At 52.9% G+C, this 57671-nt stretch carries 44 protein-coding genes, 3 pseudogenes and 1 riboswitch (2 of these 48 only partly in view); of the genes and pseudogenes, 5 read left to right on the top strand and 42 right to left on the bottom strand.

The genetic code is table 11. The features are described 5' to 3' along the window. Window positions 1-10: the beginning of a PrkA family serine protein kinase gene (locus PRIO_RS10535; protein WP_020433725.1), read on the bottom strand. 1886 nt of this gene lie to the left of the window's left edge; 10 of the gene's 1896 nt are visible here — the first part of the coding sequence; it begins with the start codon at window positions 8-10; its stop codon lies off the left edge, out of view. 175 nt (window positions 11-185) lie between these two features. On the opposite strand from PRIO_RS10535, the gene PRIO_RS10530 reads away from it, so the two are divergent. Continuing rightward, window positions 186-1034 (top strand): DUF2161 family putative PD-(D/E)XK-type phosphodiesterase, encoded by an 849-nt coding sequence (locus PRIO_RS10530; RefSeq protein WP_046502227.1) that lies wholly within the window; start codon window positions 186-188, stop codon window positions 1032-1034. Window positions 1035-1105: 71 nt separating this feature from the next. Here the strand turns inward: PRIO_RS10530 and PRIO_RS10525 are convergent, their stop codons facing one another. The 4 genes from PRIO_RS10525 to PRIO_RS10510 all read right to left on the bottom strand — a co-directional run bounded on the left by PRIO_RS10525 (window position 1106) and on the right by PRIO_RS10510 (window position 6209). After that, window positions 1106-1879, bottom strand: a complete 774-nt coding sequence (locus tag PRIO_RS10525; RefSeq protein ID WP_046502224.1) for a hypothetical protein — start codon at window positions 1877-1879, stop codon at window positions 1106-1108. Between the two features lie 25 nt (window positions 1880-1904). Then, a complete protein-coding gene (locus tag PRIO_RS10520; protein ID WP_039790642.1) occupies window positions 1905-2600 on the bottom strand; it encodes an ABC transporter ATP-binding protein in 696 nt (231 codons plus the stop codon). Window positions 2601-4266: 1666 nt separating this feature from the next. Beyond that, window positions 4267-5484 (bottom strand): aminotransferase-like domain-containing protein, encoded by a 1218-nt coding sequence (locus PRIO_RS10515; protein ID WP_020428042.1) that lies wholly within the window; start codon window positions 5482-5484, stop codon window positions 4267-4269. Between the two features lie 68 nt (window positions 5485-5552). Further along, entirely contained in the window at window positions 5553-6209 is a 657-nt protein-coding gene (locus PRIO_RS10510) for a response regulator transcription factor (RefSeq protein ID WP_020428041.1), read from the bottom strand. 280 nt (window positions 6210-6489) lie between these two features. Here PRIO_RS10510 and PRIO_RS10505 point away from each other — a divergent pair, with 280 nt between their 5' ends. Continuing rightward, entirely contained in the window at window positions 6490-6897 is a 408-nt protein-coding gene (locus tag PRIO_RS10505) for a hypothetical protein (protein WP_020428040.1), read from the top strand. Next, the gene (locus PRIO_RS10500; protein ID WP_020428039.1) at window positions 6894-7961 is read left to right on the top strand and encodes a phosphodiester glycosidase family protein; all 1068 of its coding nucleotides are present in this window, start codon (window positions 6894-6896) and stop codon (window positions 7959-7961) included. Before PRIO_RS10505 ends, PRIO_RS10500 begins: the two co-directional genes overlap by 4 nt. A 505-nt stretch (window positions 7962-8466) precedes the next feature. Here PRIO_RS10500 and PRIO_RS10495 read toward each other — a convergent pair. The 19 genes from PRIO_RS10495 to PRIO_RS10410 all read right to left on the bottom strand — a co-directional run bounded on the left by PRIO_RS10495 (window position 8467) and on the right by PRIO_RS10410 (window position 32465). Beyond that, the gene (locus PRIO_RS10495) at window positions 8467-8721 is read right to left on the bottom strand and encodes an AbrB/MazE/SpoVT family DNA-binding domain-containing protein (RefSeq protein WP_020428037.1); all 255 of its coding nucleotides are present in this window, start codon (window positions 8719-8721) and stop codon (window positions 8467-8469) included. Between the two features lie 123 nt (window positions 8722-8844). Next, on the bottom strand, window positions 8845-9309 hold the full coding sequence (gene trmL / locus PRIO_RS10490; protein WP_020428036.1) for a tRNA (uridine(34)/cytosine(34)/5-carboxymethylaminomethyluridine(34)-2'-O)-methyltransferase TrmL: 465 nt from the start codon (window positions 9307-9309) through the stop codon (window positions 8845-8847). Between the two features lie 132 nt (window positions 9310-9441). Beyond that, window positions 9442-10530, bottom strand: a complete 1089-nt coding sequence (gene serC, locus PRIO_RS10485; protein ID WP_020428035.1) for a 3-phosphoserine/phosphohydroxythreonine transaminase — start codon at window positions 10528-10530, stop codon at window positions 9442-9444. Window positions 10531-10639: 109 nt separating this feature from the next. Next, window positions 10640-11524, bottom strand: coding sequence for a hypothetical protein (locus PRIO_RS10480; protein ID WP_039787771.1), 885 nt, complete (start codon window positions 11522-11524; stop codon window positions 10640-10642). Between the two features lie 385 nt (window positions 11525-11909). Then, on the bottom strand, window positions 11910-14654 hold the full coding sequence (locus tag PRIO_RS10475; RefSeq protein ID WP_231869858.1) for a GH36-type glycosyl hydrolase domain-containing protein: 2745 nt from the start codon (window positions 14652-14654) through the stop codon (window positions 11910-11912). Between the two features lie 1245 nt (window positions 14655-15899). Beyond that, on the bottom strand, window positions 15900-17324 hold the full coding sequence (gene glnA, locus PRIO_RS10470; RefSeq protein ID WP_020432627.1) for a type I glutamate--ammonia ligase: 1425 nt from the start codon (window positions 17322-17324) through the stop codon (window positions 15900-15902). 305 nt (window positions 17325-17629) lie between these two features. Then, a complete protein-coding gene (gene aroF, locus PRIO_RS10465) occupies window positions 17630-18676 on the bottom strand; it encodes a 3-deoxy-7-phosphoheptulonate synthase (RefSeq protein ID WP_039838369.1) in 1047 nt (348 codons plus the stop codon). A 319-nt stretch (window positions 18677-18995) separates the two neighbouring features. Then, the gene (locus PRIO_RS10460; protein ID WP_020432630.1) at window positions 18996-19952 is read right to left on the bottom strand and encodes a 4-hydroxy-3-methylbut-2-enyl diphosphate reductase; all 957 of its coding nucleotides are present in this window, start codon (window positions 19950-19952) and stop codon (window positions 18996-18998) included. A gap of 58 nt (window positions 19953-20010) precedes the next feature. Continuing rightward, on the bottom strand, window positions 20011-21462 hold the full coding sequence (locus PRIO_RS10455) for a sensor histidine kinase (protein ID WP_020432631.1): 1452 nt from the start codon (window positions 21460-21462) through the stop codon (window positions 20011-20013). 1 nt (window position 21463) lies between these two features. Beyond that, the gene (locus PRIO_RS10450; protein WP_020432633.1) at window positions 21464-22153 is read right to left on the bottom strand and encodes a response regulator transcription factor; all 690 of its coding nucleotides are present in this window, start codon (window positions 22151-22153) and stop codon (window positions 21464-21466) included. Between the two features lie 124 nt (window positions 22154-22277). Beyond that, window positions 22278-23945 (bottom strand): S1C family serine protease, encoded by a 1668-nt coding sequence (locus PRIO_RS10445; RefSeq protein WP_046502217.1) that lies wholly within the window; start codon window positions 23943-23945, stop codon window positions 22278-22280. A 688-nt stretch (window positions 23946-24633) separates the two neighbouring features. Next, window positions 24634-25287, bottom strand: coding sequence for a response regulator (locus tag PRIO_RS10440; RefSeq protein ID WP_020432641.1), 654 nt, complete (start codon window positions 25285-25287; stop codon window positions 24634-24636). Between the two features lie 57 nt (window positions 25288-25344). Beyond that, complete coding sequence (locus tag PRIO_RS10435) at window positions 25345-26400, bottom strand: HAMP domain-containing sensor histidine kinase (protein WP_020432643.1); 1056 nt, start codon at window positions 26398-26400, stop codon at window positions 25345-25347. 2 nt (window positions 26401-26402) lie between these two features. Then, window positions 26403-27479 (bottom strand): cell wall-active antibiotics response protein LiaF, encoded by a 1077-nt coding sequence (gene liaF / locus PRIO_RS10430; protein WP_020432645.1) that lies wholly within the window; start codon window positions 27477-27479, stop codon window positions 26403-26405. A gap of 260 nt (window positions 27480-27739) precedes the next feature. Continuing rightward, window positions 27740-27877: a hypothetical protein gene (locus tag PRIO_RS36005; protein WP_020432647.1), complete on the bottom strand. Its 138-nt coding sequence runs from the start codon at window positions 27875-27877 to the stop codon at window positions 27740-27742. A gap of 163 nt (window positions 27878-28040) precedes the next feature. Then, window positions 28041-28670: a 3D domain-containing protein gene (locus PRIO_RS10425; protein ID WP_081487322.1), complete on the bottom strand. Its 630-nt coding sequence runs from the start codon at window positions 28668-28670 to the stop codon at window positions 28041-28043. 365 nt (window positions 28671-29035) lie between these two features. Then, a complete protein-coding gene (gene thrS, locus PRIO_RS10420; RefSeq protein WP_020432649.1) occupies window positions 29036-30973 on the bottom strand; it encodes a threonine--tRNA ligase in 1938 nt (645 codons plus the stop codon). 466 nt (window positions 30974-31439) lie between these two features. Continuing rightward, a complete protein-coding gene (locus tag PRIO_RS34780) occupies window positions 31440-31610 on the bottom strand; it encodes a type II toxin-antitoxin system antitoxin (protein ID WP_020432651.1) in 171 nt (56 codons plus the stop codon). A 12-nt stretch (window positions 31611-31622) separates the two neighbouring features. Then, the gene (locus PRIO_RS10410; RefSeq protein ID WP_020432653.1) at window positions 31623-32465 is read right to left on the bottom strand and encodes an SPFH domain-containing protein; all 843 of its coding nucleotides are present in this window, start codon (window positions 32463-32465) and stop codon (window positions 31623-31625) included. Between the two features lie 162 nt (window positions 32466-32627). Between PRIO_RS10410 and PRIO_RS10405 the strand changes: the two genes are divergently transcribed. Further along, complete coding sequence (locus tag PRIO_RS10405; RefSeq protein WP_020432659.1) at window positions 32628-32810, top strand: hypothetical protein; 183 nt, start codon at window positions 32628-32630, stop codon at window positions 32808-32810. Window positions 32811-33440: 630 nt separating this feature from the next. Here PRIO_RS10405 and PRIO_RS10400 read toward each other — a convergent pair. From PRIO_RS10400 to metA, 4 genes are all read right to left on the bottom strand, one after another. After that, window positions 33441-37802: a bifunctional 2',3'-cyclic-nucleotide 2'-phosphodiesterase/3'-nucleotidase gene (locus PRIO_RS10400; RefSeq protein WP_046502212.1), complete on the bottom strand. Its 4362-nt coding sequence runs from the start codon at window positions 37800-37802 to the stop codon at window positions 33441-33443. Between the two features lie 282 nt (window positions 37803-38084). Further along, on the bottom strand, window positions 38085-39221 hold the full coding sequence (gene mqnC, locus PRIO_RS10395) for a cyclic dehypoxanthinyl futalosine synthase (protein WP_039838354.1): 1137 nt from the start codon (window positions 39219-39221) through the stop codon (window positions 38085-38087). A 188-nt stretch (window positions 39222-39409) separates the two neighbouring features. After that, window positions 39410-40609, bottom strand: a complete 1200-nt coding sequence (locus PRIO_RS10390; RefSeq protein ID WP_020432661.1) for an aminotransferase class I/II-fold pyridoxal phosphate-dependent enzyme — start codon at window positions 40607-40609, stop codon at window positions 39410-39412. A 39-nt stretch (window positions 40610-40648) separates the two neighbouring features. Beyond that, entirely contained in the window at window positions 40649-41578 is a 930-nt protein-coding gene (metA, locus tag PRIO_RS10385; RefSeq protein ID WP_020432662.1) for a homoserine O-acetyltransferase MetA, read from the bottom strand. An 87-nt stretch (window positions 41579-41665) separates the two neighbouring features. After that, a riboswitch (SAM riboswitch) is annotated at window positions 41666-41804 on the bottom strand. A 425-nt stretch (window positions 41805-42229) separates the two neighbouring features. Between metA and corA the strand changes: the two genes are divergently transcribed. After that, a complete protein-coding gene (gene corA / locus PRIO_RS10380) occupies window positions 42230-43165 on the top strand; it encodes a magnesium/cobalt transporter CorA (RefSeq protein WP_020432663.1) in 936 nt (311 codons plus the stop codon). A gap of 70 nt (window positions 43166-43235) precedes the next feature. On the opposite strand, the gene PRIO_RS10375 is transcribed toward corA, so the two are convergent. From PRIO_RS10375 to cobJ, 14 genes and pseudogenes are all read right to left on the bottom strand, one after another. After that, a complete protein-coding gene (locus PRIO_RS10375) occupies window positions 43236-44180 on the bottom strand; it encodes a 1-phosphofructokinase family hexose kinase (protein WP_020432664.1) in 945 nt (314 codons plus the stop codon). Between the two features lie 336 nt (window positions 44181-44516). Next, window positions 44517-45536: an HRDC domain-containing protein gene (locus tag PRIO_RS10370; protein WP_046502206.1), complete on the bottom strand. Its 1020-nt coding sequence runs from the start codon at window positions 45534-45536 to the stop codon at window positions 44517-44519. A 359-nt stretch (window positions 45537-45895) separates the two neighbouring features. Then, window positions 45896-46777: an ROK family protein gene (locus PRIO_RS10365; protein WP_046502203.1), complete on the bottom strand. Its 882-nt coding sequence runs from the start codon at window positions 46775-46777 to the stop codon at window positions 45896-45898. Window positions 46778-47396: 619 nt separating this feature from the next. Next, window positions 47397-48467, bottom strand: coding sequence for a hypothetical protein (locus tag PRIO_RS37450; protein ID WP_082118168.1), 1071 nt, complete (start codon window positions 48465-48467; stop codon window positions 47397-47399). A gap of 131 nt (window positions 48468-48598) precedes the next feature. Beyond that, window positions 48599-49301, bottom strand: a pseudogene (locus tag PRIO_RS37445) (cobyrinate a,c-diamide synthase); the annotation flags it as partial. After that, complete coding sequence (locus PRIO_RS10350; protein WP_020432669.1) at window positions 49294-50409, bottom strand: cobalt-precorrin 5A hydrolase; 1116 nt, start codon at window positions 50407-50409, stop codon at window positions 49294-49296. The pseudogene PRIO_RS37445 and the gene PRIO_RS10350, both read right to left, overlap by 8 nt. Further along, window positions 50402-51205 carry a precorrin-4 C(11)-methyltransferase gene (gene cobM, locus PRIO_RS10345; RefSeq protein WP_020432670.1) on the bottom strand — a complete coding sequence of 268 codons (804 nt, stop codon included), beginning with the start codon at window positions 51203-51205 and terminating at the stop codon, window positions 50402-50404. Before cobM ends, PRIO_RS10350 begins: the two co-directional genes overlap by 8 nt. Beyond that, window positions 51202-52071, bottom strand: coding sequence for a precorrin-2 C(20)-methyltransferase (cobI, locus tag PRIO_RS10340; RefSeq protein WP_020432671.1), 870 nt, complete (start codon window positions 52069-52071; stop codon window positions 51202-51204). The genes cobM and cobI overlap by 4 nt, the downstream gene beginning before the upstream one ends. 126 nt (window positions 52072-52197) lie before the next feature. Next, window positions 52198-53427, bottom strand: coding sequence for a bifunctional cobalt-precorrin-7 (C(5))-methyltransferase/cobalt-precorrin-6B (C(15))-methyltransferase (locus tag PRIO_RS10335; RefSeq protein WP_046502198.1), 1230 nt, complete (start codon window positions 53425-53427; stop codon window positions 52198-52200). Further along, entirely contained in the window at window positions 53420-54742 is a 1323-nt protein-coding gene (locus PRIO_RS10330) for a cobalt-precorrin-5B (C(1))-methyltransferase (protein WP_082118087.1), read from the bottom strand. Before PRIO_RS10330 ends, PRIO_RS10335 begins: the two co-directional genes overlap by 8 nt. A gap of 52 nt (window positions 54743-54794) precedes the next feature. Beyond that, the gene (locus PRIO_RS10325) at window positions 54795-55469 is read right to left on the bottom strand and encodes a precorrin-8X methylmutase (protein ID WP_020432674.1); all 675 of its coding nucleotides are present in this window, start codon (window positions 55467-55469) and stop codon (window positions 54795-54797) included. 9 nt (window positions 55470-55478) lie between these two features. Continuing rightward, window positions 55479-56258 carry a precorrin-6A reductase gene (gene cobK / locus PRIO_RS10320; RefSeq protein ID WP_046502195.1) on the bottom strand — a complete coding sequence of 260 codons (780 nt, stop codon included), beginning with the start codon at window positions 56256-56258 and terminating at the stop codon, window positions 55479-55481. 5 nt (window positions 56259-56263) lie between these two features. Continuing rightward, window positions 56264-57457, bottom strand: a pseudogene (locus PRIO_RS36695) (sirohydrochlorin chelatase); the annotation flags it as partial. 132 nt (window positions 57458-57589) lie between these two features. Then, window positions 57590-57671, bottom strand: a pseudogene (gene cobJ / locus PRIO_RS35475) (precorrin-3B C(17)-methyltransferase); its annotated part runs 1136 nt beyond the window's last position; the annotation flags it as partial.

Raw genomic sequence — 57671 nt, 5'->3', positions numbered from 1 at the left:
ATATATCCATTGCTCGCTGCCTCCTCTTGCGCTCCTACTTGCTCCACCAGCTTAGAAAGTGTATTACATAACTATGCGGTGAGCCTGGAATAGTTGACCTCTTTTTTGCTGTGCTATAATAGAGCAACGCTAAAAAAACCAGGAAAATGCATATACCTTAAAAATAGGGCGCAGGAGTGACAACCATGGCGGTTAAGCATGAAACGGAGCTGTATGCTCCTTTGAAGAGTTTTTTTGAGAAGCAGGGCTATGATATCAAAGGCGAGGTGCGGACCTGCGATCTGGTGGGCCTGCGGGGGAATGAAGAGCAGCCGCTGATTGTGGAGATGAAAAAATCGTTCAACCTCGCCCTGCTGCTGCAGGGGGTTGAACGGCTGCGGCTCAGCCCGAACGTCTACCTCGCGGTAGAACGCGTGCGGGACAAAAAAGGCGCGGTGAACCAGCGCTGGGGCGAGCTTACCGGGCTGTGCCGCCGCCTCGGCCTCGGGCTGGTCACCGTAGTCTTCTACAAGACCAAGGCCCCGCTCGTCGAGGTACTCGCGGAGCCGGGCGACGCGCCGCCGCAGGTCCGCAGCGGCGCAAGACGGCGCGAGCGCCTGCTCTATGAGTTCCGCGAGCGCAGCGGGGACTACAACACCGGCGGCAGCACACGCGTCAAGCTCGTGACGGCCTACCGCGAGAAGGCGCTGCGCGTGGCCCTCGCGCTGCAGGCGGCCGAGGCCGAAGCCGCCGAGGCGGCCGGAAGGCGCGCTGCGCGGAGCGGCGCGCCAGGGGCAGACGCAGCAGCGGCCGGCGCTGCTGCGTCTGCCGGGGGCCCGGCGGCTGCGCCCGGCCGGGCGGAGGCAGCGCGCGGCGTGACCCCCGCCGAGCTGCGCAAGCGAAGCGGCGTGCCCGGCGCCGCCGCGTTCCTGCAGAAGAACTACTACGGGTGGTTCTTCCGGGTGGGGCGCGGCCGCTACACGCTCACGGCCGCCGGAACCGCGGCGCTGATCGAATACGCCGCAATCGCGGAGATCAGCGCGGGCAAGCTGTAGGCTGCTGCGTTTTAATAGCATTCACACTTTTTTGTTCACAGCCTTCCCGTTACAATCTTAGCCCGTTGCGCTTATTTCCCGAGGATTTCATACTTCCGGGAATTGAACAAATAACGGCCGATGGCTCCCGCAACCAGTGCTACCAGAAGGTTCATGCCCACCGAGGACCATTGAATCGACTCGTTGATATCGGCGGGCTGGACCCGGCTGACCGGGCTGACCGTAAGCAGGTTCGCATATTGCTTGAAGGTCTCCGCTGCGGACGTTCCGATGCTCCAGTGCCAGCTGTTCCGGACCACCAGCGCAAATTGAATGCCGACCACCAGGACCATTACAAGAGCTATGCAGAGATGGCTGAGCAACGGTTTGCGCAGTCTTTTGGCAGCGGCAAGCGCCAGTCCCATCACGGCCAGACCGGCAGGAATGCTGCATAGCTTGGACAGCACCAGATAAGCGATGCTTAGAGCCGGGTTGTCCGAATGCATGATCCGCTGGTGATACAGGCCTACCGGATTCACAAACACATCAAGCAAAGAGGGGAGCCACACAAGGATAAGCCCCAGCATAAAAACCGCCGACTTCACACCGAACAATGCCGAGGTTCTAAGGGGCAGCAGATGATTAATCGGCATGGTGCCGGTAAAAAACTCGCGGTAATAATCCAGATAGATGTATACAGGCAGCAGAATGCCGATCACCATGTTCACCAGAAGAAAGACAAAGGACAGATCCTGATCCTGGCTGAACAAAAAATACAGATTCGTAAGCACGCTGATTCCGGTAAATGCCGCGAAGACGGCGCAATGTTTCCGGCATTCCAGTTTGAATTGGTTAAGTTGAACCATGAAGCTCTCTCCCTTATATTTGAAATCATCCGACCAGCTGTTTAAAAATCTCCTCGATAGGCATCCCGTAATCCCGCTGCAGCTCCCCTATTCCTCCGTACAGCTGCACCCGGCCTTCATTAACAACCGCTATATCCGTAAACAGGCTTTCGACATCATGAATGAGATGTGTACTGAGCAGTATGGAGCTTTCCGGGTCAAAATGCTCAAGGATGATCCGCATGATCTTGTCCCTTGTCGAAGGGTCCACAGCTGCCAGCGGCTCGTCCAGAACATACAACTTCGCTTTGCGCGCAAAGACGAGAGAAATACTCACTCGCTCCTGCATTCCCTTGGACAAATTCTTCACCTTCTCATTGGGGTCCAGGCCAAGCTCTTCAATCATGGCGTAAGCCATATCCAGTTGAAAGTCGGCGAAGGAGTTCCGAAAGAACGCGATACACTCCTCTATAGTCATCCAGGGATAAAGAAATTCACGGTCAGGCAAATAAGACACGATCTTTTTGGTATCCAGGCCGGGCCGTCGTCCGCAGACGGTAATAGACCCCCGGTAATCGCGCAGCAAGGATACAATCAGCTTCATCAGCGTAGTTTTCCCCGCCCCATTCGGACCCAGCAATCCTACAATCCTCCCCTTCGGCAGGGTGAGATTCAGATTGTCCAGGGCCACCTTTTTACCATACCTTTTAGTCAGGTTGCTGCACTCCAGCACGTTCTCCATCACTTGCATCTCCTTGGCTGTGTATTCTGCTTTCTGCTTTCTGCTTTCTGCTTTCCATTTTGCACCAGTCCCTCTGTTTCTTTTAGACGCCCCGAACCGTCCAATCCCCGCAGCCTGTGTGAAAATCAAGGCATTGTTCTTCGATTTGTCATAAAATATACCGCCCGCTAACCCGGAGCAGGCCACACAAAAAAGGCGGTCCTCGCGAAGGCCGCCTTCCTTTGGGGGAAGTAGATTCCCCCGCCTTATTCTGTTCAGCAGACTTACTGAAATTCTAGCCGCAAATGATGCGGACAGGAGATCCCGTATTCAGACGGATCATGCGAGTCCCAGAGTCCAAGCGAACACAGATGTTATTCAGCCAATCCCCCCATTTTAAGTTAAAATAAACGTTATAGCGGATTCTGAGTCTGAATCTTCAATAAAACTAGACTTATTCGTAAAATGGCGCCTGCTCTGTCCGTTTGACTCTACAATAGATTGATCCCATTTGCTCCTGCACCACCTACAGCCTTATCACCGGAGACTCCCCGTCGATCTAGTGGAAAAAGGTTAACTAAGTGGATCGTCACTGGTCGTTCTTCACAGGTTAAGTGGAAAAAGTATCACTAATTGGCTCCACACTACCTTTTCCCCGCAGGCTAAGTGGAAAAAGGTCAACTAATCCAGCTCATTTCACCATTGGATGAAGAATATAGCTCAAATAAGTTTACTTTTTCCATTTAAATCTCAAGATTATTGAATTCTGGGAAAAATAAGCTCCCTTTTTCCAACTAGCGTTTGTGAAGAAGCCGGGGAGCAAGCGCTAGTCGGTATGAGGAAATCTAGAGCGGCTGATTCCTCAGCTTTATAGTTTTCGGGATATGGCCAAACTGGCCTTCCCCACTCTAACAACGGTATTTCTGCCGTTATTTATGGTCAAACCAGCCTTCGGCGCTTCAACAACGGCATTTCTGCCGTTATTCGTTACAAATTCGTCCAAAGGTGTTTATCCCCATCTTCCCGCATAATTTATCCACTATGAAGAAGTAATTATAGTTACCGGTGTATTAACAAAATTACCCTGGCGAGTGAATAACAACACAGAGTTTACGGCCGCAAGGATCCCCCGCCGCTCCAAAATCAACGGGGCATGCTGACGACGGATCGTTGTATGACAGGCAGGCTTAGCATCCTTTGGCTTGTTAGAGCTCATATTGTTATGCCACATGCACAACGCCCGCCCAGAAGTCAGTTTGGACATGGATTGTGGGCCGTATGATTATGGTGTGGGTCCTTCTGCGGACACGATGAGCTTCCTTCACGATCGATCCGCAGCCGTTGCGGACTGGAAAGCCGTTATTGAACGAAGATTCGTCCATTCCGCGGGACGGACTGAGATGCCTCTATTTGTCCCTTTCCCCTTTATTCCAGGCTCCATCGAACGATATAACGGCTCCTGAGTCCGTAACTGCTGAAAAAGTAAGGTTTTTGGCAAAATAAGGTCCCCTCAGTCCGCTTCCGTCCGCGGATGGAGCTCAATCCTCCTGTGGAGCCCAACCCTCCTGCATCGCTTATATCCTCTGAGGCCTCCAAGATATCCACACTTTTTTACACTATATAGTTCCCTATCCACTATCCAACGAGAAAAAAGCCCTTTTCAGGGCTTTAACAAAAAGCGCCACGCTCAGCTCCGTGCCGTAAACTCCGTCACGGCCTCGCTCATCAGATTCATGCCCAGCAGCAGCTCATCCCTGCCCGGATGGCTGAAGTTAAGGCGGATGCGTCCGCTTCCTCCGCTCACACTGCACAGCGGGCCGGGCAAAAATGCCACGCCCTTGGCCAGCGAGGCCTTCAGCAGCGCCATCGCATCCAGGCCCTCCGGCAGCGTTACCCACAGGAACATGCCGCCAGCCGGCAGACAATAGCTGCTGCTCTTCCAGGCCGGGCGCTTCAGAAGCTCTGCCATCAGCTTCAGCCGGGTATTGTACTCCCGGTTGAGGAGCGCGATATGCTCACGCAGATCAAAGGCCGTCACATCCAGCAGATGATGCAGCAGCCGCTGGTTGAGTGAGCTGGATTGCCAATCGGCCATCTGCTTCGCGGCAGCCATCATCCCGATCAGCTCACGGCTGCCCGCCGCCCAGCCCGTCCGCAGCGCAGGTGCGACCGTTTTGCTGAAGGAGCCAATGTAGAGCACATGTCCGCCCTCGCTGACATTCTCCAGCGCATACAGAGACGGATACTTCACGGAAGGATGCTCCGTGTACCTTTGAAAATGCAGATCGCCATAAGAGTCATCCTCGACAATCAGCAGATTGTGCGTGGTACACAGCTCCAGCACTTCCTTGCGTCTGGCCAGACTCCAGAGAATTCCGCTCGGATTCGTGAAGCTCGGCGTAGCAAACAGCATCTTGGGCCGGTGCAGGCGGATCTGGGTACGCAGATGCTCCGGCAGCAGACCGTCCTGATCGCCCTTGACCGGAATAATCACGGCACCCTGCATCCGCAAGGCCTGCAGAATACCCGGAGAAGTCGGATTCTCCACCAGCACACGGTCTCCGGGATCAATATAGACCCTGGACAACAGATCTATCGCTTGTTGACTTCCCGTTGTCAGCAGAACCCCGCCTGCGGCAACCGCCACCCCTTTGGCCTTCAGCCAGTCCCCGGTCAGCCATTCGCGAAGAGGCCCATACCCCTCAGGATCACCATATTGCAGCGCCCCGGCGTCTGCCGAGATCACTGTGGAAGCCGTTTCAGCCAGTAGAGACAATGGAAACAATTCTTCGGCCGGCAGCTCTTCAGCCAGTGAAATCAGCGTCCCCCTGCGCGTCTCTGTACGTATGCTCAGCAGCGTTGAAGAGTGCAATGTATGTGCGCGGGCAGAAAACTCATATTTCATATGATCCCCCCTTCTCCCTGGTACCAAGAATATTCCTTTACAGGCTGCATTATGTCGTTATGCTGGGGCTATGCGTACATTTGCTTGTTTTGTCTGGAGAAAAGCGCGAACTTTTCAATCGCTTGCGCTCTTGTAGACACCTCCAGCTTCACATAAATCTTCCGCAGATAATTATCGATGGAACGGCGGCTGACTTCGATTTCTAGAGCGATTTTATCGTATGTAATTCCCTGAACGATCCGTTCCATAATGAACATTTCGGTCTGGGTCAACTGCAGTACCCCATCCAGCCCGCGCGACGAAGCAACCGGACGGAAACCGTCTTGGGCCCATTCCAGCGGAATGGACAAAAAACCTTCACGTAGCCCGCTGATCATCTGCAGCAGCTGACGCGGAGATGCTCCCTTGGAGAGCACACCGCTGGCCCCAAGCTCGATGAGCGGCTGGAACAGCTCCTTGTCCTCTTCCTCGGTCATAATGATGAAATGGGTGCTTTTTGAGCTTTGCTTCATCTCTACCAGCGCACCCTCGACATTGCCTTCCGGCATCTGATAATCCGTCAGCACCAGATCTGGCTGCTGTTGCTGTACCGTGTGGACGCCCTCGCTCCAGTTGGAGAACATCCCCACCACCTCAATCTCCTTGCTTTCCTCCAGAATCAATTTTGTACCCAGCATACTTGTGGGATGACATCCCACGATGATCACCCGCCACACCTTCATCATTAATGCCCAGACCTCCTGCTATCTATGTATTTACCCAGAAAGGGAAGCGCTATAGCGTTTCCTGTCAGTACGCATGCAAGGCTCAGGATGACTTGTCAATTTTGCCTTCTTTTCCCTTGAATACGTCCATCAGAACTTCCAATCTATAGAAATTGTATCGTAGTAGTTAAATAGAGCGCAATTAATTTTTCACGTTGATATAAGTCTTTTCACTTTTGCGAATATTATAAAAGTCTGATAGAATGAGAACTTGAAAAAAATTTGCCTGAGGTGATATTAAATGCAACCGCTAGCGGAATCGACACCGGTACACTCGCGCCGCACTTCAGCGAGAAACGGATCTTCCGTAAAATGGTTTTTACTGTTCTGGATAGTGATGATCGGGCTCGGCTTTTACGCCGTGTACAGCTACACCAACCATCTTAAGGAGCAAGTGCTAAGCTCGCTTAGCACCCAGAGCCAGCAGCAGCTTACCGTTTTGAAGACCGATTACGAGTCGCGAATTGGCGTCCTCTCCCAGCAAGTCAAGGAATTGCAGAGCACCGTGGACACCTTTAACGAACTTCTTACCTTTACCAAAGATAATGCCAGCAACAAAACAGATAACAGCAACAAGCTGTACACCCAACTGAACGAGGTCCGCAAACAGCTGGCAGCGCTGCAAAAAGAAATGGATCTGCTGAAATGATGACGCCGGTTAAACGAGTCAACCGTTTTTTTATGCTGCTGACCGCGCCGTTTCTTGGCCTGCTGCTCTGCCTATGGTGGTACCAGCCGCCGCTTGATCTGAATTTGGATGTTGGGCAATTCGCTGCGGAGCCCGGACCGATCAAGGAGACAGCTGAGCTGCAGAGTGCGCTTACTACAGCCCAGGCCGCGGCCTCTTACACCATCCATTCCATCAGTGCCAGCGCGAAGCTGTACAATCAGACGACCAATGCCATGAATGCGCTGGTCCAAATGGCGAAGACCCAGGCCGCGCGTCCGGAACTGATCTATAACCGCCGGATCAGCTCCAGATTGGGCATTCCCGCCGATGTCGCGAGAAGCGACCGGATAACCATTGAACTCTACCGGCTAAATCCCGGCAATTATACAGCTTACGCAATGAAAATAAAATTGAAGGACCCGTCCGCCATGAAAATGAGTCTGGCTGGAGACGGCAAAGGCGGAGCCGAAACGACGCTGCAGGCCGCGAACCGCTACGGCGCAACTGCCGGCATCAATGCAGGCGGGTTCGCCGACAGGGCCGGCAAGCGCTACCCGCTCTCCACAACCGTTATCGGCGGGGAGTATCTGTATGGCTTCGAATCCACCTACAAGGATCTCAGCTTCGTTGGTCTGAACGCTTCCGGCCAGCTGATCGGCGGTAAATTCTACAGCCGGACACAGCTGGACCAGCTGCAGCCGGTTTTCGGAGCCACCTTTGTGCCGGTCCTGCTGAAGAACAGCGTCAAAGTGCCCATCCCGGCCAAATGGCAGCTGTCCCCGAAGCGTGCTCCCCGTACGGTGATCGGCAAGTACAAAGACGATCAGCTGCTGGTAATGGTGGCAGACGGATATAACGAAAACGGCAACTCCGGGGCAACTCTGGAAGAGCTTCAGAACAAACTGTCGAATATGGGCGTCATTGACGCATACAATCTGGATGGCGGCGGGTCCTCCTCTTTGATTTTCAACGGACGGGTCATCAATAAGCCTTCAGATGGGAATCTGCGCAAGGTCCCTACCAATTTTCTCTTTTTTAAATAATCATTATGTATAGTCTATGCGGTAAATCACATTTTCATTTATTTTTGGAAGACCTCGGGGTATAATCAGGGAAACGAATACAGTCACTCATGGAGGTGCACGCATGTCGTTTTCCCTTACCTTTTGGATTATCTCCCTTGTGTTCCTGTTGTTTCTGGCTGGTATCCTTACCGCTGCGTACAACGATGACCAGACCAAGGGCCTGTAGAAGCCGCAGACAGTAACTAAGCCCACCCTTATATTTCAAACAAAGAGCGCCACACAAATGTGCGGCGCTCTTTGTTCTGGGCAGTAGAAGGATGTAAAGGCTCACATAGCTGTTCATCCTTCTTCCCTTAAGTGAATGGTTACCGCCCTATGGCACAGCAGTCGCCGCTTGGCTGCAGCCCACTTTTCGTACAAAAGTCTGGAATCGGTAATCCGCCAAGAGGGCGCAGGTTTGTTGCCTTTCCTATGTACAATTGCCACTTGCGCACGTTCTCTTGGAAAACCTGATCTGATCTGATTAGGCGTGTCTTGACAATTGGGTCATTTCAGTCAGGCAGTCCGCACAAATATAACGGTCTTTATATTCGCTTACGCCTTCCATCGATCCGCAAAAAACACATTTCGGACGGTAACGCTCAAGAATGATATGATCGCCCTGCACCAGAATTTCTACAGGATCACCTTCATTCATTTGGTATCTTTTACGCAGGGACTTAGGCAGAACAATTCTACCCAGCTGATCTACTTTTCGAACTACGCCAGCAGGTTTCATATTTAACTTACACTCTCCTGTTCAACAAAAAATTAGTATCTACTACTTATTTCGGCACTATTCTTCTATTTCGTTACCTAAATGTCGAATCCTGCTGAAGAAATTAAAAAAATATGTTTACTTTTAGAATAGTTGCGGGAAATTCAGCTGCCGGAGCGCTTCATACACAATAATTGCCGCAGAGTTGGATAAGTTCAGGGACCTAACCGCCTCACTCATCGGCATGCGCATTACAGTTTCTTTGCCGGCTTCGAGAATTTCAGCGGACAAGCCCTTGGTTTCTTTGCCAAAAACAAAAAAATCCCCATCCCGGAACGTGAAATCGGTATAGCGCTTGTCCGCCTTCGTTGTTGCATAGAAGAACCGGCCTTCCGCATACTTTTCCAGCACTTCCCCAAAGGAATCATGATATTCAATGTGTACGGCATGCCAATAATCCAGACCGGCACGCTTCAGTGTAGCATCGTCTGTACGGAAGCCCAGCGGGCGGACCAGATGAAGATGGGTGCCTGTTGCTGCACAGGTGCGGGCGATATTGCCGGTGTTGGCCGGAATCTCCGGTTCCACCAGCACAATGTGTAATGCCATAATGTAGTGAACTTCCTCTCTGCAGGCTATTCAGCCCGTTGATGTTGTAGGAGGCATGGCGGTCAGCATATAAAGCCTTAAATTTACAGAAAACCTTCCGCCAACAGGCGGAAGGCTCGAAATTTGCATTCATTAACCTTGAGTTTGCTGGAAATGCTTCATGAAATCAGACAGCGCCTTAATGCTCTCATAAGGGACCGCATTGTAGATGGAAGCACGCAAGCCTCCCACACTGCGATGGCCCTTCAGCCCCACAAAACCTTCCTGCTCGGCTGCTTTGACAAATTGCTTCTCCAGCTCTTCCGACTGCATCCGGAAGGTCACGTTCATAATGGAACGGCTGCCTGCTTCCGCAACTCCGCGGTAGAAACCGCCGCTGCCATCGATATGATCATACAGCAGAGCTGCTTTGTCGCGGTTCTTAACTTCAATGCCGGCCAGTCCGCCTTGCTCCTCAATCCATTTTAACACTTCGTTAACCATATATACAGAGAAGGATGGCGGCGTATTGTACAGAGAGTTGTTCTTCAGATGCGTATCGTAACGCAGAATCGTCGGAATATTGGAAGGCGACTTGGCGATCAGCTCTTCCTTGACAATCACGACAGTAACACCGGAAGGTCCCAGATTCTTCTGCGCCCCGGCATAGATCAGCTCGAATTGATTCACATCAAAGGAACGGCTGAGAATGTCGCTGGACATATCCGCGATCAGCGGAATGGAACCGGCATCCGGATACTCCGCAAATTGTGTTCCTTCGATAGTCTCATTCGAGGTAACATGCAGATATGCCGCATTGTCCGCAGCCTTGATGCTGCTCAGCTCGGGAATGGCCAGGAACTTCTTGTCTTCGGAAGATGCTGCGGCATGTGCGCCTCCAACCAGCTTCGCTTCCTTAAATGCCTTCTCTGCCCAGCTTCCCGTCATGACATAGCTGCCGACCTTGCCTTCAGTGACAAAGTTCATCGGGATCATGGCGAACTGTGTGCTTGCTCCGCCTTGAATGAACAGAACCTTGTAGCCTTGAGGATTGCCGAGGAGCGAAAGCAGACGTTCCTGCGCTTCATTATGCACGGATTCGTATATTGCCCCACGGTGCGACATCTCCATAATGGACATTCCGCTTTCCCGGAAATCGACAAACTCCGCCTGTGCGCGTTCAAGTACTGTCAGCGGCAATGCCGCCGGACCTGCATTAAAATTGTATGCTCTCTTGCTCAAAATTGCTCCCCACCCTTTCTCTCCTATGAATATGGATATCGATATGATAGCAGTAATCACACACACCAGCAAGTATAATTATTCACATAAGAGGTAAGATCGGGGTCCTTCACAAGGTAAAAAACTGATAGCTGCGGCTCCAATGCTTGCTGTGACGCGGTAAAATGCTGATGTTCACAAAAACCTCGGGAGAAATTACATGTTTTTCTCCCCACAGCGCCATCCGCTCTGCGGCAAAATCCCCGCTCTCCCTCACACCGGCTCCGCTTGGCTTATGCCGCAGCTCCCAAAAACACCCATCATCCATTTTATTCCAGATGCCCAGCTTGCAGTAAAACGGCCGTTCAGGCTCCGCCTTCCATGTGAGGGAATTGCCGGATACCGCCAGCAGATCCGCTGTATAAAACGATTCGGGGTCTTCCACCCTTAGTCCGGCTGGGATTCCCAGTTCATAGTCCGGGCCGACGCTTGCACCGTTAATCCCTACAAAGTTATGAATGTATTCTTCTGTATGCAGCGGCTTGTCGCCCATGTTCTCAAGCAAGTAGGAAATATTCAGCCGGTCTTCGAGCAGCGTAATCTTTTTAGTTAATCGTATGCTGTATCCGCGGCACTCCATCGGCTGAACCGTATAGGTGACCGACTGTGCACTGCGCTCCTCTTCAATTTTGAACGGAATAAGCGGATAGTTTCCGAAAAAGTCATAGGGCTCATCGCTTACCTTCTGAAGCAGCCCAACTCCCAGCTTTGGGAACCACTCCCCGGCCGCTGCTTCCTCATAGCCAATTGCCCGGGAAATGCCGAACTCATTGCACAGCCCCATCCCTCCGCTGCCATGACCTGGAACCAGGCTTTCCGGCACACAGTATGTATGCCCTCCCTCAAGCAAAGTCACCCCTGTAATAAATCCGGTCCAGTCAAAACGGGTACCGCTGTACTCTCCGACATCCGCTATATCTATTTGAAGTATGCCGTTTGAGAGACTGTAAGCCATTTTCAATCCTTCCTTTCCATATCTATATAGAGTGAACTTAAGATCTTTACATTAGGGACTTCGTCGGGACTACGGAGAATGTTTGGACTTCCGGCCGCTGTTGTCTGCAGATTTCTTGATTTGTACCGCTGTTCGCGGTGGAAATCCGCAGACAAAGGCGGACGCATTCGCTCCTACAGTTCCAAACTTCCCCTCCATCCCTTTTCCCTTTTGTTCGTTTTTCAGGTTCACTTTATATAGCAGTATTTATTCAACCCTCACTTATTAAACCATTCATTCTGCCGGAAAGCATCTCATATCATGACAATGGTTTCAAGTCCAGTGAAAAAGCGCCCGCCGCCGTAAATCCGGCTAAGCTGGCGCTCCCCTCATGATATTTCAGCTGCTATGCCAGCACCACCTGCAGGAGATGGAACCCTTCTTCCGGCAAGGCGGCCAGCACGCTGCGGGGAATCAAAACACCCTCTGAGACGCGCTGAAGCGTCACCTCAGCGCCGTTCAGCGTAACGGAATGGATCTGGTAGTCTCCGTACTCAGCGCCGCTTGCAGCGGTGTAGACAACGTCCAGCCCGCGCTCCGCAAAAATGGTCCGTATCGATGCTTTCCCGTCCTGGTCAAACTGGTCTTTCATCAGCTTAGGCTGAAGCAAGAGATCCCCGAGTTTTCCTTTGACCCCGAATACTTCGGTAACCATGGTCAGCAGCAGCCAGCTCGCCGAGCCGGTCAGATACGTATACATGCCTCTGCCTTGCTCATTAATGTACTCCGGAATGCCGGGATACATCCGGCTGAGCTCGAAGTTTACGCTCAGGCTGTACAGTGAATCCAGCACCTTGCGCCCTTCTTTTACATAACCGCGCTTATACAGTGCATTTCCGTACATCACGGTCATATGGCTGAACATAGCCCCATTCTCTTTATGACCAAAGGCAAACCCGAATGCGCGGCCCAAATTCTGCTGGATGCCGCCAAAATCCGTATTCAGCCGGTACCCGATTTTCCCATCATACAGATTACGCTCCACCGCTGCGATGATCTGCGGAATCTGCTCAGGAGCGGCAGCATGGCCGAGGAGCGGAAACACTTGGCCTGTCAGCGTCATCCGGATGTTGCCGCCGGCTTCTCCTTCCACACGTTCCCCGTCATTATTGTAATAGCCGTTGAACCAGCCGTCTCCCTGATTGCCCTGTATCCACTCGTTCCGGCGCAAATGATCAACAAGCCACTCGGCCTTCCGGGCCAGATCATCCGCTATCCTGTCCAGCGTAAGCTCCGAACGGACGCCGCTTACCTTGTTCGGTGCAGCAGCATAATAACGGTCCAGCAGTCCCCGCTTGGCGGCTACGGACTCATAATCCACAGCATCATGTAATGAATCCAGCAGCAGCGTCATTTCTTCCGCCAGTTCCAGCGTTTCAAGCCCTTTGCGCTCTTTCAGTATGCGCAGCAGCCGGGAGAGGTCCAGCAGATTGCTGGCATAGAAAGAGGTGAAGGTGACACTTTCACCACGCTGTGACGCCATATCCAGACCGTCATTCCAGTCTGCGCCTTCCAGCAGAATATTGTTGTGTTCCCCTACGTTGAAGAACGGAACAAGGTTTTGCAGCAGAATATGCTCCAGAATGGTTCCCGTATAAGACGCTCCGTCCGCTGTTTGCAGAGTGCTGCCTGCGGACGCATCCCAGGAAGCGTCCCGCTCCCGGCAGCGGGCCATAAAGGAATCCCGGAAGTAGCTCTGCTGCTCAAGCAGAAAGTCCAGATCCCCGCTCCGGTCCAGATACAGCATGGTGGTGAGGAACGGCCACGCCCCGTGGTCCATCCACACGCGCGGAATATTGTTGCGGTCGGCGATGAACTCGCCCGGCTGCTGGCCGATAATCGTCGCATTGCTGCCGTCGATTCGGACCCCGGCATAGTTATTCAGCAGCAGACTGCGCACATCTCCCGGTTCCATGATCAGCAGCGCCAGGCAGTCCTGCCAAAGGTCCCGCCAGCCGCGGCCGCCACGGCCGTAGTCATGGTACGGCAAAAAGGAATTGCCATACAGTCTGCGCAGCACCGGCTGCAGGGTAACCCATTTCATCCATTGGTCCGCCACCGGGTCACTAGTATGAAATTCCACTGTGTTCACCTTGTCGGCCCAGAACGATTTGTTCTCCCGGAGCATGGCGTCAAAAGCTCTGACAGAACCGTATTTGTCCATCAGCGCAGCAACATCGATTCTTTCATCACCGATCGCCAGCACAAGCACATATGAAATGCTGTGGCCCGGCTGCAAAGCTGCCGCAGCAAACCGCAGTCCGCCAAGCGCCTCATAACCTTCCCTATGTACACCGCCGCCTGCGCCGGTTTGCGGTTCCCGGTTCAAAACTACCGCTTCCGGCCAATCCAGACTTCCGCCTTCACCAATGAATTTCTCCTGTACCGGAAAGAAACCGGTTGGCTTCCCGCCGCCTTCTGCGGCCCCAAACACACCATATGAGGTGTGATTCACCCGGTGTCCGCGCTCATCGAAGGATAGCGCCGGCTGCACTTCAACCCCATGCGCAGAGGTATAGATCCGGTTCAGCAGCGAGGTGACATGCCGGTGGTCCCGCAGATCATCTGCTGAACGCGCATAGAGCGGAACCGCTGCTGTAGGCGTCACAGTCAATTCCTCAGCAGAGATATTGGTAAGCACAACCTTCATAAGCTCTACCTTATCGTTGCCTGCGGGTACAAAACTGGTGATTTCCGCCTTGATGCCAAACTCCCGGCTCTCACGGGTTACACGGTGCCACAGCAAACCCGCCTCCAGTTCTGAATCTTCAGCCTCTTCACCATACATACCGGCATTTTGCCGGGCGGAGTTCCCTGCTGCCGACCAGGCCCCTTTGCCGTCCACATACACCCAGAAGTTGCGGGAGGCCCGGGAGTTATGCAGATCTTCCACAGACAAGGGCGGAGTAAGAAATGTATTATGGCCTGAAGTGACTTGACCATGGAGCTTCGGACTGACAGAAGACATCATTCCCCCCTCATTGACCAGAGGAAAATATAAAAAACTGCTCCGGTCAGGCTGCTTAAGACGGAAATCCCCGTTGCTTCCGGTAAAAACCCATCCTGTTTTCGACTGATTCATTGTGTTCATCCTCTCTATTGCTCCTATTTTATTGCTCATATCCCCTTGCTCATTACTCCATTACTCATACTTTACTGTTCGCACTTTACTGTTCATACTCTATTGCTCATACTCTATTGCTCATAGGCAAACTATATTGAGGTTAACCTAAGCAAGTTAAAACGGCAGACCGTTACGTCAAAACATAACAGAAACCGGTTTCGGTTTTTATTATTACACCGTTGCATTTTTTTGTAAAGATTTTTCTGAAGCACCGTAAGGGAAAACAAAAAAACCTTGGAACAAGCCGATTTCATAGCAAACCAAACGCTAATAAAAGCTGATTCTAAGGTGTAATTTCAACGAAACCACTTTCGTAAATATCCAAATTCAGCATAGAAAATGATTATTTCCTTATAATTTTCACTTCTAAAATAGTTTATCCGCAAAAAGGAAAGCGCTCTCCAATTTGAAAAACTGAAATCTCAGTCATTATTGCAGTATGTTGCCGAAACTTTTTCGTAAGATCCAGATATATTTTCTTCTATAATAACTAGTGCGCTGCGCCAATTCACATTCTGCTGTATTTCGTGCAATAGAATTATTAGTTCTCTGCGCTAATTCACATTCTATTGTATTTCGTGCAATAGTTTTACGGATTTTGAGTCAAAATCAGCTATTCTAGGGATTTCTAATGTACAAAATACAGTAGATTGAGTTTTTTGATCGATTTACGGATCATCTGCTGCACATAATGCAATAGATATCCATGTCGCTTTTTTGCGGCACTTCACTTCAGACGATGAAATTTCGGAGATGTGCCCTCAATTCGGCTTCGCCAAATACGAGGCTTCCATAACAATGTACCCGGCTCGGACATCGTTATTTCAGGATAGAATGCGAGTTCTGACCTAATTGAAAAGAGATTCGCACTGGTATCGGCATCGGCATCGGTAGCATCCGCATCGGCGCCCGCATCCGCGCCCGCGTCTGCATCGGCGTCTAATTCACCCGCTGAAGTTCGCTTCCAACTTTTTCAAGTTCAAGATTTTACTGAACAATGCATAGATACCAAAGCAGAAGCTCCTTGCCTCTGCCAGACGAATCCCAGAGGCCGCTGGCTCCTTCACAGCGCCCTTCAACTTCATCCTTCACAAAGGTACCACTGTACCGCTGCAAAGCCCGGAGAAAGGCACACAGCACAAAACACAGCACAAAAAAAGAAGCCCCCGGTTTCCCGGAGGCCTCTAGATTTATTCGGATGATTAAGCGATCTTATACATCAAAGTACAGGGAATATTCATGCGGATGAACACGAATGGCAACCGCTTGAGCTTCGGAACGTTTCAGAGCGATGTAGTTATCGATGAAGTCCTTAGTGAATACGCCGCCCTCTGTAAGGAATTCGTAGTCAGCTTCCAAGGAATCCAGCGCTTCTTCCAGTGTGCCTGGAACGCTGCGGATTTTCTCTTTGTCTTCATCGGCCAATTCGTAGATGTTCTTGTCCAGAGGACCATAACCCAATTCAACAGGGTTGATCTTCTTCTTGATTCCATCCAGACCTGCCATCAGCATTGCGGAGAATGCCAGGTAAGGGTTGGCAGTGGAGTCCGGTGTGCGGAACTCAATGCGACAGCCCTTAGGTGTCACAGCAGCTACCGGGATACGAACTGCAGCGGAGCGGTTACCTTTGGAGAATACCAGGTTAACCGGTGCTTCGTAGCCAGGAACCAGACGTTTGAACGAGTTCGTGCTTGGGTTGGTCAGTGCGATCAGTGCCGGAGCATGATACAGGATACCGCCAATGTAGTTCAAAGCCATTTCACTCAGGTTGGCATAAGCGCCTTTTTCGTAGAACAAAGGGGAATCGCCGTTAAAAATGGATTGGTGAACGTGCATACCGCTGCCATTGTCGCCGAACAGCGGTTTTGGCATGAAGGTTGCCACTTTGCCGTATTGGCGTGCAGTGTTTTGCACAATATATTTGTAAGTCAGGAGATTGTCGGCTGTTTTCTTCAGCGTGTCAAAACGGAAGTTGATTTCCGCCTGGCCTGCAGTTGCCACTTCATGGTGATGGCGTTCGATTTCGAGGCCTGCTTCACTAAGCAAACGGCACATTTCGCTACGGATATCCTGTTGGGAATCCACTGGTGCTACCGGCACGTAGCCGCCTTTAACGCCTACTTTGAATGCCAGGTTGCCGCCTTCGTCTTTGCGGTTGGTGTTCCATACCGCTTCTTCGGAATCTACGAAGTAGGAGGAGCTGTTCATTCCGCTCTCATAACGCACATCATCAAAGATGAAGAACTCGGACTCAGGTGCGAAGAATGCTGCTGTACCTACACCGCTTGCTTGCAGGAACTCTTCTGCTTTTACTGCGATACCACGCGGGTCGCGCTCGTAACGTTCGCCATCAGGTGTGAAAATGTCGCACATGATGTTAAGCGTTGGATGAGCTGTAAAAGGATCGATGTATATAGTGCCAGGATCGGGCATCATAACCATGTCTGATTCTTCAATCCCACGGAAACCTGTAATGGAAGAACCGTCAAATGCAACACCGTTCACAAATGTTTCTTCATCAACAGCAGAAGCTGGAAGTGAGATATGGTGAGCACGTCCACCCAAATCTACAAAACGAAAATCCACCCATTCGATATTGTTCTCTTTGATCGTCTGCAACACTTTTTCAACCGACATGAATTAATTCCTCCCCAAGTTCCGAACATTAGGCCGCTCACAGTATCAAATGTTCTTGTTTTTAATTTTTTTGCTGTCGTCATTATAAATCCCAAACCTAACATCGTCAATGCTTATGTCAGGTATTTCTTGCAACAATGTAAGATATTCTGACGCTTTGGTGAAAAATGCACACCTTGTGCAACCGCCTGTTATGCTCACTCCGGCATACAAAAAAACAGTCCTCTTTCCCGTCCGGAAGCGGGATGGAGGACTGCCCAAAAAAGGGACGGAGGACTGCCCGGATGCCTTGCTTGCCGCAGCTCTTAAAGGGCGGGAGCTGCCTCAAGCGAATTGGAGAATCTGCGCCCGACAAGCGGTGCCAGCTTCTCCAGATCTCTCAGAAGCTTATCAAACTGCTCAGGGAACAGAGACTGCACGCCATCTCCCGTCATGGAGTTGTCCGGGTCGGTATGCATCTCGATAATCAGACCATTGGCTCCCGCCGCAACCGAAGCCTTGGCCATCGGCTCAACCAGCTCACGCCGGCCTGTGCCATGACTTGGATCGGAAATGACTGGAAGGTGGCTCAGGTTCTGAAGCACAGGAATTGCTGACAGGTCAAGCGTATTGCGTGTGTATGTTTCGAATGTTCGGATTCCGCGTTCGCAGAGCATGACATCGCGGTTGCCTCCGGCCAGAATGTATTCCGCCGCATTCAGCAGCTCATCGTAAGTCGCGCTGAAGCCGCGCTTCAGCAGCACAGGCCGCCCGCAGGTGCCCAGCTTGCGCAGCAGGTCAAAGTTCTGCATATTGCGTGTGCCGACCTGAAGAATATCCGCATGCTCCGCACAAATATCAACATACTCCGGTGTCATTACCTCCGTGATCGTCAAGAGGCCATGGCGTTTACCCGCTTCCGCCATCATCGTGAGGCCTTCCACGCCTACACCCTGGAAGCTGTAAGGACCCGTCCGCGGCTTGAAGGCTCCGCCGCGCAGCACCTGGCCGCCGGAAGCCTTGACCAGACGGGCAATCTCATCGATCTGTTCAGGGGATTCCACGGCGCAGGGCCCGCCCATGATCACCAGATTCTCGCCGCCGATTTTTACACCGCGGATATCAATAACCGTATCCTCCGGGTGGAAGTCACGGCTCGCGAGTTTGTAAGACTTGGAGATCTTCACTACGTTCTCCACGCCTTTCATCTGCCGCAGATGCTCGGCCAGCTTTGGAGTGACTCCGCCCACCAGACCAATCACCGTATGATCCGCACCGCGCGAGAGATGGACCTGCAGGCCTTCCTTTTCAATAACAGCGATAATTTCGTTAACCTGCTCCTGCGGTGTTTGATTGGATGTAATGACGATCATATGATAGCTCCCCTTTTTGGACAAATATTCTTAAATCGGCTATAAATACAACAAAAACACTATTTCGCTACGACGCGTGTACGCTTTTAAGCGCTAAAGTAATTTTAACTCATTCACCCGTATTAGTCAATCCGAAATCAGCCGTATTGTCTGCTTTATGTCCATATTATGGCGGCGCCTCTCTGTTTTCCCTCTAATTCCCTCAGGTAACTTCAGGGTACATTTCCGGATTCCGCCATAGCAAAAAAAGCACGCAGCTCCCAAAAACCGGAAGGCGCGTGCTTTCTACTTAAGGTATAAGTCCGCATGGAAAATCTGATCAGGTAGTGCTTGCGCTCTTGTTCTTCACTGGAGGCAGCAGCTTCGACATGTTCACGGTACGCTTGATCTCCCAGGTCTCAGGGAGGGCGGGATCGTACTGCTCCAGGTAGCTGATGACTTCCTTGGTAATCGGCGTAGGCGTAGATGCCCCGGAGGTTACCCCGACCTTGGTAATTCCCTGCAGCCATTCCGTCTTCAGCTCCGACAGATCGGCAATACGGTGTGCAGGCACACCGGCAATTTCCTCCGACACCTGGGCCAGACGGTTCGAGTTGTTGCTGCGCGGATCGCCGACAACAATGACCAGATCACACTGACCGGCCTGCTCCGCGACCGCTTCCTGGCGCACTTGGGTAGCCATGCAAATCTCGTTATGCACCTCTGCACCGGGGAAAGCTTCCAGCAGCTTCTTCATAATATGCTTGATATCCCACTGGCTCATGGTAGTCTGGTTCGTAATGACGATCCGCGAAGAGGGAATGGACAATCCGGCAATTTCCTCTTCCTTCTCGATCAGATGAACATGCTCAGGCGCAATCCCCACGGCGCCCTCAGGCTCCGGATGGCCTTTCTTGCCGATATAGATAATCTCGCAGCCTTCGGCGACCTTTTCCTTGATAAGGTCATGTGTCTTCGTTACATCCGGGCAGGTGGCATCGACTGTGGTCAGTCCTTTGGCCCGGGCCAGACGGCGAACCTCCGGCGATACGCCATGGGCGGTAAAAATCACCGTACCGCTGTCCACTTTATCCAAAATATCAAGACGGTTGTGGCCGTCCAGCGTAATAATTCCATCGTCCTCAAACGAGTTGGTAACATGGCTGTTGTGCACAATCATGCCCAGTATATAAATCGGCCGGGGCAAATCAAGATTTTGCGCGGCCTGCCGGGCCATCACCATGGCATCGACGACGCCATAGCAATAACCCCGGGGAGAAATTTTGATGACTTCCATGAATTCACCGGCTTTCTGCTGTCGTAGACTGCTGTAATAGGACCTGCCTAATTATACCCTATTCCAGCGGCGGAGCAAAGAGAAGCGGTAGCCAGATGACAAAAGTCGTCCCCTCGCCCTGGCGCGTAACCACCTCGACCGAACCTCCATGCTCATCAATAATCCACTTGGCAATCGACAGCCCGAGGCCGATTCCTTCCGTAATTCCTCTCGATTCATCAGCGCGGTAAAAACGGTCAAAGATATGCGGAACCTCGTCCTTATCCATTCCGATGCCGGTATCGGAGATGCGGATTCCCACCTGGTTCTGATAAAACACAGCGTCCATCGCAACCTCACCGGAAGGAGTGTATTTGAAGGCATTATCAATAAAAATAAATAACATTTGCTGCAGATAATCCTTGTTGCCAACAATATATTTGCCGTTCAAATGTCCGAGATTTCCTACGGACCATTCCGCCTGCCGCGGCAGGAAGGACGCTCTGCGGGCCACTTCGGTCATCATCGGCTCCAGGGCTACCGGTTCAATATCAAACGTCCGGCCGGTATCGGCCCGGGCGAGCGACAGCATATCAGACACCAGGCGGCTCATGCGTTTGGATTCATCGGCGATATCCTTGACCGATTCAATCGAGAGCTGGCGGATCTCCGCTTCTGTCATCCGGCTCTCATCAGGGTTCATTTCCCATATTTTTTGCAGCAGATCAATATTCCCGCGGATGGTTGTAAGCGGTGTCCGCAGCTCATGCGAAGCATCGGACACAAAGCGGCGCTGAGTGGCATAAGAATCCTCAAGCTCTGTATAAAAGCCTTCCATCCGCCCAAGCATGCTGTTGACGGTCTGAATCAGCCGTCCAATCTCATCCTGCGGTCCATCATATACAATCCGCGAGCTGAGGTCGGTTCCCGTCTGAATTCCGTTGGCCGCTTCAATAACCTTGCCGATCGGGCTCATCGCCTTGCGGGCCAGGAACAGGCCGAAGGTGAATGCCGCGATCAGAGTGGCGAAGGAGCCGACGATCAGGATGTTCTTCAGCCTTAGCATTAACCGGTCCTGTTCACCTGTATAGGCAGCCATTTGCAGTACTGCAGCAGGGTTACCGTCGTAACCCGGAATATCGACCGGCCTCTGATAGATTAGAAATGGATTTCCATCATAGCTTGCCCGGACAAAGCCCTGCTGGCTTACAATAGTCTCCTGCTCCGGAACATTAAACCGCAAATTGAATGTCTTCATATTATTATTGGGAATAATCTTGTCAATATCATAAATATACATCTGCGCAAACAGGTTTTGTCCTTCAAGATTTCCGCCTACGAATATATTTGAAGACCCGTCTAAATACGTAACAGGTTGCAGTACTATCTGGCTTGCCTGATTTTTGAGCCGGTCCTTTATATCACCATAAGTATTAAAATACACAAATCCGTAAATTGCGGCTGATAAGGCCAGCAGCATAACGGCCAGAATCCCTGAATACCAAGCAGTCAGCCGCAATCGTATCGACATATTAGTCACCTCTTAGGATGTAACCGGCTCCCCGGATCGTCTGAATCAGTCTTTTGCCGCCGTGCTCCTCGGTTTTCTGGCGAAGCATGGCAATATATACTTCAAGCACATTGGATTCTCCGCTGTAATCATAACCCCAGATTTTATCCATGATCAGATCACGGGACAGCACGCGCTTCGGATTCTGCATAAATAAATGCAGCAGCTCGAACTCCTTCGCTGTCAGCTCCAGACGTTTGCCGCCGCGGGTGACCTCCCGCGAGTCCACATCCAGCGTAATATCCTCGTAGGAGACGGCCTGGTCGGAGCTTCCTCCGCCCTGCTCGCTTTTGCGGCGCAGCAGCGCACGCACACGGGCCAGAAGCTCCTCCAGCGCAAACGGCTTCACCAGATAATCGTCCGCTCCGAGATCCAGACCTTTTACCCGATGCTCAATTTCATCCTTGGCCGTAAGCATGAGAACCGGAACCGTGCTTCCCCCTTCGCGCAGACGCCGGCAGACCTCGAATCCGTCCACCTGCGGCATCATCACATCCAGGACAACGACATCCGGATCACTGTTCAGTACAGCGCGCAAGCCATCGGCTCCGTTCGTGGCCGTTTTTACGTCATAGCCCTCAAAAGCAAGACCCCGGCGCAGCATGGAAATAATTTTTTCATCATCATCAATAATTAGAATATTCGGCCGCATCCAAACAACCCCCATTGTCCAAATCGTATATCTCTATTGTAACATGATTGCTAGCATTAGCAGCCAGTGCAGCAAAAACGGAAGGGTCTCCCCTTCCGCTCTGCACTTCACCGTCCGTTGTCTGTTACTGCTTCTGAGTCTGAGAAGTGTTAAAGTCGTTTTTATTGCCGATAGTTACAGGAAGTTCAAGCGTTTTGCCGTCGCGTACAACGTTGAGCGTGATTTTGTCACCCACTTTGAGGGTCTGGATGTAGGTAATCAAATCCTGGCTGGTTGCATACTTCTTGCCGTTAGCACCTGTGATAATATCGTAAGGGCGCAGATCAGCGGTGTAGGCCGGCGATTTGAAGATGATTTCCGCTACGACGGAGCCTTCTTTTATATCCGTACCCATTTGCTTCGCGACCTCATCGGTAATGGTCATGAGTGATGCGCCAATGAACGGAACTGGTTCTTTAGGAATTTCCTGGTTGGCTTCGAGTTTGTCAACAACCTCTTTAATGGTATTTACCGCAATGGCAAAACCAATACCTTGAGAATCCGTGCTTACGGCTACGTTCATTCCGATAACCTGGCCATTCAGATTAAGCAGCGGGCCGCCGGAGTTACCAGGATTGATGGATGCATCTGTTTGAAGCAGGTTTTTGTAGTTGCGGGTGCCGCTGCCGTCTTCTTCGTTGATGTCAATGCTGCGGTTTTTGGCGCTGAGCACACCAGCCGTAACGGTATGGTCAAAACCCTGCGGGTTCCCGATAGCCACCACTTCAGAGCCGACCTTGATGCTGTCAGAATCGCCAAGCTGTACGGTCGGGAAGTTTTTGCCTTCAATCTTCAGCACCGCCAAATCCAGATCCTTGCTGTAGCCGAGCAGCTTGGCTTCATATGGCTTAGTATTGCCATCTACAGTTACCTGAATTACATCTGCGTTGTCAACTACATGCTGGTTGGTCAAGATATACCCTGCGGAGTCATAGATAAAGCCTGTTCCGATTCCGAAAGGTGTGAGCTGGGAAGAATTCGCGCCGGAATTCGAGTCTGAATTCGAGTCCGACCCTGAGCCGGAAGAACTGTTGCCGCCAAATTGATCACCGAAGAAAAACTGTGAAAACGGATCGCTAAAATTTGGATTGGTTGAGTTTCGGCGGGAGCTTGTTTTCACCAAAGTTTCAATCTTGACGACTGCCGGTCCAACGGAATCCACTACCTTCGAAGCATCCGTTGTGCCTGTGAGCAGCGAAGTTGTCGTGGTTGCAGGTGTGACATCCGCGCTGCCGTTAGCCGTCTTCGCCGCAGTGTTCGATACAGTTGCCGTAGTAACCGGGTCCCCCGTGAACCAGTTGCCGCGATCGGCCATGAACATGGAACCGGAGAGAACCACCATACCGGCCAGAAAAGAGAGCAGCACCGCTTTTACCGGCTTCTTCGGTTTGTGGTTATACTGCCAGCCGTTGCCGCCGTCCGCTCCATTCCCGCCGCTGCCGCCCCGTCCGCCATTGCCGTCAAATCCGGTTGTGCGGATCGAGGTGCTGTACGGTACCGGTCTGACCGGCTGTGGAGGCGTAACCTCTACATGTTCCGGTTCCCGGCGGCTATAGTGCTGCGGATCATCCGGGTTCATCTCATCTTTGTTAAGCGATTTGAAAGGTCCGTAAGAGTAATAGTAGGAAGAGCCGGATTCAGTAGATTCATTATTATTGCTGCTGCTATTGCTATCCCATTCCCGCTCCGGCGAGGGTTCATTATCACGATTAAAGTTGTTTTCGCGGCCATAGTTGTTTTTGTTATCGTCCATGTTTATCTTTCCTCCCGCACCTTGCGCTATCCGGCAAGGGTTAATTTGTTTTCTTGGTCTTATTTTGTACTTTAAACCTTAAGGTCACATTAAAAACAATTTAAACGGAGATAAAAGATAAATAGGGTTACGGGAACCCGTGTGTCAGGCTGCACCGCTGTTAAACTCGTGTTCCTTTGAATTGACCCTGCGGGTGGAACACGAGTTTAAAGGCGGCCGTAAACTTTCCGCTCTTACCACACGGGCCCCTTGCAGGGTAGCAGAGATCCGATATTCGCTATGATATTCGCGAATGGAAGCGAAAAAAGGCCCGAGCGCACAAAACGCGCCGGACCCTTAATTGTATTTCGTACATTTAAAATAGTGGATGTTGTCGCATCCCAAAGGTTAATTGTATTTGGTACACTTATTTTTGCGAAAAAGCATGGAAGTCAGCCTTTGACCCAAAGTTAGTTGTACAAAATACAGTAAAAATGAAATCATTGCCTCATTCACTCGAAATAGCTGTATGAAGTGCAGTTAGGCCTTTTTCCAGTTAGGTCAGGTCAAGTAGTTACCTATAAACTATTCGCGCAAATTGCTCTATTAGTAGAGTGAACTTAAGAATTCAACCTGCTGCATTGGCGAAATCCTTGATCCATGAGGGTTTCAAACAATCAACTGGTAATTATACTAAGTTTCAGCATATTCAACCCTGCGCCCAGCCTTTGCGGTGGGCATATATCGCCAGTTGGGTACGGTCATCCAGCTCGCATTTCATCAGCAGGTTGCTGACATGCGTTTTTACGGTTTTGATGCTGATATGCAGTTCCTCGCCGATATCCTTGTTGGTCTTGCCTTCAGCAATGAGCAGCAGCACTTCCTTCTCCCGTTCCGTAAGGCCGGAGGAATCTCCCTGCACCGTCCGCTGGCGGATACCCCGGGTAAGGGCCTGGGACACATCGCCGGTCATAACCGGCATGCCGCGGAATGCGCCTTGCAGCGCGTAGATCAGCTCCTCTGCCGAGACGGTTTTGAGCACATAGCTCACCGCCCCGGCTTCAATGGCATCCACGACAAGATCATCCTCCAGGAAGCTGGTAAGAATGACGATTTTGAGGCCCGGAAATTCGGCCAGTACAGCCCGGGTAGTCTCTGCGCCGTTCATCACCGGCATCATCAGGTCCATCAGCACCAGGTCAGGCAGCGCCTCCTTCCCCCAGTTCCGGAGCATATTGAGCGCTTCCTGCCCGTTCGCCGCCTCTCCGATGACTTCGAACATCGGGTCCAGCATAAGATATGTTTTAAGGCCCATCCGGACCATATCATGATCATCAACAAGCAGAACTTTAATGATACTCATGTTTATCCTCCTCAGAGTTTTATGGAGCTGCCAGCATATCTCTTCAGGCTCTCATGGTCAGCCCTCGGCCGCACTGGCGCTCTCCGGCTCCGGACCGCCCTGCAAAAATTTGGGTATATGTACGCGGATCGTGGTCCCCGCCCCCTTGCGGCTGATGATTTCCACCTGTCCGCCGAGCTTCTCCGCCCGTTCCCGCATCGTTGTCAGCCCGTAGGAGCCTTGCTTATGCTGCACATGCTCGAAGCCCTGGCCGTCATCGCTGATGCTCAGCACCACTTGTCTCGGCACTTCGCGCAGCGACAGACTGACCATACGCGCGCCTGCATGCTTGACGATATTCGCCATCGATTCCTGTATGATCAGGAACAGCTGATGCTCAATCGCTTCGGACAGCTCACCCTGCAGCTCAAGCTCCTTCACGCCTTTAAGTCCATTCTGACGGCAGTAATCCGGGAACCATTTCTCCAGCGCTTCAAAAAGATTGCGCCCCTCCAGTTCCACCGGCCGAAGCTGGGCAATCAGGGCTCTCATCTGCTTCTGGGCCATTTGGGACATGGTAATCAGCTGATCCATAACGGTCTTGCCGTGCTCTGCGTTCCGTTCCAGCACTTTAGGCAGCGAAGAAGCGGACATATGAATCGCGAACAGCTGCTGGCTCACCGTATCATGCAAATCCCGGGCCATACGCCTGCGCTCTTCAAGTACCGCACTCTCCGCTGCCTTTTCCTTCTCGATCACTTCCTGCTCGCCCAAACGCTGCAGCAGCTGCATTTTATTCTCCACCGTGTCCATCATCATGTTGAATTCGTGGTACACTCTGGTAAAAGACTGGTCGTCGCTCTCAGGCATCCGGACCGAAAGATTGCCTTTGGCTACCTGAAGCATATTCAGGTCCAGAAGATCAATCCGCCGCTGAATCCGCTGGCCCGCCATATACCCGACAATAACCGTGAACAGTACAATCCCCGCGCAGAGATACAGCCACATGCGGTAATCCTGAACCTCGATATAGCCCAGGCATGTTCCGGCATACATAAGTCCAGCGGTTACACCGCCGCTAAGAAGAAAATACACCAGCAGCATCCATTTGGTATTGCTCAGCAATTTCACCATGCCTAACCTACCGTTTTGATTTTGATGTCGCCGATGAAGGCACTGACATTAATGCGGACTTTTTTGCCGGCTTCCTTATAATAAGGGGTCTTGCATTGAACATTGCTCATAAACCCGCTCCGTGATTGTTCCAGAACCTGCATGTCTCCGATAAAAGAGCTGCTGTTGACCTTAACTCCCAGATTCATGTCTTCCGGCACGTAGACCTTGATGTCCCCTACAAAAGCAGAGATATTAATCTTGGTCTCCCCGTAAGGAATCTGCGCATTGGTCAGATCCAGCACGGTGTCGCCGATGAACTGCGAAATATTCGTATTTTTGAGCTGGAAATGGTCCTTGCCCATATGAACATCCCCGATAAAAGCGGAGCGGTGCGTCGTTTCCTTAGCATCATCCGTATCGTTAAATCTGCCATGCCATTCGCCATGCCGGCGGGCGTGGCGCTCGTGACGCTCCTGGCGTCTGCGTTCGTGCCGCTCATGCTTTTCCTGCCAGCGTGAATCTGCCGAAGAGCGGATATGCCCGTTGTCCTCATCCTCGTCCTCATCATCCTTCTGCAGATACTCGTTCCAATCCCGCTTGCCCTCAGGCTTGCCGAATTTCTGCTCGAACTGCTCATCGAGTGTGGATTCAAGAGGCTTGGGAGGTTCCACATCGAAAGAGCTTTTCCCGGGTCCCGGAGGATAAAAAGTTGGCGGTGCTGGCGGTGCCGGAGGAACGGGAGGAGTATGGTTCCGCGGTTTGAAGATGACATACAGCCCCCCGCCGATCAGCATAACGGGTATCAGCAATTTGAAGAAATCACCTGCCGATACATAGAACCAATCCAGGTTGCGGCCCAGGAAAAACACCCCAAGCGCGAGATAAAAGAAGCCCCAAAACACAGATGATCCCTTGCCGTGGTCATTGGTGGACAGAAAATTCTGTACACCCATAACAATAAGAATAACCGGCCAATAATCGGCGAACAAAGAACCTGCGTTGAAATCCGTGTACCCCATCTGCCTAAGCAGAAACATCGCTCCCAGTCCAATCAGGATCAGCCCCCCGAGGATCTGGCTGGTGAATCGTCTTTTCATCCTTCATTTCCCCTTTATATTGATGTAGCTCACTTCGTTCAATCTTATAGCCTTAGTCTACAGGAACAGGCGGCCGGAGAACAGCGCCGGGAGAAGGAAACTTGACTCAGTCTCTGGACTGAGTAGTTTGGGAAATAAAGTAAATTTTTAGCGCAATAAAAAGGCCGCCCCGCCGCTCAGGAACTGAACGGGATCGGGACAGCCGATTAAATAGCAGATGCAATTCGAAAGCTATTGCTCCAAAAGCCTAGACAACAGCATTACTGCTGTGGTTTTTGGACCGGTTTGGCAATGCTTTGCTTCGATGCGCCGTCATTTTCAACAGCAAACTCAGCATTGAATTTTTCATTAGGTGTTTTATAGTTTTCTTGGACCTTTGGTTTTTTAGAAGTAGCCACGGAACTCACCTCCCTTGTCTCTTGGCAGCCTGATTTCAGATTGCGTCCGAGATTCTAACGAAAGAGGCTTTGCTTTGCCCCAGTCCGTATTATGAGTAGGGCAAGGCATTATTATTCATGACTAAGTGAAATAAAATTCATACTGCCGGTGTATACGGCGAATCTAAATGACTTCCTCCAGCAGATCCTGCGGAATGGCATTATAAGTTTGGATGGCCTGTCCCAGACTCTTCAGCATGTTCTCGGTACATTTTCCGTTCCCCCGCTTAATGAGCTGAACCACTACCGTCTTTTTACCCCACTCCTTATAGACCTGCTTGGTGGTGCTAAAATAAAGATCGATCTTCCGGCCTTTAATGGCCGAACCTGTATCCGCTACAACCGCATAGCCATAGCCGGGTATATACAGCACGCTGCCAAGCGGAATTACTTTCGGGTCGGCGGCAATGGTCGATACGGCATTTTTATCCCGGCGGACTTTGACACCTGAATAGGTGATGCCGTACTCCGGATGTTTTGCGGTTTTACCTGTAGACTCATAACCTGCTGTATAACCTGTAGCCGTTACTTTTAAAGAAGAGATAATCTGCTCCGGCGCAGGTGCCGCTACCTGAATGGATGCAGGCCGCAGCGGCTGCTTCGCCGATGGCTGGACTGCCTGTGGAGCTGCCCGATGCCCGGGAGCCTGAGCCGCTGCCGGCCGGCCCGATTGGGCGAGCGCCTCCGAACGGGAAACCCCTCTGGAAACGGACTCCCCCTGAGCGTACAGCGCGGCTTGGCCAACCGCAAGCATGTCATTCCGAGCATGACTGCTGGCACTGCTGAACGGTACAGCATCCTTTGTATATTGCGGATCAAGTGACTTTGTTGTACTGCTTAGCTGATTTGCAGTGTCTCCCGTCCCGTTAGCTTCCACCCGCTTGCGCCCAAAATCAGGATAGACTCCGGCAGCAGTCAGCAAAAGTACAATAGTGACGAAAAGACACCAAAACCTCTGGCATAAGCCCATTTTGTTCATTAGTTAAACCTCCCCCTATTAGCGAAGGTTTCCCGTTTCACAAAATTTTATACCTGCAGCCGTAAGGTAACGGACGCAGGGGGCATATGACAGAGGCTTATAAATGGCAATAACACTATCAGGATGTCTGCGGCAGCAGCTTAGATTACACGCTCCGCAACTTCCTTAACCAATGTGGCGATGACTTCCTGCAGCGGCTGGGCACCGATATCGCCTTCGCCGCGTTTGCGGATCGAAACGCTTCCCGCGTTCATCTCGTTTTCCCCGACCACGAACATATAAGGCAGCTTCTCCAGCTGTGCTTCCCGGATCTTGTAGCCCATTTTCTCGTTGCGCAGGTCCACTTCGGCCCGGATTCCGCTGGCCAGCAGCTTTGCTTCAACATCCTTGGCGTAATCATCAAATGCCGAGGATACCGGAATGATCTTCACCTGCTGAGGGGACAGCCAGAGCGGCAGGGAACCGGCAAAGTTCTCCAGCAGGAAGGCTACAAAACGTTCCATGGTACCGAGGATACCGCGGTGAAGCACGACCGGACGGTGCTTTTGGCCATCATCGCCGACATACTCCAGCTCAAAGCGCTCAGGAAGCAGGAAGTCGATCTGTACGGTGGACAATGTTTCTTCTTTGCCCAGCGCCGTCCGGATCTGCACGTCCAGCTTCGGACCGTAGAACGCGGCTTCCCCATCCGCTTCAAAGAACGGCAGGCCGGCTTCTTCAGCCACTTCGCGCAGCATCCGCTGTGCAGTCTCCCACATTTCATCGTTCTGGAAATATTTCTCGGTATCCTGCGGATCGCGGTAGGACAAGCGGAAACGGTAATCGTGAATACCGAAATCGCTGTATACCCGCTTGATCAGATCCAGCACACGGGTGAACTCGCTCTTAATCTGGTCCAGACGGCAAAAGATATGGGAATCGTTCAGCGTCATGGAGCGCACGCGGTGCAGACCTGTCAACGCGCCGGACATCTCATAGCGGTGCATCGTGCCAAGCTCAGCGATACGGATCGGCAGATCGCGGTAGCTGTGCATCGAGCTTTTATAAATCATCATATGATGCGGGCAGTTCATCGGGCGGAGGACGAATTCTTCAGTATCGATCGTCATCTTGGGGAACATGTCTTCCTGGTAATGCTCCCAGTGCCCGGAAGTTTTGTACAGCTCCACGTTGCCAAGCACCGGAGTGTATACATGCTGATAGCCTAGGCTGGCTTCCAGATCGACGATATAACGTTCCAGAATACTGCGCAGCTTTGCGCCTTTGGGCAGCCAGATCGGCAGACCCTGGCCTACCAGCTGGTTGAAGGTGAAGATTTCCAGCTCTTTGCCGAGCTTCCGGTGGTCGCGCTTCTTGGCTTCCTCCAGCAGACGCAGATGCTCATCGAGCTGTGCCTTTTTGATCCAGGCTGTTCCGTATACCCGTTGAAGCATCTTGTTCTTGCTGTCGCCGCGCCAGTAAGCTCCGGCTACATTCATCAGCTTGAATACTTTGATCTTCGCTGTGGAAGGGACATGCGGACCGCGGCAGAGGTCAAAGAACTCTCCCTGCTCATAAATCGTGATCACACTATCCTCAGGCAGCGCCTCGATCAGCTCCAGCTTATACGGATCACCCAGCTCGCCGAAACGCTCCAGCGCTTCCTTGCGGCTGACCTCTTTGCGGATAATCGGCAGATTCTCGGATACGATACGTTCCATTTCCTTCTCGATCTTCAGCAGATCCTCCGGATTCAGCGGGTGCTCCAGATCCATATCATAGTAGAAGCCGTCTTCGATTACCGGACCTACCCCCAGCTTAACCTCCTTGGTTCCGAACAGGCGCCGTACCGCCTGCGCCATCAAGTGGGCAGTACTGTGGCGCATCACTTCGAGGCCTTCCGGCGAATCCAGGGTCACGATCTCCACCAGCGCACCTTCCTGCAGCGGCGTTGCCAAGTCTACAACAACCCCGTTCAGCTTGCCTGCTGCCGCATTCTTGCGGAGCCCGCTGCTGATCGAAGCCGCTACATCGTCAATGCTGCTGCCATCCGCGTATTCCCGGACCGAGCCGTCCGGAAGCTTAATATTTACCGACATGATTATTCCCCCTGAAAGTTTTGTGAGGATCGAAAGCCTTAGTTTTGCGAGCCAATACATACAAAAAACACCCGTCCCGCAAAGGGACGAGTGATTGCACCCGTGGTTCCACCCAAATTCGATTCCGAGCCTTCAAGAATCCTTCATCAGCATGGGAATAACGGCCATGAACCGGCGGTTCTTACTATCCCTGCAGGCTGTCCGCAGACAGCACCCTGGAGTTCATAACCGCAGCTACAAAGGGGTAGATCGGTTACCGGATACCGGAGGAAATCGCAGCCTGAAGTTCCCTCTCTCTGAAGCGGTCCTATAGTAACAATCCCTATCTTCGTCAACGCTGTTAACATGAATCATGTGTAATTATAATTCTGCCTCCGGCGTTCCGTCAAGTCAATCCCTTCAATTATCATCCGCAATACCACCGCCAAAAAAATTCAGGGCAGAAGCCGCCTTCTGCCCTGCCACTCTATTCTTCCCGGCGTTTCCGTTCAGGCAAGCGGCCTGCGCGCTTCAAAGCCTCACGCAGCAAATACTCGATATGTCCATTTACGCTGCGAAATTCTTCTCCCGCCCACCGTTCCAGCGCTTCGTGCAGTTCGGGATCGATCCGCAGCGGGAAGCTCTTCTTGGCCGCCATGATGAACCGTCCTTAGTATAACGAGCCGGCGTTAATGACCGGACTCGCTCCGCGCTCGGACACAATCGCTACCATCAGATTGTTAATCATCGCCGCCTTGCGTTCTTCATCAAGCTCTACTACACCGCTCTCTTTCAGCTGGCGGATCGCCATATCCACCATGCCGACGGCACCCTCAACAATAATCTGCCGTGCGGACAGGATGGCGGAAGCCTGCTGGCGCTGCAGCATGGTGCTGGCGATTTCAGTCGAATACGCGAGATGCGTCAGGCGCGCCTCAATGACTTCAACACCGGATAAGGAAAGACGCTCCTGCAGCTCCGCTGCCAGCTCCTTGGCGATTTCATCTGAATTCGCCCGCAGGGACATCCCGGACTCGTTAAAATTGTCGTAAGGATACCGGCTGGCCACATGCCGCAGCGCTGTCTCGCTCTGAATTTCTACAAAAGCCATATATTTGTCTACATCAAACAGCGCTTTGGCCGAATTGACAACCTTAAATACGATAACTGCAGCAATCTCAATCGGGTTCCCCTCGACATCATTTACCTTCAACTTCACACTGTTGAAATTACGCACCCGCAGGGATACGGTCTTGCGGATACTGAACGGAATGACGGCAAAGAGTCCGCTGTTGACAATGGTACCGACATATTTACCAAAAAAGGTAACCACGACTGACTTATTCGGCTGTACTACCGTAATACTCGTACAAAGCACACCGGCTAAGACGAACAGGATTACGGGAACTGCAGCATAATCATAAACTGCACCATAAATCCCCCCTGCCACACAGATGGCAATAAGCGCAATAACCAAAAAACCGCTGACCGGATGCAATGTTCTTTCTTTCATGAAAGGCACCTCCATAAGATATGTATTTGATATAATTATGATATCACTTTTGGATATGAATGTAAACCTAAAAATCACTGCATATTTGCCCGTTTTCTTTTATACTACAAAACTATCAAAGGCTATATTCAATACTACTAATGAAGAAGGAAGTGGAAACACATGAGTGTTAAGGAACAGGTATACGATATTATTAAGGCATCGGAAACTCCGCTCAGCGCAGGCGAGGTTGAAAAGCTGTCCGGTCTGGAACGCAAAGCCATCGACAAGGCATTCACCGAGCTGAAAAAAGAAAATGCGATTGTTTCCCCGATCCGCTGCAAGTGGGAAGCTGCCGTTAAGTAACGCAAACCATATTCCTACCTGTCAAGTAGAAACGGCTACGCCGTACTTGACTGGAAAAGGAAGCCGTTTTGGATTTCAGTTTAGCGTTGCCTTGGGAATACTTTATGAACCCTTTGGCAATTCCAGGTGGAAAAAGGGTAACTAATTTGCTTGGGCACCCTGTTCTCCGCAGGTGAAGTGGAAAAAGGACCACTAATTCAGCTCATTTCGCTCCTGACGGAGGAATATGTCCCAATTAAGTTTCCTTTTTCCACTTAAATTTCATAATTGTTCATTTTAAGGAGAAATAAGTTCCCTTTTTCCAACTTAGCACTTGCGAAGCTCTAACAACGGCATTTCTGCCGTTCTTTCCGGGCAAACCGCCCTTCGCCGTATTCTGCCACCGCGTTACAAATTCACCCTTGCAGGTGCTCCTGAGTCCGAATCAGCAGGAAAATTAGTCTTTTCCGCAAGCAGAAACGGCTTCGCCGTCCCTTAAAAGGACGGTATCGTTTCAGCGAGAATATAAGGATGATTTGTAGCGTGAAACATATAATTTCTGGCGTAATATTTACAAAAAAGAGCTCCGTTGCCATCAACTCGATGGGCGGAGCTCTTTTTCAGATTATGACTTCATTTCATATTTACAGCTTAGGAAGCCTTCTTCTCCAGCATACGGTAAATGATCACCGCAGCCTGGGCACGGGTAGCATCGCTCTTCGGTGCGAATTTCTGTCCATCCACCCCGTTGACAATGCCTAGCTGTGTAAGCTGTGCTACAGCCTCTTGAGCATAGGATGCGATCTTCGACTTGTCGCCAAAGCCGGCCAATGCAGATGCTGTGTCGATAGACTGCAATTGATCCTTAAGTGCAGCCGCGATCATAAGCGCCATTTCTTCACGGGTCACTTCACGGCCCGGCTCGAACTTGCCGTTGCCGGAGCCTTTTACAATACCGGCGTTAACAGCAGCAGCAATGGCATCGGTATACCATACCCCTTGCTTCACATCGCTGAATTTGGTGCTTGCTCCTGAAGGAGCAAGGTCCAGTGCACGAACCAGCATCGTTACAAATTCTGCGCGAGTTACTGTTTTGTTCGGTGCGAAGTTTTTGCCGTCTATTCCTTTAATAATTCCCTTGGCCGCCAAAGCGTTGATGGCCTCTTGAGCCCAAGCCACTTTGCCCAAATCCTCAAAAGTGATTACAGGCGTTGCTGTAGGGGCAGGAGTTGCCGTTGCAGCCGGTGCAGGTGTTGCCGTTGCAGTTGGTGCAGGCGTAGCCGTAGGTTTTGGCGTTGCTGTTGGGGCAGTCCCTCCTCCGCCTCCGCCGCCTTGACCCGGAGCAGGTGTTGAAGCTGTCAGATTATTCGTAATCCGGCCTTCAATCGCGGCTGTAATCGGGCCGCCCTTAAACGTCTTCTTAACGTAATCATAGAAAACATCCAGGTCAATCGGACCTGCCAGGGATTCACTGGCTTTGGTCAGTACACTATAGTTGTCGCCGCCCGCAGCCATGAAGTTATTGACCACTGCCGTGTAGCTTTGTGTCATGCTGATCGGTGTTCCGTCCGTTTTGGTCAGGCTGGCAATCCGGTCAGCCACCGGCAGGTACATATTTGCAGTATATTTCAGACCGGAGATCTGAAGGGTTTTGGTGTCAGCCGTTCCGTCAGCTTTGGTTCCCCATTGCTGCTGAAGCAGGGTCTTGATCTGCTCACCGGTCAGCGTCAGCTTCACCAGCGTGTTGCCGAATGGCTGGACCTTCGCCAGGTCGCCAAAAGATACATTGCCTTTCGGAAGATCGGCGCGGATGCCACCCGGATTCATGAAGGCGAAATCAGCAGAGCCTTTGCCGTCACCGAAATCGGCTTGGCGCATTGCGTCGGCAATCAGGTTGCCGAGATTGGATTCATTATTGTAAGCGTCTGTACGGGTAATCGTACCATCTGTAGTTCCCACAGGCTTGGTTAGCTCCGGATGCTTGTTCAGGTAGTAGTTAACCAAGTCTTGGGTTTCCTTATCCGGTGTCACATTTTTTTGAATCGTGCTGGTAACCGTAGCGGATTTGCTCTTAACATCTTGTGTTATTGGATCAATAACCAATTTGATGTCTTCAAATGCCGTTCCGTAGGAATAAGCCTGAACAATCAGCTTGTTGTTTACGATCGCGTTGGCAAATCCATGATTGTCGCCTGCTACCACAACGTCAACCGGAGAATCCGCAGGAAGAGCTTTTGCCAAATCAGCCGCTTCGCCCGTTGTCGAATCACCTTTGGTTGTCGCCGGATCATGGGCAAGAACAACGATAGTCTGCACACCTTTCTTTTGCAGCTCGGCAGCGTACTTTTCAATCGCTTCAACTTCTTCACTTGCACTTAGGAATTTCACACCGGCTGTGCCGGCTGGAGATACTTTGCTTGGAGTGGCTTTGGTAACCACACCGATAAATCCGATTTTTACGCCGCCCACTTCTTTGATGACGTAAGGGTTGATAATCGGCACTCCAGTGGAGCTGTCGATCGCATTGGCATTGATATAGTCAAAATCAGCGCCTTTATGAACGATACTGGTGTTATTGATGGTCTTTGGATCTTTACCGCCATAAATCTGTGTCTTCATGGATTCAACGCCCTGGTCAAATTCATGATTACCCAGAGAACCCACGTCGAATTTCATCAGGTTCATCCATTCCATCGTCGGCTCGTCACGTTCCAGCGAGGATACGGGAGCGGATGCACCTACAGAGTCACCGTTGTGGAACAGCAGAGAATTGGCATATTGGGAACGGGTATTTTTCAAGTAAGCTGCGAGAGTTGCAGCAGTACCCACAGCATCACTGCCTACATAGGAAGTTGTATCCAATTGGCCATGGAAATCATTGATTCCCAGTAGGTGAACCTCAACATCTCCGGTTGGAGCTGGAACGTTTTGTTTTAGGTTGAGATTGTAAATTTCAAACCCTTTGATATCTTTATTTCCTGTGTCTGTAACATTGTCAGGTTTAACAGCCGCAGCCTTTGGAGAAGATGTGAAAGTCACGTTGACATTACCTTGGATTGGAGCGATCGACCAGTTGTTGTCAGCTGTCGGATTCACTGTTCCGGCTGCACTGATATAATCCATCAGAACTTGACGGTTTTCCATTTGAGAATCAATAATCATCTGCGCACCTTTAACATCCGGGAAGTTCCCGCCGCCGCTTGCACGGTAGTTATTGGTAACAACGATGAAGTCCTGTTCAGGATTCAAAGGTTCGTTGCCATAGGTAATGGAAGTCACACGGCTGGAAGAAGCATCATTAACCGTTCCATCCGGCTTGTACTTCGCATTTTTGGTTACGTCAATTGTATATTGGATACCATCGATGACATCAAAGTTGTAGACAGCGAATGCCGAATTCAAGAGCGGCTGTGGAGTGGAGATGGCTGGCTTGATGCGGTTGAACGCACCTGCACTCATCTCAACCCATTCCTTCACAGTCGAACCCTTGACCACAATCGCTTTTAGTGTGTTGTCATAGAGATACAGGTCACTTGCACTGGCAATCGTCAGGTCGCCTGCTTTGATTTCAGTATATTCCTCAGGCCCGTTGCGTCCCGCTTTGAACGGTGCACCTACGCTGAGAATCGGCAGGTTTTTATACTTGGCCAACGCAGCATCGGTATTGACCAAATTCGAAACATACTGCTGCTGGGCATAGGTTACGATCTGAACGGTCGGATCATCCTGTACCAGAGCAAAATAGCTGTTCATTGGCGCAATGGTTGTGCCCAATGGCTGATTTACATATTCGATTGTGGCAGCATGGGCAGCTCCGGCCACCGCATCAATAGCAGGATCAACTTCTACACCAGCAATGGAGCGTGTCGAGGCCTTCGAAGCTGCCTTGTCCACTTTCCAACTGCTGCCGTCGGAAACAATCTTCAAATCGATCAGACCCAAATTCCCCCCGCCATAACCCGCTTGAACTGCCGGAGTGTCATTGATATGCCCGTTGACATTATCAATCTTGGCCACAGCGGAATCATAAGGCTTCTTGGTAGCTGGATCCTTGAAGGAAGCATCCAATTTGGTGTCATCCCCGTTCGTAGGGAACACCTTATGCGTATGGGAAAAGGTGATGGCGTCAATGCCTGGAACCTTGCTCAGAGCATTAATGTCATTCTCCGAGCCGTCTCCAATAACCGCTGCGGCATCAAAACCAGTGTGGGCCATTGCGATGACAACATCGGCGCCTTTCGCCTTCATTTCAGGAACAAATTTTGCCGCAGTTTCAGCAATATCCTTGGTGATCACCCGGCCTTCAAGGTTCACCTTGTCCCAATCCATAATTTGCGGAGTTACCAGACCCAGGAGGCCTACATCAATCGTTACCTCATTGCCTTGGCTGTCGGTCACCTTTTTAGGAATAATAACATACGGTTCAAACGTATTTTTGCCATCGGAAACATTATAGATATTCGCATTTACATAAGGAAAATCCGCATCTGTATTTGATTTATCGGCTGCACTTCCGTTGATCGTGCGGTCCAGATAGTTCAATCCATAGTTGAATTCATGATTGCCAAATGTCGCAGCATCATATTTCATTACGTTCATCGCAGCGATAAGAGGATGAATCTGGTCAGCGCTTTCTTCAAAACCCGATTCCTTCGCCATGTAGGTCCCGAGCGGAGTTCCCTGGATCAAATCACCGTTGTCGAGCAGGAGATTGTTCGGTTGCTCGGTTCGTGCTTCCTTTACCAGTGTTGATGTGCGGTCCAGTCCTACTGAAGCGGAAACCGCATTTTTGAAGTAGTCCCACCCGTATACATTCGTGTGAACATCCGTGGTGCTCATCAAACGCAGATTAATTGTCCCCGGAGTTCCCGGATCAACTGCTTCAGCGCCTGCGGCTTCTGCCTTGCCCGCTCCCAAAACCGGAACTGCAAAAACTCCGCCCAGCACTTGTGCTGCCAGAACGGTGGTCGCCAATATAGAAGCTATCGGCTTGTTCCATCTTCTTTCTCCCATAAGTCAGATATCCTCCCCATATGTTTCGTATTCCTACTTATGCTGACCGCAAGATTGTATCATACCCAAAAATATGAATCTAGCAAAATGCATTAAATCTAAGTAATAGTTGTGTAAAATATCACATTTCGACCGTTAATTTTGGGTAAAATGCCTATGAAAATTTACATAACACAAAAAAAGCCTATCTTTGTAAATTCCCAGAGAGGAATTCCACAAGGATAGACTCCGCAAAAAAATCTCACACATAAAGTGATAAATCTTTTGAATTTTATTAAATAATTAGTTCTGCATGACAAAATCATTGTCAATCTTCGCATCCGCATCGTCGAACACCCGCAGAATATCATAACGCGTGTTGCGCTGCGCAGGGATTTTGCCTGCTTCACGAATGATCTGGGTGATCGACTCGATGTTGACCTTATGGGTTGCCCCCGCTGAGGATACTACATTCTCTTCAATCATGGTGCTGCCAAAATCATTGCAGCCATACTGCAGGGACAGCTTGCCGACCTCCGGCCCCATCGTAACCCATGAGGACTGGAAGTTTTTGATGTTGTCCAGCACCAGACGGCTGATAGCCACGGTCTTAAGGTATTCTTCCGGGGTCTGTCTGTCCAGCTTCAGGTTGGTATTATCCGGCTGGAAGGTCCAGGAGATAAACGCCAGGAACCCTTCGGAGTCATATTTGTTCGCGATGCACTCATCCTGGGCCTCACGGACCCGCAGCAGATGAAGCGCCCGCTCCTCCATGCTCTCGCCAAGGCCGATAACCATGGTTGCCGTGGTGTTCATGCCGATCTTGTGCGCGGTCTGCATGACATCCATCCATTCCCGCCAGGAGCCTTTGAGACGGCTGATTTTGCGGCGGGTCCGGTCATCGAGAATTTCTGCACCACCTCCGGGAAGGGAATCCAGACCTGCAGCGTGAATCTCGCGGACCACCTGCTCCAGCGGCAAACCGGATACTTCGACCATTTTCATAATCTCCGCAGGGGAGAAGGAATGCATGGTGATCTCCGGGAAACGCTGCTTAATTCCACGCAGTAAATCCGTATAATAGCTAAATGGCAGATTGGGGTTGGTTCCGCCTTGCATGAGAATTTCTGTACCATTCACATCAATGGTTTCCTGGATTTTCTGAAAAATCGTCTCGTCGGGCAGCACATATCCTTCCTCAGAGCCCGGTCTGCGGTAAAAGGCACAGAAACGGCAGTACACATCACATACATTCGTATAGTTGATATTGCGGCCAATAACGAATGTAGCCAGCGGGTCGGGGTGCCAGCGTTTCATGATAATGTCAGCGGCAGCGCCCATTTTTTCAATTTCGTTGCTTTCAAACAACCGGACCGTATCCTCCAGCCCGAGCCGTTCGCCCTTCAGCGTTTTGTCCAGAATCAGATCAATCGCGCTCATCGTTCGCAGCCTCCTTTTTTACGCCTATACTATAAAATGGATGAATTAAATTTGTACAACATTTGAATAAGCTCGTTCTTCCATCGTATCACAATCCGGACGCCTTGAGAAACCTTTGCTGCGACCCCAATATATCTTTGTTGTCAAAAAAACAGCGGCGCCCGGGTGGGGCGCCGCTGTTAAGCTTATTATTCTGCTGCCGATGCTGTGCCGGCAGATGCCTCTTCCAGCTCGGTCCGGGCCGCTTCCAGCGCCTGTCCGAGATCGGCAATCAAATCATCCGCATGCTCAATCCCGACGGAGAAACGCAGCAGGCGGTCATCCACACCGACAGCGTCGCGGATCTCCACCGGGATGTCTGCATGGGTCTGCACCGCCGGATAGGTCATCAGCGACTCCACCCCGCCGAGGCTTTCGGCGAAGGCAATCAGGCGGATATGGCGCAGCAGCGGCTCGACATATCCGGCATCTTTTACCTTGAAGGAGAAGATTCCGGTGTTGCCCGAGGACTGGCGTTTCTGGATGTCATACCCCGGATGGTCAGGAAGCCCCGGATGAAAGACCTCAGCGATTGCCGGATGCTCCAGCAGATAGCGGGCCAGCGCCAGCGCATTGCTCTCATGCCGTTCCATGCGCAGCGCGAGTGTCTTCATGCCCTTCATCAGCTGGTAGCTGTCATTCGGCGCAAGCACTGCGCCCAGGGAATTGTGCAGAATGGCCATTTCCGCAGACAGTTCGGTGCCTTTGGTTACGATCAGTCCGGCAAGCACATCGTTATGCCCTCCCAAATATTTGGTCGCGCTATGGACGATGATATCCGCCCCCAGCTCCAGCGGCCGCTGGAAAAAAGGCGTCAGCAGCGTATTGTCCACAATCGTAAGCAGCCCATGGCGGCGGGACCATGTACAGACAGCTTCTATATCCGTGATCATCATCAGCGGATTGGTAGGCGTTTCGATAAAAACAGCCTTGGTATTCGGACGCCGTGAAGCCTCCAGGCCGTCCAGATCGTTCGTATCCACATAAGAGGCGCTTATGCCGTATTTGGAGAGAATCCGTTCAAGCAGACGGTAGGTCCCGCCGTACAGGTCCAGCGAAACCACTAAATGATCCCCTTGTCCAAATAAGGCAAACACGGTTGTCAGCGCAGCCATCCCGGAGCTGCAGGCAAAGGCAGCATCCCCGGACTCAAGCTCTGCCACAGCTTCTTCCAGCACCGAGCGGGTAGGATTCTTGGTACGGATATAATCAAACCCCGTGCTCTGCCCAAGTCTGGGATGACGGAATGCCGTCGCATTGTAAATCGGATAATTAATTGCCCCCGTAGCCGGGTCCTCCTGTGAACCTATCTGCGCCAATCTGCTCTCAATCCTCAGTTTTTCATCCATTGCTGCTGCCTCCTAAGTGTGGTGTTCTCTTCTATATATTTAGAATACTAAATAATCCGCCTGGTCTATATCGTAAGGAGTCTCCTGGTATACATAGTAATTGAGCCAATTAGAGAATAATAAGTTGGCATGGGCACGCCAGACTGCCGGCGGTGTCCGCAGCGGATCATCCTGAGGATAGTAATGCTTCGGAATCGCAATATCCATTCCTTTGGCGATATCCCGGTCATATTCCCACTTTAACGAAAACGGATCATATTCGGAATGCCCTGTCACAAAAATCTGCTTGCCGTCAAGCGTCGAAACCAGATACACCCCGGCTTCTTCCGATTCGGCCAGAATCTGCAGTTCGGGATTGGCCAGGATATCTTCACGCGAGACATCCGTGTGCCGGGAATGCGGAACATGGAACACCTCGTCAAAGCCGCGCATGAGCTTTACATTATTCTGACTCACGGTATGCGGGAACACGCCGAAGCATTTCTCGTCCAGATTCACCTTGCGCACGCCAAAGTGATGATAGAGTCCTGCCTGTGCCGCCCAACAGATATGCATGGTCGAGGTCACGTTATGCTTGCTCCATTCGAAGATCACTTTCAGTTCTTCCCAATAATTCACGTCTTCAAATTCGAGCTGCTCCACCGGAGCGCCGGTGATGATCAGCCCGTCAAAGCGGCGGTCGCTGATCTCGTCAAAGGTTTTGTAAAAACTCTTCAAATGCTCCGCCGAAGTGTTCTTCGAGGTATGGGAGCTTGGGTGCAGCAGCACAACATCCACTTGAAGCGGTGAATTCCCGACCAGACGCAGCAGCTGCGTTTCTGTCGTTTCCTTTGTAGGCATTAAGTTCAGGATCGCGATGCGCAGCGGGCGGATGTCCTGGTGGAAGGCCTGGCTTTCATCCATTACAAAAATATTTTCTCCGGACAATACTTCTTTGGCCGGCAGGCTGTCGGGAATTTTTATCGGCATTTCTGGTTTCCACTCCTTCTTTGATGTCAATGTAAAAATGACCTTTCTCATGTGAGAAAGGTCATATATCTGCAGTCATATGCGCCTCTCTCATCTGCCAGAGAACTTGTACCGGGCAGCCGGACAGGCTTCCCATACAAAGTTTCCGCAAGAATTAGCACCGTGCGTTCACACGCCGGTTGCCGGGTTTCATCGGGCTAGTCCCTCCACCTGCTCTTGATAAGATTTCGCTGTATTCAATTGAGAAAAAGTCACATAACGTTAAATGCTTTTCTTAAAATTTACTTTAAATCATGAACCTCCTTTTCGTCAAGTCCATACAATGCTATTGGTCCGAAAAGCGACAAGAATTTAGCTTGAAAGACCCATACCCGGGGGTTATACTAGACAAGGGTTTCACAGCCCCTACCTGACGAAAAGAAGAGGTGAGAGAAGAATGGAAGGCGACCCGAGTTCGCAGTTAAGCGTCCAGAAAGAACAACCACACAGGATTAACATCAGCTTGCCGGCGGCGGGAGCATTTCTTCTTCATGCCCTCGAACCGTCATCTGGCCTTATACATTGACTGTACCACCGGCCAAGCTGATTTTTCCCTGTGCCTTAATTTAGCACAGGCCCTGGAGAAGACCAGGGTCAAGAGGAGTGGATCAGATGAAAATCCGGCTGGTAAACGCAGGGGTTTTTACGCCTGTAGATGACATTGAAGAAACATTGACTGCCCCAACTGAGGGATTTTATTGGATTGATGCGGATGTTGAGGATCTGGAGCTGCTTCAGCCCTTATACAATCTGCATGATTTGGCTGTGGAGGACTGCCTCAGCGAAGAGGATCAGCGCCCGAAGCTGGAAATTTACGAGAGCCATTATTTTATTGTAGTCAACAGCATCCGTTTTGATGATGAAGAGATTTTTCTCCGTGCACTCAACGTGTTTCTGGGCAGACATTTCATTATCACCGTAACCAAGCAAAAAATTCACGAGCTGCGCGTGCTGAAACCCATTCTGTGGGAGCAGGAGGTCAGCGAGCCTGACCGTTTCCTGTATCTGCTGATCGACCTTGTCGTAGACAATTATTTCTCCGTCGGCGACCGGATTGAAGCCCGGATTGAGAAGCTGGAAGAGGATATCCTGATGCATACCAAGAAATCGCATCTGAGCGAAATCATTGGTCTGCGCAGTGAAATTCTCTGGCTGAAGAAGATGCTGGGGCCACAGAAGGAAGTTATCAACACCCTTAACAAAAAGGACCTCCGCCTGATCGATGATCAGCTGCAGAAGTATTTCAGCGATATTTATGAAAATGCGGTCAAGATCTCTGAAACGTTTGAAACGTACCGCGATCTCATGGGGAACTTACGTGAAGCCTATCAATCCAGTATCGCCAACCGTGCCAATGAGATCATGAGAGTGTTCACCGCGATCACCACAATATTCATGCCGCTTACCGTGATTACCGGTATTTATGGGATGAACTTTGATAACATTCCCGAGACCCATTCCCAATACGGCTATTATGGAGTTATTGCTGTCATGGTAACGCTCGGCTGCGGCATGCTGGTTGTTTTCCGCAAAAAGGATTGGCTATGAACATCAATGGACGAATAAGCAGGACGAAGGCTTCACTGCCCGCGGGCAAGGAAACCTTCGTCTTTTTGGTTTATTTCAGGAACTCTGCATCCGCTGCTTCAATCTGCTTAAACAACCGTTCTGCATCCTCACGCTTGCACAGCTGACGCTCCGGATTCATTACCGCCGCCGCTCCGGAGGCGATTCCGAATTGAACGGCCCGGCGCAGCGGCCAGCCCCGTTCCAGACTGTAGACCAGCCCGCCCACCAGGCTGTCCCCTGCCCCTACTACACTCAGCACGGGAACTTCGGGGGCCTTGAGATGCTCGCAGCCCTCTCTGGTAATCAGCAATGCCCCCTCGCCGCCAAGGGACACCACCACCACTTCGGTCCGCCCTTGCTCGATCAGCTCCAACGCAGCCGCCCGGACCTCTGCATCCCCTGTAATGGAATGTCCGGCCAGTTCCTCAAGCTCGCGCGCATTCGGTTTGAGCAGGTATACGCCTGCATCAGCCGCCTTTTGCAGCGCTTCTCCCGAGGTATCGACAATCACCCGCGCCTGCCAAGGCTTCACGGCTTCAATTACACGGCCGTAGAAATCCGCCGGACATCCTGGAGGCAGACTGCCGCTGGCCACAATGTAGGTCGGCTTTTCTCCCAGGGATTTCAGCTGCTCCAGGCACTGCTGCCAATCGCCCTCGATAAAGTGCGGGCCGGGCATATCGAACCGGAATTGCTGGCCCGTGGATTCTTCCACAACAATCAGATTTTCCCGTGTCTGCCCCGAAATCGGGATCTCCTGGTGCCCGACACCCTCCTGCTCCAGCATCTCATGCAGCAGCTGCCCGTGCAGTCCGCCCGATGCATACAAAGCCAAGGACTCCCCGCCCAATCTGTGGATCGCCCGGGACACATTGACCCCGCCTCCCCCCGGCTTATAGGATGCCTCCCGGCAGCGCAGCTTATGGTCGGGAACAACCCTGTCAATACCTGTGCTGGCGTCTACGCTGGGGTTAACCGTTAATGTTACGATCATAGGTTTATCTCCTTTATATGCGGAATACCTGTAGTTTACTCCAAATTACGGCATTTTCCTAAAGGGAGTCCCCAGAGGCCTTCTCCTAAAGAGGGCCCCAACGGCATTCAGCCGAAAACACAGGGCTCTGTAGTATATTCTGACCCAGGGCGGGGCAGCCACACTGTGGGGATGCCGGAACTAGGCGAATTATGTGGATTGAACTTGAAATCCGTAGCCACGGACAAACCCGAAATCAAAAAGCTCAAGTTCAATTATATAGTGCAGTCATTAGCTGAAGTTAAGAAATAGGGGCAAGCCCCCGTTGAATTTCCTGCGGACACAGACATTAGGCAATTATAAATTCGTCGCCGCTTCCAGCTGAGCGGATTGCCCCCGCCGGTAGCGGATGCGGATCAGCCGCAGGCGTTCATAATACATATCCAGGCCTTCCGCAGGCGAGAACCCTTCCCCGTAGGCTTTGTACAGTACAGGCTTGAGAAAGGTATCACCCATCAGTTCATAGGCGGCCCATACACTGGCTTGCTCGCTGGAGGATACCTCAGCAAGCTCGAGAGCAATGAGCTTTTCGACGGAATATCCGTCCTTGTCAAGCTCCTCTACCGCTTCAAGCACCTCGCGGCGGCTTATTCCGCTCAGTGCCTTCAGTTGCTCAATGCCAAGGCCTTCCCCGATTCCCTGCAGCAGAACCCTGCGCAGCCGCAGCCGTTCCAGCTGCTTCTTGTACTTCAGCTCCTTCTGCTTGTACTGCCAGGAAACAAAATGCTCCTCGTCAACGGCTTCATGCACCCAGCCCAGCGGAAAGCTATGCTCCCTCTCTGCGGCAGAGGTGATGCTCAGCCAGTCTTCGCCGTATTGCGAGGCCTTGCCCTCGCCTACGCCGGGAATCTGCAGTAGTTCCTCCAGGGTACGGGGAAGAAATGCGCTGAGCATCCGCAGCAGGCGGTTGCTGGCAATAATGTAAGGCGCTTTCCGCTCACTGGAGGCTTTGCCCCGGCGCCAGGAGCAGAGCTCTTCGTAGACGGATTCATTGGCGTGCTGCTCGCTGAAATACTGCAGCTTAAGCTGCTCCTGATTGCGGCTGCCGGACAAGCTGTCTTCATCGTGAAAGGCACCATCGATTAGAGGCCGGTAGCCATCGCCCATCTTCACCGCCAGCTCATGCCGGTAGACGCAGAGCATCTCATTCCAGGAGCCGCCCTCATACCACAAGCTGTCTCCGTTATCCTCCGAGCCGGAGAATTCGCGCCAGCCGAGGCGCCAGACGCCTTCTTCTTCCCCGATCCAGAGCTGGGCAAATACCTCCTGATCCCCCCCTGACATTCTCGACAAACGGTTCATAAATACAATCTGCATCCCAATCCCTACCTTCCTTGTCTTACAGCATGCATAATCCCGTTACTCACCGGATGAACGGTTCCTTAGCCAGACCCGTCACCGGAAGATATAAGGCCGATATAGAGCGTGAAGCTTATCCCGCCTTATATGTGCACACAAAAAAGCACCTCTCCCACAAATGATGTGAAAGAGGTGCTTCCTCTGGAATGCTATACTGTTAATGCTTACAATACCCATATATTGAGAAACAGTCAATCTCTTTTTGTACTAAATTAGAATCAGCTTGTCCGTTCCTCATAGGAACAGTAACCGTTTCAGCCGAAATAAAAGGATAAATTAAGCCGCAAAACCAATCCAGCCTTATCCCCGGCCTCAGACTACTCCCGGTCCAGCGCCAGCTTAGCCAGTCCAAGCGCTCCGGACAGACCCGCATTGTCGCCCAGCTGAGGCGGAACAATATAGCTGCCGACAGCCTCGTTCAGTGCAGGATGCTGCACATAGCCGCCCAGCAGCTCCTGAAGCTTGGCATGAATCAGCGGGAAAAGCTGGCTCTGCTTCATCACACCGCCGCCCATCACAATCTTCTGCGGTGACAGAATCAGCACATAATTCATCAGCGCATGCGCCAGGTAGTGGGCTTCCATCGCCCACGCCGGATGATCCGCAGGCAGTTCGCCTGCCGGCTTGCCCCAGCGTTTGCCAATTGCCGGGCCTGCTGCCAAACCCTCCAGGCAATCGCTGTGGTAAGGGCAGAAGCCTTCAAACTTGTCTTCCGGATGGCGGCGCACAAGAATATGCCCCATTTCAGGATGGGACAAGCCGTGCACCAGTTTGCCTCCCACTACCGCACCCGCTCCGATTCCTGTTCCGACTGTGATATACAGGCAGCTGTCCAGCCCTTGAGCCGCTCCCCACTTGTATTCCCCCAGCGCCGCACCGTTCACATCCGTATCGAATCCGACAGGCACGGAAAAATGCCCGGCAACTGTTCCCACCAGATTGTATTGCCCCCAATGGGGTTTAGGTGTGGTTGTAATGTAGCCATAGGTCGGGCTGCCAATCACCGGATCAATCGGCCCGAATGAGCCTATGCCGATCGCTTCCACATTTTTGCCGGTAAAATAGTCCAGCACAAGCCCCATCGTTTCCTCAGGCGTGGTAGTCGGAAAGCTGACCCGGTCGATAATCGTCCCGTCCTCATTTCCAATCCCGCATACAAACTTTGTTCCCCCTGCTTCAATTGCTCCAAGTACCTTCACTGCAGCAGTCTCCCTTCCCCATAAACATTCAGCCAAAAATTGGCCATGTGTGTAATAAAGCGTTCTCTTTCCCTTATTATACGTGGCCCGCAGACCTGTGACAAGCGGTTGACATACGAAAAAGGAACTAGCTTCAAAGCAGCCTTGCTCCGGGAAATAGAACGTGTTTGTGTTCGGGCGCCGGCCTGGCTGGAGTGAATCTGCCCTTGCGGGCGGGCACCGGTCTGGCTGGAGTGAATCTGACTTGTGGGCGGGCACCGGTCTGGCTGGAGTGAATCTGACTTGTGGGCGGGCGCCGACCTGGCTGTGCTAACTTAAGTGGAAAAAGTAAACTTATTCGGTGCCGCTGGGCTGTCCGGACACCAGTAGTTGGAAAAAGTAGACTTATTTCGGCTAATTTGCTCCTGATATCGTACATTTTCCGGAATTAAGTGGACAAATTCCCACTAAATCCTTTTTTGGAGTAATTTCCGGCGATTTAGTTTTACTTTTTCCACTTAGAGCTCAGGCTCTATGCGAACTTGGGAGAACCTCCACCCGCCTCCAAGTGTGCGCATGATCCGAGCTTATCTGCCGGGATCATGCCGTTTATTCTGGCCCCACTCTCAAAGAGATTGGCCTATGTGCGCAGCATGTCTTTGTTACTCCTATGGTAGCTGCGGCAGGCTTCTACCAGCCGGATTGCCGCCGGGATATGGGAAGCCAGATGTATATGCGCATAGGCAGCCATGATATTGCCGCGGGCATAGCCCTCCGGCTGGCTGCCGCTTCGTCCGCGGCTATCATAGGCGTACAGCTGCGGCTCCCCGGGCGAATAGCTCATCTGGGAATAGTGAAACTCGTGCCCGCGCAGGCGCTCGCCCTGCTTCAGCAGCAGGCAATCGGCCCGCGCGGTGACTTCGCGGTAGCCGAGTGCGGTGCGCCGGTCCTGCATGACCGAATGGGCGGGAATAATCCCGGCCATCTCATGCACAGCCCCGGCGCGGTCGGTAAGGCTGCGGACCAGCACCATATAGCCGCCGCATTCCGCATAGAGCGGCATACCAGCCGCTGCCGCAGCCCTTAGGCCGAGCAGGAAGGCCGAATTCCCGGCGATTGTGGCGGCGAATTCCTCCGGAAAACCGCCGCCGAGGTAAATCCCATCCGCCTCCGGCGGGATGCCTTCGCCGCTGAGCGGGCTGAACGGAGCCAGCCGGGCCCCGGCCCGGGCCAGCAGCTCCAGATTGTCGGCGTAATAAAAATTGAACGCCGCATCCTGTGCAACGGCAATGACCGGTGCAGGGTCATATACCGAGGCGAGAGCTTGGGGAGCAGACCTATCCAAGGGTGGATAGGTCAGTAGATTACCGGCTTCCTTAACAGCTGTCGGAGGAAAAGGGGCGTCGGCAGACTGCCCGCCCGGAGATTCCTGTGCATCTTGCACACCTGTTTCCTGAAGAATCTTAGAAATTACCGAAGGGACAAGTGCGGCAGCAGCTGGCACCCCGCCCGGAGATTCCTGTGCACCTTGCACGCCTGTTTCCTGAAGGATCTTAGCAGCTACCGAAGGGACAAGTGCAGCAGCTGGCACCCCGCCCGGAGGTTCCTGTGCATCTTGCACACCTGTTTCCTGAAGAATCTTAGAAACTACCGAAGGGACAAGTGCGGCAGCAGCAGGCCCCCCGCCCGGAGGTTCCTGTGCATCCTGCATGCCTGTTTCCTGAAGGATCTTCCTGGCTGCCGGAACAGCCTCTGACGGAAGCTCTTCGGCAGGCCCCTCTTCCGGCAGTATTTTTCCCGCCGCCGGGTAACGAAGGACAGATGCTGCCGCTGCAATTTGCAGCAGCACCTCCAGATCCGTCCCTGCCTCCAGCAGGTCGGCGGCACGGTCAAATAATGGCTCCAGCTCGCCGCGTTCCACGGCAGGGAGCAGCCCCAAGTGCCGTTCCGGGATATCCAGTCCCTGATCCCGTGCCAGCCAGCCGATGACCGGTATGCCGCAGGCCGCTTCAATCGCGGCTTTGACCGTCCGGTAATGGCTGGCGCTCCCGCAGCGGTTAACGATCACCGCAGCGATGCGCACGTCCGGCTCCAGCTGCTGAAAACCCAGCACAATTGCAGCCGCACTGCGTCCCATGCTGCGTACATCCACCACCAGCAGCACCGGACTTCCTGTTAGGAGGGCAATTTCCGCCGTTGATCCGGTAAGCCCGGTTGCTTCTTTGCCGTCGTACAACCCCATAACCCCTTCAATTACGGACAGGTCGGCTCCCTCCGAGGAACGCAAAAAATACTCCAGCATATATCCGCCCGAGGTCATCCAGGAATCCAGATTGCGGGCAGTCCGGCCCGTTACAGCCGCGTGGTAGGCCGGATCAATATAATCCGGGCCGCATTTGAAGGCCTGCACGGTAAGACCGCGCCGGGCAAAAGCCCGCAGCAGTCCCAGCGTCACCGTTGTTTTGCCCGAACCGCTGCCTGTTCCGGCTACCACGAAACGCGGGCGGAGCCGGGGAAGCTGCTCCGGTCTGCTCCGCTCATTCATTCTGGTTCCCCTCCGTTTCAGCAAAGCTGACTCTCGCTACTGCAATGGTCGCATTGCCGCTTTTTTTCTTCTTAAGCACCAGGCTGCGGGCACCAGAGGACAAAAGGGCTGCCGGCTCACAGACCCCATAAGCTCCGGTAGCCTTAAAAACAATCTCCGAGGGCTGCTCCAGCACCACCGTATTCAGCTGCTCCGGCGAAAACAGTGCCAGCTCCCAGCCATATTTGGCGCACAAGCCCAGTAGACCGGCCTCATCGCCTTTGATCGCGGCAGTGGCGACGTTGCGGACGCTAAGCAGTGAAAGTCCCATATCCGCCAGCGTATCCAGCACCACTGCTTCAAGCTCCTCCTGCGTGGTCCCGCGGTTGCAGCCGAGCCCGAGCACAAGACTGCGCGGACGGTAGACTACAGTCCGCTCTCCAAGAGCCGCAATCTCCTGCTCCGGCAGCTGCCGGTCCGTGACCACGACTGCCGCGCTGAACGTCGCTTCCTGCAGCTCCGCCATGCTTCCGCAGAGGCGGACATGCTCCGGCAGCACAGCACCGGGCGGCAGCCAGCCGCGTTCGCCGCTCTCCTGCAGGAAGGCCACGGCTTCCCCGTTGACCAGGGCGGCGCTGACTGTTTTCATGGTCGCGAAGCCCTCTGCGCGCCAGCCGAACTCCGAGCCGAGCAGATCCACGGCGAAGATGCCCTGCACATCCGAAGCGGTAGTAATCACCGGATGGCTGTCCATCAGCTGTGCAACCTGCCGCGTGAGCCTGTTGGCCCCGCCCAAGTGGCCGGATAACATGCTGATCACATGTTCTCCGCGTTCATCAATGACGATGACGGCGGGGTCGGTTCTTTTATCCGCCAGCAGGGGAGCAATCAGCCGGACTGCCGCCCCCAGCGAAAAAAACAGGATAAGCCCTTCGTACTGCCGGAACAGCTTCGGCAGCAGCTCTTTGACCGGTTCCGCAAACACCTGCCCATGCCCCGTGGCGTCCTGTACGTTTCCACTGTACTTGGCGCAGCAAAAAACCTCGGTATCCGCCAGCCGTTCACCCAGCTTCAACGCCAGCCGGATACCATTTGCAGTAATCGCAACGGCTGCATACCGCTTAGCCATCAGCGTCAATCCCTTCCCGGCAGCCGTGGGTAAAGGTTTTGTCGTACAGCTTCGAACGGTGCTGGTCACGGTCCGTAAGCGCCGGGTCCAGGGCCCAGCCGGCGAGAATCATCGCATGCATGGTGATGCCCGCTTCGCGCAGGTCGGCTGCAAGGCGTGCCACGGTGGTCCGCAGAATCTGCTGGTCCGGCCAGGTCGCCCGCTTCACCACAGCGATAGGCGTATCGGGGCTCCACCCGGCAGCGAGAAATTCGGATGCCGTATGTTCAGCCAGCGAAGCGCTGAGGAACAGGGCTACGGTACAGTGATGCGCCGCCAGCTGCCGCAGCTGCTCACGCTCCGGGACCGGCGTCCGCCCTTCGGCACGGGTCAGAATCACGGTCTGCGTCAGCTCCGGCACAGTCAGCTCTGCACCCAGCGCTGCCGCCGAAGCAAAAACAGAGCTGACCCCCGGCACGATCTCATAGCTGACGCCGTTCAGCTTCAGCAGCGACATCTGCTCCAGGATTGCCCCGTACATGGAAGGGTCACCGGTATGGATGCGGGCTACGCTTTTACCGGCCTTCACCGCTGCAGTCATGATCTCCACCTGCTGCTCCAGAGCCATTCCCGAGCTTTGCAGCACCTCGGCTCCCGGCTTCACACTGGCAATCAGCTCCCCGCTGACCAGCGAATCCGCGTAAAGCACAACATCTGCAGAACGCAGGATGCGGCTGCCTTTTAACGTAATGAGTTCGGGATCGCCCGGCCCTGCACCTACGATATATACTTTGGGTTCCAAGCCAGCCGCCGTCATTTGCTCACCACCATAAGGCTCAGGTATTCAAGCTCCTGGCCACGCAGCTCGCGGGCGTCCCGCCACACCGTTTCATTAGGAGAGGTTACCTTGGTCACGACGGATGCTTTTCCCGCAAGCCCGAGCTCATCGAGCACATCCAGCAGCAGATCCAGCACCTTCGCCACCTTCAAAAACACCACCGTATCATGATGCAGCAGCGCTTCCTTCAAGGCCTCCGGGTCCTCGGTAGCCGGAATAATCCCCACCCGCTGATCGCCATCGGCAAGGGGCTGTCCAAGCGCGGCAGCGGCGCCCAGCACCGACGATATTCCCGGAATTGAAACGATCGGCACGCCAGGATGCAGCTCCTGCATCAACCGGGCCAGATGAATGAAGGTGCTGTACAGATTCGGATCGCCCTCCGTCACAAAAGCCACATCCCGGCCCTGCTTCAGCTCGTTCCAGCAGAGCTCAGCCGTGCGGTTCCAGCCGCTTGCCAGCTGCCCGGGGTCTCTGGTCATCGGAAAGACAAGTCCCAGCATGACTTTTTCATCCGCCTTGATATGCATCTCCACAATTTCGTGGGCATAGGATTTCCCGCCCTTTTTGGTTGCCGGGTAGGCAATTACCGGACATTCCCTCAGCAAACGGCAGGCTTTGAGCGTAATCAGCTCGGGATCACCCGGACCTACACCCACTCCGTACAAGGTCCCTGTTCCGATTGGGGCAAGCTCAGGCTCCACCAGCGGATACTCATCATCAGCATGATATGCTGCAACTGCAGTTTGCATGGCCGCTCCGGTGATTTGTTCTTCATGGGCAGCCTGCTCATCCATGGAGTGCAGATGAGGTTTCGTCGTATTTTTTTGTAACCTTGTCGTCATGAGCGCTCCTCCTTTAGGTTAGTTAATCTATTTATGCAGCGATGCCTAGGCTAAACCCTTTCTGCCAGCAGCTGGTCACATAGAACAGGAAGGCCGATAGAGTACAAGTAACGGTTAAAATCAAAATCAGTCCGGCCTGCGCCCGCTTACCACGTATACAGGGTTCATCCCCTCAAAACGGGTCATGCCAAGAATCGGCTTGCCCCTTGATGCCTGGAGTTGCGTCACCTCGGTGGCCATCCCGGCAAGCTTCAGCGCCTCCAAGCCCGTATACAGTGTCTCAATTGTAATTGCCCCGATCACTATCCGTCCTTCCGGCCGCAGCCGGTGCGTACAGTGCGCAATAATATGCTGGAGCTCGCCTCCGCTTCCGCCAATGAATACTGCATCCGGGTCCGGCAGCCGTTCCAGGCCTTGCGGCGCTTTGTCACGGATAATCTCAAAATCGGCGCGGAATTCACGGCGGTTAGCCTCCATATTCGGCAGATTCTCTGCGCTTTTTTCGATGGCGTATACCTTGCCACAGCGGGCGATCCGCGCACATTCGGCTGCCACCGCTCCCGAACCGGAGCCAATGTCCCAGACCACCGCTTCTTCAAACAAATTCAGCTCGGACAGGACTAGGGCGCGCACCTCCCGTTTGGTGATCAGACCTTTTTCCGGGCGCCGCTGGCGGAAAGCTTCATCGGGATAGGCAAAACCGCGCCGCACCGCCGCAGTCCCGCTTCCCGGCTTCCACCGCAGAATCACCACATTCAGAGGTGCAAAGTTCCCTTTTTCCAGCTCATCCAGTTCCCAGAACCGGCAGACCTCCTCGCCCCCGCCCAGCCGCTCACAGACAAAGGCTTCATATTCAGTCATTCCGAACTCACGCAAATAAGCGCCGATAACCGCTGGTGTGTTGGTCTCATCGGTGAGCAGGGCGATTTTGTGCTTGCCGTCTATCCGTTGGGCCAATCCCCGGATCGGACGTCCATGCAGACTGACCAGCTCCGCATCCTGCCAGCTGTCCCCAAGCCGGGCAAAAGCAAGCTGGACACTGCTGTAATGCGGAATCACCTCGACATGCTCCGGCCCGAATCTGCGGACAAGATACCCGGCAATCCCAAAGAACAGCGGGTCACCGGATGCCAGCACCACCGCACGCCGCTCCTTCCACACTTCCTCCAGCTTATCGGCAAAAGCCTTCAGACCGTTCTTCAGAACGATCTTTTCCCCTTGATACCCGCCGAAAAAAGACAACTGCCTCTCCCCGCCGAGCAGTACCTCGCTCCTCTGCACCTTGCTTAGACTGTCCGGGGTCAATCCTCCGGCTCCATCCTCACCGATGCCTATAATATAAATAATGTCAGCCACGGATTTCCGCCCTTCCCAGCACCCGGCCCTTCATGGTGACCAGCACCATCTCCACGGTCATGCCTCCATTCATATGCTTCAGACAATGCCTGCAGGCGTGCAGACACAATTGTTCAAAAAACACCCCATTCCCGGCCGCGGTCATCAGATCCGTCACCTGTGAGGCCGTGTTGGCCGCCGCAATCTCCCCCACCAGTTCGTTATCCGCCCCGGACTCAGCCGCGATTTTGGCCAAAAAACTGAAATCCACCGGCGCATTTTTGGAATGGATCAGCATGGCCCCCTGCGCCACCTTCGAAAACTTGCCCGCCATGCCGACTAACGTGATCTTACGGACTCCGAAGGCCTTGGCGTGTTCCAGCGAGAAGCCGACATATTCACCCATCTGGATAAAAGCTTCCTCCGGAAGCTCAGCGAACATCGCCATTGCATACTTCTCACTGCTGCCGCCTGTGGTCAAAATAATCTGCTTGTTCCCCATGGCCGCAGCGACCGAAATCGCCTGTACTACACTGGCCTTGTAGGCTTCCGTGGAGAACGGCGTCACCACGCCGCGCGTGCCCAGAATGGAGATGCCGCCAAGGATGCCAAGCCGCGGATTCAGCGTTTTGAGCGCGATAGCTTCGCCTTCCGGCACACTGATAACCACCCGTACTCCCCGGGCCGCACCATGCTCCTCCAGCACCTCGGACACCGCCTCCAAAATCATGCGCCGCGGCACAGGATTGATCGCCGCTTCTCCGACCGCCACGGGCAATCCCGGCTTCGTAACTCTGCCTACCCCCTTGCCGCCGTCTATCTCTACGCCGGGGCTATCGCGCCAGCTCACAGCAGCCTCAATCCTCGCCTGATGCGTCGCATCCGGGTCATCTCCGGCATCCTTCACTGTTGCACAGACTGCCGTCTCCCTGCCGCTGCGCTGCCCCCCGGTCAGCTTAAACGTATGCCGGAAGCCAGCGGGCAGATCGATCTCCACGCTCGGCGGGGCCTCGCCCGTGACCAGCAGGAGCGCAGCACCTTTGGCGGCTGCGGCAGCGCAGGCGCCTGTGGTGTAGCCACGGCGCAGCGGTGCAGCGGTCCGGCTCTCTCGCAGCTCTGCCGCAGCTTGGCTCCCCTGCGGCTCTGCTACAGCTTGGCTCTCTCGCAGCTCTGCCGCAGCTTGGCTCCCCTGCAGTTCTGCCGCAGCTTGGCTCCCCTGCAGTTCTGCCGCAGCTTGGCTCCCCTGCAGCTCCGATGCAGCTTGGCCCTTGTGTTCAGGCTGCAAATCTCCGCTGTGCTTATAGTCCTGTACACTCTGTGAGTCCTGCTGCTCCATGGCCCGTTTCTCCTCTCTCTGCTGATAAAGGATACATCTCTTTGCTTCTGCTCTATCCGCCCTGATTCTGCGATTCCCCTGCCTGACGGACAGCCAGCAGACTGAGGGCGTTGACTGCCGCAACCACAACCGTACTGCCGCCCTTGCGGCCGATGTTGGTGATGTAAGGGATATCCAGCTTGCGCAGCTCATCCTTAGACTCCGCCGCTGACACAAAACCGACCGGCATGCCGATGATGAGCCCTGGCTGTGCCGCACCTTCTTTGATCAGACGGATCAATTCCAGCAGGGCCGTTGGCGCATTGCCGATCACGTAGATGCCGCCCGGCGCTTCGGCGCAGGCTTTCCGTGTGGCGAGGATGGCCCGGGTTGTTCCCTGTGCCTTAGCCGCCTCCATCACATCGGGATCAGAAATATGCACCCGTACCTCGCCGCCGTATTTATGAATCCGCTCCTTGGCAATCCCGGCCTCGACCATGCGCACATCGGCGATAATGGGCTGCCCCTCCAAAATAGCAGAAATCCCTGCCTCCATCGCCCGGGGATGGAACACCAGACTCCGTCCCAGCTCAAAATCGGCGGATGCATGAATGATCCGCTGCACGACCGGGTACTGTAAGGCGCTAAACTCATGATCGCCCAGCTCGCGGGTAATCATTTGAAAGCTCAGACCTTCTATTTCCTGCGGCTGCACTGTGAGCGGCTTAAAATCCGTCCCAAACTCCATAGCTATCCCTCATTTCTTATTAAAAGCAGTAACTGCGGACACTATCTCTTCAAATGACTCATATACCCTGCCATGCCCTTTATAGAAGGCTTGCGGCCGCGCAATCAAAATAACATATATCCCCATATCGAGCGCGGCGTGCACTTTTTCATCGAGGGAGCCTTCCGCGCCGCTTTCCTTAGTAACCATGACCTGTGTGCCATACTGCCTGTACAATGCTTCGTTCAATTCGCGTGAAAAAGGTCCCTGCAGCGCAATAATATTGCGCTGCTCTATCCCAAGCAAATGGCATTTTTGCATATTTTCCAGACAGGGAAGCAGTCTGACCGTCAGCCGGATCGCAGGGTCACCCAGCAGCGCCTCTGCAAAAATCTCCAAGGTTTTACCGCCTGTAGTCAGCATGACAGAGCCTTTCAGCTGCTTGGCCCTGCGGGCCGCCTCCCCGTAGGAAGACACAACCAGCAACCGTGGATGCGGCTCATATTTGAGGCTGCGCCGCTCATAACGCAAATACGGCAGTTCCAGCGCTTCAGCAGCCCCCATTGCATGGTCATGCGCCTCTTGTGCAAACGGATGGCTGGCATCAATAATGGCGCTGCAGTCCAGCCCGCGCAGACAGGCGATCATCCCTTGCTGGTCCAGCCGGCCGACACGGGTTGTGATGCCAGCTGCTTCAAGCCGCTCCGCAGCGCTGGGCGTCACAACGGAAGCCAGCAGCGGCAGCCGCTCCCGTGACAAGGCCAGCGCCAGCTCACGGGCGTCACTGGTTCCGCACAGCATAAATATCATTGCGGTCAATGCTCCTTAGGAGCACTTGCCGGGTGCACCGCATCCTCCGAATAGGAAGCTTCAGGCTGCGGCGGGACCGGCACCTCTGCGTCTGCAGAGGCCGGTTGGCCGCGGCGCCCGGACTTATGCCCATCATATGCGGTCTGCTCGCCACGCTCCTGATGCCCGCCTTGATGTCCATAGTGCCCATGCCCTTCCTCACCATGACTGTGGTGATCATGATGATCATCGTGATGGTGGTGACCATGATGGTGATGGTGGTGATCATGGTGCGCAGACGCTTCCTCCCGGTACATGCAATTGTCGCAGTTGGCGGCTGTCCGGCCTGCCAGGGTCTCTTCGATCCGCTCCAGCAGCATGTCTGACAACAGCGGATGGGAGCCGAGACAGGTGCCAGCCTCCACTTCAATCTCCGGATGCGCTGCGGCAAAACGGCTCACCGTTTCGTTGAACTGCTTCATCAGCACTCCGGTGAACAATAAATACGGCAGCACGATAATTTTACGTGCGCCGAGAGCCAGGCAGCGCTCCAGCCCTGCGGGCAGCGAAGGCTTGGTGATGGCAATAAAGCAGGCCTCAACGCTTTTGTAGGGAGTTCTCTCCCAGAGGAGGCGGGCCAGCTTGCATAAGTCGCTGTTCGCATCCGGATCACTGCCCCCGCGGCCCATTACAAGCACGATGGTGTCCTCATCCTTTACTTTGGAATAAGGCTTATCCCTAGCAGCAGCTGAGGCCGTTTCCCCAACAGACAACGCAGCGGCAGTCTCCAGCCCGCCAGTATTCTGTTGCCCGGACGAACCCCGCTCCACCAGCAGCGTTTCCTCCAAAGGTTCTCCGGACAGCTCCGGCTGAGCCGCTACCTGGACCGGCTGCGGAACAGCCCCGGCGATCCGGTCCAGCAGAATTTCTACCGCTCTCTCCTGCACTCCGATCGGACGGCCATATACAAACTCCACACCCGGATATTTCAGCTTCGCCTGATCCAGAGCCAGCGGAATATCCAGCTTGGAATGTCCTGCCGCGAACAAAATAATCGGCACAACATAGACCGTCCCGGCTCTGCCCAGCACACATTTGTCAATCCCCTCGGAAATGGAAGGAGCCGACAACTCAATGAAGCAGGTTTCAATGGCAAGCTCCGGCCTGCGGGCAGCAAGCGCCCGGGTGAAATTCCGCAGCTCTTCATTCCCCTCTTCCACACGGCTGCCGTGTCCTACAAGTAATACTGAAGTTATCCCTTGTGCTCTATCATGATTATGGTGCGAGTGCGCGTGCATGTGTTCACAGCGGAGTGCGCTCTCCGCTTGCGGGTAATGTGCTGAAATCCCACTGCCCATCCGCTCAAAAAAAGCATAAAACCGTTCATCCTGACTGCCCTGCGCACAGTATTGCTCAACAACCTCAGTTACAGCG

Origin of the sequence: Paenibacillus riograndensis SBR5 (assembly GCF_000981585.1) — a bacterium.
Taxonomy (GTDB): Bacteria; Bacillota; Bacilli; order Paenibacillales; family Paenibacillaceae; genus Paenibacillus_AQ; species Paenibacillus_AQ riograndensis.
This window is presented reverse-complemented; position numbering and strand designations above follow the sequence as displayed.

Bases quoted from the DNA above. Each gene is read 5' to 3' on its own strand.
- PRIO_RS34780 (WP_020432651.1), bottom strand. From the start codon at position 31,610: ATGGCGGCCAAGAAGAGCTTCCCGCTGCGGATCGATCCCGAACTGCAC.
- PRIO_RS10440 (WP_020432641.1), bottom strand. From the start codon at position 25,287: ATGAGTATCATTAAAGTTCTGCTTGTTGATGATCATGATATGGTCCGG.
- PRIO_RS10530 (WP_046502227.1), top strand. From the start codon at position 186: ATGGCGGTTAAGCATGAAACGGAGCTGTATGCTCCTTTGAAGAGTTTT.
- PRIO_RS10505 (WP_020428040.1), top strand. From the start codon at position 6,490: ATGCAACCGCTAGCGGAATCGACACCGGTACACTCGCGCCGCACTTCA.
- PRIO_RS10520 (WP_039790642.1), bottom strand. From the start codon at position 2,600: ATGGAGAACGTGCTGGAGTGCAGCAACCTGACTAAAAGGTATGGTAAA.
- PRIO_RS10370 (WP_046502206.1), bottom strand. From the start codon at position 45,536: ATGCAGATTGTATTTATGAACCGTTTGTCGAGAATGTCAGGGGGGGAT.
- trmL (WP_020428036.1), bottom strand. From the start codon at position 9,309: ATGGCATTACACATTGTGCTGGTGGAACCGGAGATTCCGGCCAACACC.
- PRIO_RS10460 (WP_020432630.1), bottom strand. From the start codon at position 19,952: ATGGAAGTCATCAAAATTTCTCCCCGGGGTTATTGCTATGGCGTCGTC.
- PRIO_RS10450 (WP_020432633.1), bottom strand. From the start codon at position 22,153: ATGCGGCCGAATATTCTAATTATTGATGATGATGAAAAAATTATTTCC.
- mqnC (WP_039838354.1), bottom strand. From the start codon at position 39,221: ATGAGCGCGATTGATCTGATTCTGGACAAAACGCTGAAGGGCGAACGG.
- PRIO_RS10455 (WP_020432631.1), bottom strand. From the start codon at position 21,462: ATGTCGATACGATTGCGGCTGACTGCTTGGTATTCAGGGATTCTGGCC.
- thrS (WP_020432649.1), bottom strand. From the start codon at position 30,973: ATGTCGGTAAATATTAAGCTTCCGGACGGCTCGGTCCGGGAATACGCG.
- PRIO_RS10475 (WP_231869858.1), bottom strand. From the start codon at position 14,654: ATGAACACAATGAATCAGTCGAAAACAGGATGGGTTTTTACCGGAAGC.
- PRIO_RS10410 (WP_020432653.1), bottom strand. From the start codon at position 32,465: ATGAAAGAAAGAACATTGCATCCGGTCAGCGGTTTTTTGGTTATTGCG.
- cobK (WP_046502195.1), bottom strand. From the start codon at position 56,258: ATGATATTTATGCTGTGCGGAACCAGTGACGCCCGTGAGCTGGCGCTG.
- glnA (WP_020432627.1), bottom strand. From the start codon at position 17,324: ATGTCGGTTGAAAAAGTGTTGCAGACGATCAAAGAGAACAATATCGAA.
- liaF (WP_020432645.1), bottom strand. From the start codon at position 27,479: ATGAAAAGACGATTCACCAGCCAGATCCTCGGGGGGCTGATCCTGATT.
- cobI (WP_020432671.1), bottom strand. From the start codon at position 52,071: ATGACGACAAGGTTACAAAAAAATACGACGAAACCTCATCTGCACTCC.
- PRIO_RS10330 (WP_082118087.1), bottom strand. From the start codon at position 54,742: ATGGAGCAGCAGGACTCACAGAGTGTACAGGACTATAAGCACAGCGGA.
- PRIO_RS10350 (WP_020432669.1), bottom strand. From the start codon at position 50,409: ATGGCTAAGCGGTATGCAGCCGTTGCGATTACTGCAAATGGTATCCGG.
- metA (WP_020432662.1), bottom strand. From the start codon at position 41,578: ATGCCGATAAAAATTCCCGACAGCCTGCCGGCCAAAGAAGTATTGTCC.
- PRIO_RS10435 (WP_020432643.1), bottom strand. From the start codon at position 26,400: ATGGTGAAATTGCTGAGCAATACCAAATGGATGCTGCTGGTGTATTTT.
- PRIO_RS10445 (WP_046502217.1), bottom strand. From the start codon at position 23,945: ATGGACGATAACAAAAACAACTATGGCCGCGAAAACAACTTTAATCGT.
- PRIO_RS10375 (WP_020432664.1), bottom strand. From the start codon at position 44,180: ATGATCGTAACATTAACGGTTAACCCCAGCGTAGACGCCAGCACAGGT.
- PRIO_RS10425 (WP_081487322.1), bottom strand. From the start codon at position 28,670: ATGCTTGCGGTTGGCCAAGCCGCGCTGTACGCTCAGGGGGAGTCCGTT.
- PRIO_RS10510 (WP_020428041.1), bottom strand. From the start codon at position 6,209: ATGATGAAGGTGTGGCGGGTGATCATCGTGGGATGTCATCCCACAAGT.
- PRIO_RS10390 (WP_020432661.1), bottom strand. From the start codon at position 40,609: ATGGATGAAAAACTGAGGATTGAGAGCAGATTGGCGCAGATAGGTTCA.
- PRIO_RS10525 (WP_046502224.1), bottom strand. From the start codon at position 1,879: ATGGTTCAACTTAACCAATTCAAACTGGAATGCCGGAAACATTGCGCC.
- PRIO_RS10400 (WP_046502212.1), bottom strand. From the start codon at position 37,802: ATGGGAGAAAGAAGATGGAACAAGCCGATAGCTTCTATATTGGCGACC.
- PRIO_RS10500 (WP_020428039.1), top strand. From the start codon at position 6,894: ATGATGACGCCGGTTAAACGAGTCAACCGTTTTTTTATGCTGCTGACC.
- PRIO_RS10405 (WP_020432659.1), top strand. From the start codon at position 32,628: ATGAGTGTTAAGGAACAGGTATACGATATTATTAAGGCATCGGAAACT.
- PRIO_RS10515 (WP_020428042.1), bottom strand. From the start codon at position 5,484: ATGAAATATGAGTTTTCTGCCCGCGCACATACATTGCACTCTTCAACG.
- PRIO_RS10480 (WP_039787771.1), bottom strand. From the start codon at position 11,524: ATGGCTTACAGTCTCTCAAACGGCATACTTCAAATAGATATAGCGGAT.
- PRIO_RS10495 (WP_020428037.1), bottom strand. From the start codon at position 8,721: ATGAAACCTGCTGGCGTAGTTCGAAAAGTAGATCAGCTGGGTAGAATT.
- cobM (WP_020432670.1), bottom strand. From the start codon at position 51,205: ATGACGGCGGCTGGCTTGGAACCCAAAGTATATATCGTAGGTGCAGGG.
- PRIO_RS37450 (WP_082118168.1), bottom strand. From the start codon at position 48,467: ATGCAGGATGCACAGGAACCTCCGGGCGGGGGGCCTGCTGCTGCCGCA.
- corA (WP_020432663.1), top strand. From the start codon at position 42,230: ATGAAAATCCGGCTGGTAAACGCAGGGGTTTTTACGCCTGTAGATGAC.
- PRIO_RS10325 (WP_020432674.1), bottom strand. From the start codon at position 55,469: ATGGAGTTTGGGACGGATTTTAAGCCGCTCACAGTGCAGCCGCAGGAA.
- aroF (WP_039838369.1), bottom strand. From the start codon at position 18,676: ATGATCGTCATTACATCCAATCAAACACCGCAGGAGCAGGTTAACGAA.